The sequence below is a fragment of the Citrobacter sp. Cu231 genome (assembly GCF_030332265.1).
GTDB classification, from domain to species: domain Bacteria; phylum Pseudomonadota; class Gammaproteobacteria; order Enterobacterales; family Enterobacteriaceae; genus Citrobacter; species Citrobacter meridianamericanus.
In genome coordinates this window covers 115344-161952 of the sequence record NZ_JAOWIE010000037.1, presented here as the reverse complement: position 1 = coordinate 161952, position 46609 = coordinate 115344, and the positions used below count along the sequence as shown (strand labels likewise).

36 protein-coding genes (1 of these 36 running past the window's edge) are annotated in these 46609 nt (G+C 52.0%); 24 read left to right on the top strand and 12 right to left on the bottom strand.

Annotated elements, in window-relative coordinates; translation table 11 throughout:
* Positions 1-222 precede the first annotated feature (222 nt).
* Together OGY15_RS13915 and OGY15_RS13910 are read right to left on the bottom strand one after the other, a co-directional pair.
* Positions 223-900 (bottom strand): isochorismatase family protein, encoded by a 678-nt coding sequence (locus OGY15_RS13915; protein WP_286539663.1) that lies wholly within the window; start codon positions 898-900, stop codon positions 223-225.
* 16 nt (positions 901-916) lie between these two features.
* Positions 917-1777: a pirin family protein gene (locus OGY15_RS13910; protein WP_151218813.1), complete on the bottom strand. Its 861-nt coding sequence runs from the start codon at positions 1775-1777 to the stop codon at positions 917-919.
* A gap of 108 nt (positions 1778-1885) precedes the next feature.
* Between OGY15_RS13910 and OGY15_RS13905 the strand changes: the two genes are divergently transcribed.
* On the top strand, positions 1886-2797 hold the full coding sequence (locus tag OGY15_RS13905) for a LysR family transcriptional regulator (RefSeq protein WP_286539659.1): 912 nt from the start codon (positions 1886-1888) through the stop codon (positions 2795-2797).
* Positions 2798-2876: 79 nt separating this feature from the next.
* Here the strand turns inward: OGY15_RS13905 and infA are convergent, their stop codons facing one another.
* The 5 genes from infA to trxB all read right to left on the bottom strand — a co-directional run bounded on the left by infA (position 2877) and on the right by trxB (position 8701).
* The gene (gene infA, locus OGY15_RS13900) at positions 2877-3095 is read right to left on the bottom strand and encodes a translation initiation factor IF-1 (RefSeq protein ID WP_002211347.1); all 219 of its coding nucleotides are present in this window, start codon (positions 3093-3095) and stop codon (positions 2877-2879) included.
* 285 nt (positions 3096-3380) lie between these two features.
* On the bottom strand, positions 3381-4085 hold the full coding sequence (aat, locus tag OGY15_RS13890; RefSeq protein WP_151218815.1) for a leucyl/phenylalanyl-tRNA--protein transferase: 705 nt from the start codon (positions 4083-4085) through the stop codon (positions 3381-3383).
* Between the two features lie 44 nt (positions 4086-4129).
* Positions 4130-5851 carry a heme ABC transporter ATP-binding protein/permease CydC gene (gene cydC / locus OGY15_RS13885; RefSeq protein ID WP_286539657.1) on the bottom strand — a complete coding sequence of 574 codons (1722 nt, stop codon included), beginning with the start codon at positions 5849-5851 and terminating at the stop codon, positions 4130-4132.
* Positions 5852-7618 carry a heme ABC transporter permease/ATP-binding protein CydD gene (gene cydD / locus OGY15_RS13880; RefSeq protein WP_151225122.1) on the bottom strand — a complete coding sequence of 589 codons (1767 nt, stop codon included), beginning with the start codon at positions 7616-7618 and terminating at the stop codon, positions 5852-5854. It lies immediately after the preceding gene.
* Positions 7619-7732: 114 nt separating this feature from the next.
* On the bottom strand, positions 7733-8701 hold the full coding sequence (gene trxB / locus OGY15_RS13875; protein ID WP_151218818.1) for a thioredoxin-disulfide reductase: 969 nt from the start codon (positions 8699-8701) through the stop codon (positions 7733-7735).
* Positions 8702-9249: 548 nt separating this feature from the next.
* On the opposite strand from trxB, the gene lrp reads away from it, so the two are divergent.
* The 8 genes from lrp to OGY15_RS13835 all read left to right on the top strand — a co-directional run bounded on the left by lrp (position 9250) and on the right by OGY15_RS13835 (position 21573).
* Positions 9250-9744: a leucine-responsive transcriptional regulator Lrp gene (gene lrp, locus OGY15_RS13870; protein ID WP_002439523.1), complete on the top strand. Its 495-nt coding sequence runs from the start codon at positions 9250-9252 to the stop codon at positions 9742-9744.
* A gap of 134 nt (positions 9745-9878) precedes the next feature.
* Entirely contained in the window at positions 9879-13937 is a 4059-nt protein-coding gene (gene ftsK / locus OGY15_RS13865; RefSeq protein ID WP_210904889.1) for a DNA translocase FtsK, read from the top strand.
* A gap of 111 nt (positions 13938-14048) precedes the next feature.
* Positions 14049-14660 carry an outer membrane lipoprotein periplasmic chaperone LolA gene (lolA, locus tag OGY15_RS13860; RefSeq protein WP_003831898.1) on the top strand — a complete coding sequence of 204 codons (612 nt, stop codon included), beginning with the start codon at positions 14049-14051 and terminating at the stop codon, positions 14658-14660.
* A gap of 10 nt (positions 14661-14670) precedes the next feature.
* Positions 14671-16014: a replication-associated recombination protein RarA gene (gene rarA, locus OGY15_RS13855; protein WP_187252725.1), complete on the top strand. Its 1344-nt coding sequence runs from the start codon at positions 14671-14673 to the stop codon at positions 16012-16014.
* A 92-nt stretch (positions 16015-16106) separates the two neighbouring features.
* The gene (serS, locus tag OGY15_RS13850; protein ID WP_286539650.1) at positions 16107-17399 is read left to right on the top strand and encodes a serine--tRNA ligase; all 1293 of its coding nucleotides are present in this window, start codon (positions 16107-16109) and stop codon (positions 17397-17399) included.
* A gap of 236 nt (positions 17400-17635) precedes the next feature.
* Positions 17636-20080, top strand: a complete 2445-nt coding sequence (gene dmsA, locus OGY15_RS13845) for a dimethylsulfoxide reductase subunit A (RefSeq protein WP_187259767.1) — start codon at positions 17636-17638, stop codon at positions 20078-20080.
* Between the two features lie 10 nt (positions 20081-20090).
* Positions 20091-20708: a DMSO/selenate family reductase complex B subunit gene (locus OGY15_RS13840; protein WP_151217916.1), complete on the top strand. Its 618-nt coding sequence runs from the start codon at positions 20091-20093 to the stop codon at positions 20706-20708.
* A 1-nt stretch (position 20709) separates the two neighbouring features.
* On the top strand, positions 20710-21573 hold the full coding sequence (locus tag OGY15_RS13835) for a dimethyl sulfoxide reductase anchor subunit family protein (protein WP_187252723.1): 864 nt from the start codon (positions 20710-20712) through the stop codon (positions 21571-21573).
* 29 nt (positions 21574-21602) lie between these two features.
* On the opposite strand, the gene ycaC is transcribed toward OGY15_RS13835, so the two are convergent.
* Positions 21603-22229 (bottom strand): isochorismate family cysteine hydrolase YcaC, encoded by a 627-nt coding sequence (gene ycaC, locus OGY15_RS13830; RefSeq protein ID WP_016152433.1) that lies wholly within the window; start codon positions 22227-22229, stop codon positions 21603-21605.
* Positions 22230-22614: 385 nt separating this feature from the next.
* Here ycaC and OGY15_RS13825 point away from each other — a divergent pair, with 385 nt between their 5' ends.
* A complete protein-coding gene (locus OGY15_RS13825) occupies positions 22615-23763 on the top strand; it encodes an MFS transporter (protein WP_151217917.1) in 1149 nt (382 codons plus the stop codon).
* Between the two features lie 214 nt (positions 23764-23977).
* Complete coding sequence (locus OGY15_RS13820; RefSeq protein WP_151217918.1) at positions 23978-25399, top strand: amino acid permease; 1422 nt, start codon at positions 23978-23980, stop codon at positions 25397-25399.
* A 43-nt stretch (positions 25400-25442) separates the two neighbouring features.
* Here OGY15_RS13820 and pflA read toward each other — a convergent pair whose 3' ends face one another.
* The 4 genes from pflA to ycaO form a co-directional block, all read right to left on the bottom strand.
* Complete coding sequence (gene pflA, locus OGY15_RS13815; RefSeq protein ID WP_286539645.1) at positions 25443-26183, bottom strand: pyruvate formate lyase 1-activating protein; 741 nt, start codon at positions 26181-26183, stop codon at positions 25443-25445.
* A gap of 185 nt (positions 26184-26368) precedes the next feature.
* Positions 26369-28651: a formate C-acetyltransferase gene (gene pflB, locus OGY15_RS13810; protein ID WP_003035753.1), complete on the bottom strand. Its 2283-nt coding sequence runs from the start codon at positions 28649-28651 to the stop codon at positions 26369-26371.
* Positions 28652-28710: 59 nt separating this feature from the next.
* Positions 28711-29568 carry a formate transporter FocA gene (gene focA, locus OGY15_RS13805; RefSeq protein ID WP_003035756.1) on the bottom strand — a complete coding sequence of 286 codons (858 nt, stop codon included), beginning with the start codon at positions 29566-29568 and terminating at the stop codon, positions 28711-28713.
* Positions 29569-29974: 406 nt separating this feature from the next.
* On the bottom strand, positions 29975-31735 hold the full coding sequence (gene ycaO / locus OGY15_RS13800; RefSeq protein WP_187252722.1) for a 30S ribosomal protein S12 methylthiotransferase accessory factor YcaO: 1761 nt from the start codon (positions 31733-31735) through the stop codon (positions 29975-29977).
* Between the two features lie 136 nt (positions 31736-31871).
* Here ycaO and OGY15_RS13795 point away from each other — a divergent pair, with 136 nt between their 5' ends.
* From OGY15_RS13795 to OGY15_RS13735, 13 genes are all read left to right on the top strand, one after another.
* Positions 31872-32564: a DUF421 domain-containing protein gene (locus tag OGY15_RS13795; RefSeq protein ID WP_151225128.1), complete on the top strand. Its 693-nt coding sequence runs from the start codon at positions 31872-31874 to the stop codon at positions 32562-32564.
* A 212-nt stretch (positions 32565-32776) separates the two neighbouring features.
* Complete coding sequence (serC, locus tag OGY15_RS13790) at positions 32777-33865, top strand: 3-phosphoserine/phosphohydroxythreonine transaminase (protein WP_151217919.1); 1089 nt, start codon at positions 32777-32779, stop codon at positions 33863-33865.
* Between the two features lie 68 nt (positions 33866-33933).
* Positions 33934-35217, top strand: a complete 1284-nt coding sequence (gene aroA, locus OGY15_RS13785; RefSeq protein ID WP_187259762.1) for a 3-phosphoshikimate 1-carboxyvinyltransferase — start codon at positions 33934-33936, stop codon at positions 35215-35217.
* Positions 35218-35388: 171 nt separating this feature from the next.
* A complete protein-coding gene (cmk, locus tag OGY15_RS13780; RefSeq protein WP_005123561.1) occupies positions 35389-36072 on the top strand; it encodes a (d)CMP kinase in 684 nt (227 codons plus the stop codon).
* Positions 36073-36185: 113 nt separating this feature from the next.
* Positions 36186-37859 (top strand): 30S ribosomal protein S1, encoded by a 1674-nt coding sequence (rpsA, locus tag OGY15_RS13775; protein ID WP_003035776.1) that lies wholly within the window; start codon positions 36186-36188, stop codon positions 37857-37859.
* Between the two features lie 159 nt (positions 37860-38018).
* Positions 38019-38303 (top strand): integration host factor subunit beta, encoded by a 285-nt coding sequence (gene ihfB / locus OGY15_RS13770; protein ID WP_003035780.1) that lies wholly within the window; start codon positions 38019-38021, stop codon positions 38301-38303.
* 206 nt (positions 38304-38509) lie between these two features.
* Positions 38510-40774, top strand: coding sequence for a ComEC family protein (locus tag OGY15_RS13765; protein ID WP_286539637.1), 2265 nt, complete (start codon positions 38510-38512; stop codon positions 40772-40774).
* A 36-nt stretch (positions 40775-40810) separates the two neighbouring features.
* Positions 40811-42559 carry a lipid A ABC transporter ATP-binding protein/permease MsbA gene (gene msbA, locus OGY15_RS13760; protein ID WP_151217921.1) on the top strand — a complete coding sequence of 583 codons (1749 nt, stop codon included), beginning with the start codon at positions 40811-40813 and terminating at the stop codon, positions 42557-42559.
* Positions 42556-43533 carry a tetraacyldisaccharide 4'-kinase gene (lpxK, locus tag OGY15_RS13755; RefSeq protein ID WP_151217922.1) on the top strand — a complete coding sequence of 326 codons (978 nt, stop codon included), beginning with the start codon at positions 42556-42558 and terminating at the stop codon, positions 43531-43533. Before msbA ends, lpxK begins: the two co-directional genes overlap by 4 nt.
* Positions 43534-43574: 41 nt before the next feature.
* Positions 43575-44807, top strand: coding sequence for a winged helix-turn-helix domain-containing protein (locus OGY15_RS13750; RefSeq protein ID WP_187259760.1), 1233 nt, complete (start codon positions 43575-43577; stop codon positions 44805-44807).
* A gap of 51 nt (positions 44808-44858) precedes the next feature.
* Entirely contained in the window at positions 44859-45041 is a 183-nt protein-coding gene (ycaR, locus tag OGY15_RS13745; protein ID WP_151217924.1) for a protein YcaR, read from the top strand.
* Positions 45038-45784 carry a 3-deoxy-manno-octulosonate cytidylyltransferase gene (gene kdsB, locus OGY15_RS13740; protein WP_016152452.1) on the top strand — a complete coding sequence of 249 codons (747 nt, stop codon included), beginning with the start codon at positions 45038-45040 and terminating at the stop codon, positions 45782-45784. The genes ycaR and kdsB overlap by 4 nt, the downstream gene beginning before the upstream one ends.
* Positions 45785-45947: 163 nt before the next feature.
* Positions 45948-46609, top strand: the 5' portion of a protein-coding gene (locus OGY15_RS13735) for a YcbJ family phosphotransferase (RefSeq protein WP_151217925.1). It continues 232 nt past the right edge of the window; 662 of the gene's 894 nt are visible here — the first part of the coding sequence; it begins with the start codon at positions 45948-45950; its stop codon lies off the right edge, out of view.

Sequence of the window (46609 nt, the reverse complement as noted above, 5' to 3'; positions counted from 1 at the left end):
GATTCGAACCCCGGATACGTTGCCGTATACACACTTTCCAGGCGTGCTCCTTCAGCCACTCGGACACCTCACCATATTGTATTGCTGCCTGACAGCTTGGGGGGCAACGGGGCGCTACTATAGGGAGTTGCGCTAAAACGGTCAAGCAGAATTTACGTGCTCACTCTCGTTTGGTTACGCAATGTACATATTCCTCCGCCCGGGCAGGCGCGGAGGATAAGATTAGCGCTTAGAGTCCAGTTTTTCGCCGTTAGTCACAACTTCCTGGGCTTTGCTGTAACTCTCTATCAGCAACTGATAAGCCGGGAAGATCTTGGTATACACTTCCGCCCATTCAGCGGCGTCTTCACGGTTCCATGTCCCCTGAATTTCAGACGCGACGGCGGCGGTATCCATCGGGACGACGCCAGTCTGAACAACACGAGCCAGGGTGATTTCCTGCGCCATTTTGCTGTAAGTACCGGAAGCGTCGATCACTGCGAAAACTTTGTAGCCTTCCACAACCGCGCTGATGGCCGGGAAAGCCATGCACACGCTGGTGATCGTACCGGCGATGATCAGCGTCTTACGACCCGTTGCTTTGACGGCTTTCACGAAGTCTTCGTTATCCCAGGCGTTGATTTCACCTTTACGCGCTACGTATTGGGCATGTGGCGCATTGGCGTGGATCTCTGGGATCAACGGACCGTTAGGCCCCTGTGGTACAGATGCCGTGGTAATCACCGGCATCTTCGCCAGCGTTGCCATTTTAGCCAGCGCGGCGGCACGCGCACGCAGTTCTGGCATGGGCATATCGCCGACGGTCTGGAACAGCCCGCTTTGATGATCAATAAGCAGCATGACGGAATCATTCACATCGATGACCGGACGTGAGCCATTAAAGTTTGCAGGACTGGACATATTCTTCTCCTTCGATTCAGATTTGGCCAAAGCGGCCTGAGTTAAAATCGCGTACGGCTTCGGCGATTTCTTGCTTCGTGTTCATTACAAATGGACCGTAACCCACAATCGGCTCGTTCAACGGTTCGCCAGACAGCAGCAGCACGCAGGCATCGCTGGTGGCTTCAATGTGTAGCGTTTTCCCCTGCTGGCTGAACACCACCAGTTGCGCTTCGCCGGCAGGCGTGGTGCCGTTCACAGTGATATTCCCTTTCAGTACCACCAGAGCGGTACTCCATCCTTCCGGTTGGGAAAACGTAAGTTGATGATTACGTTGCAGGCGCATATCCCATACATTCAGTGGTGAAAAGGTATGTGCCGGGCCTTTTGTCTCTTGATAGTTACCTGCAATCACGCGCACGCTGCCTGCGTCATCTGGCAGGGCGACTGTGGGAATAACATCGCTACTGATGCCCTGATAGCCGGGCACGGCCATTTTGTCTTTTGCCGGAAGATTGACCCACAGCTGCACCATTTCCAGTTCGCCACCCTGGCGGGTAAATTCAGGTGAGTGGAACTCTTCGTGCAATATCCCTGCACCCGCGGTCATCCACTGCACGTCGCCGGGGCCGATAATGCCGCCGCGACCGGTTGAATCACGGTGTTCAACTTCGCCGCTGTAAACGATGGTCACCGTCTCAAAACCACGGTGAGGGTGCTCGCCTACGCCGCGTTTTTCATTACCTGGCGCGAATGTATGTGGACCGGCGTAATCCAGCAGCAGGAACGGACTTAACTGTTCTGCATGAGACTGGTAAGAGAACATCGAGCGAACCGGAAATCCATCGCCCACCCAGTGCGGGCGAGGTGCGGTGTAGACGCCTGTGACTTGTTTCATATGTGTCTCCTCGGTGGCGTTGTCTTGATGTTAATAAGCTTATATTCATGACAGCGAGCTGAGTAGTCGCTAAAATAGTCCTCACTGTCTCATAAATAGGACAATAAGATGACAAAGCCGGATCTCAATGATTTTGCATGGTTTGTACATGTTGTAGAGGAAGGGGGATTCGCGGCGGCGGGTCGGGCGCTTGATGAACCGAAATCAAAACTGAGCCGACGGATAGCGCAACTGGAAGAGCGGTTGGGGGTACGACTGATTCAGCGAACCACCCGGCAGTTTAACGTGACTGAAGTTGGGCAAACCTTTTACGAACATTGTAAGGCGATGCTGGTGGAAGCGCAGGCGGCACAGGATGCCATTGCCGTGCTGCAGGTTGAACCTCGTGGGATTGTGAAGCTGACGTGCCCGGTTACGTTGCTGCATGTGCATATCGGACCAATGCTTGCCCGCTTTATGGCGCGTTATCCTGACGTATCAGTGCAACTGGAGGCCACGAACCGCCGTGTTGATGTGGTTGGAGAAGGTCTGGACGTGGCGATTCGCGTCAGGCCTCGACCATTTGAAGATAGCGATCTGGTGATGCGAGTTCTGGCGGACAGGGGGCATCGTTTGTATGCCAGTCCGCAGCTAATCGAGAAAATGGGAGCGCTACATTCTCCGGCTGAATTGACTCGCTGGCCGGGTCTGAGCCTGGCCTCCGGTAAACATGTGCATCGTTGGGAGTTATTTGGCCCGCAGGAAGCACGTGCGGAGGTACACTTCGCGCCACGAATGATCACCACCGATATGCTTGCGCTACGTGAAGCTGCTGTTGCCGGTGTAGGGGTTGTGCAACTTCCTCAGTTGATGGTAAAAGATCAATTAGCTGCAGGCGAGCTGGTGGCATTACTCGACGGCTGGGAACCGAAGCGAGAAATTATTCACGCAGTCTTTCCATCACGCAGGGGATTATTGCCGTCAGTGCGCGCATTAGTCGATTTCTTAACGGAAGAATATGCGCGGATGATTGAGGATTAAATACCTGGCCTCAGCCCACAAAAAAGGCCGGTTAAACCGACCTTTTATTATCTGGACGCCGTTCAGGCGTTAAAAACAATCAGCGACTACGGAAGACAATGCGGCCTTTGCTCAGGTCGTACGGGGTCAGCTCAACAGTCACTTTGTCGCCCGTCAGGATGCGGATATAGTTTTTACGCATTTTACCGGAGATGTGTGCAGTAACCACGTGACCGTTTTCTAACTCTACGCGGAACATGGTATTAGGTAACGTATCGAGAACGGTACCCTGCATTTCAATATTGTCTTCTTTGGCCATCTAATCCTCTGGGGTATCACTACCGTAATTTGAACCGGCAAGATAATGCCGAAGTTCTTTTAATAAGTAAAGATTTGTGCGTTTAAAACACAGCAAATCGGGTTTGGCGCATTACTCTAACCACACACGGCAAAGCCGCACTTAAAGCGCAACGTGTAAGGGAACGAGGAGATAAACGATAGGCGTGGCCTGACGCGAACTGTTCCTTAACGGCGGCGGGGTAATGGGCTAAACCAACTCTGCGCGACAATTATAACACCCCGACAAAAAATGTGCCGAAAACATTCACTTCTGAGGCGAAAATAACGTCCTGGGAACCCAGAAATGGCTCGGTAGCCGCTGCTGGCGCAGTCTGCTCAGGTGTTCAAGGTACTCCCGACGCGGCGTTTCGACGGCGCCCAGCGAGGCTGTGTGGCTATTTAATACCTGGCAGTCGATTAATTTTCCGCCCTGATTTACAAATTCAGCGCAAAAAACGAGCAGTGCTGTTTTGGACGCATTTTCCTGACGGCTGAACATCGATTCGCCACAAAACAACGTACCTTGTGCCACGCCATACATACCGCCCACTAATTCATTTTGTCGCCACACTTCGATTGAGTGCGCATGCCCCAGTTCGTGCAGGCGGTGGTATGCGTCCACCACATCATGCGTAATCCAGGTACCTTCTTCCCGGTCATTCGCACAGCCTTCAATCACCTGCCCAAACGCGTAATTGAGCGTCACGCGATAAGGCGAATTTTTATGAAAGCGCTTCATGCTGCGGCTGAGGTGAAATTTGTCGGGCCAAAGAACAGCGCGCGGATCGGGCGACCACCAAAGGATAGGGTCGCCAGGCGAAAACCACGGGAAAATACCGCGCTGGTAGGCCATCAGCAGACGGGCAGGGCAAAGGTCACCGCCAAGCGCCAACAAGCCATTAGGCTCGCGTAAAGCGCCTTCCGGTGACGGGAAGGCTATAGAATGTCGGGACAGTTGCACCAGGCGCATGACAGCGAAACTCCACTACGCGAGTTTGATCGTTCAATAATAGCTTACAGACGTTGCTTAAACTGGTAATAACGCCCCTGCCTGGCTAACAGATCTGCGTGATTACCTTGCTCAATAATTTGTCCGTTGTCCATTACTATTATTTGATCAAAACGCGACAGCCCGCGCAGTCGGTGTGTAACCATCAGGACGGTTTTATCGCGCATCACATCGCTAATTAATTCAAGCATTTGGCTCTCTGTGGTGGCATCAAGCCCTTCGGTGGGTTCATCCAGCAGCATCAGCGGAGCATCGTGCAATAAGGCGCGGGCGATAGCCAGACGACGGAGCTCGCCGCCTGAAAGTTGACGACCGCCTTCGCCCAGCCAGGCGTTAAGGCCATCACCTTCAAGCAGTTTCTCCAGCCCGACGCGGCGCAATACTGCGGACAATGCGTCGTCGCTGGCGTGTGGTGCTGCCAGCAGCAGATTGTCGCGAAGCGTCGCGCTGAACAGGTGTACGCGCTGTGGCACGACGCTGATGCTCTGGCGCAGCGCGGTTTCAGTGAGGGCTGCAATCGGCTGTTCATTAATCAGGATTTCGCCGCACTGCGGATCCCATGCGCGGGTCAGCAATTGTAGCAGCGTTGATTTACCACAGCCGGTACGACCGAGAATCGCAATGTGTTCACCGGGCGTGGCCTGCAGGGAAAGGGTATCGAGCGCTTTTTGCGCCTGTCCCGGGTAGCTGAATGATACGTCGCGTAGCGTAAGAGTCACCTGCCCGGAAATCGTCGAGCCGGTATCCGGGAAGGCGACTTCCGGCTGCTGTTCAGTCAGTTCGGTGATGCGCAGCGCAGAGGCAATAACTTGGCCGAGATGCTGAAACGCGCCGGTTACTGGTGCTAACGCTTCGAACGCAGCAAGCGCACAGAAGACAAAGAGTGCGATCAGCGCGCCGGGTTGGGTATTGCCGCCCACGCCACCGGAGGCCATCCATAGCATCATAATCACCGCCAGCGCACCGACTAACAGCATCACCGCTTGTGATAATGCCGTTAATTCAGACTGACGTCGCTGGGCTTCATGCCACTGCAACTCAGTCGCTTCCATTTGCGCGCGATAACGTTCACTGGCACCAAAAATGGTCAATTCAGCCTGGCCCTGTAGCCAGTATGTTAACTGCTGACGATATTGCCCACGCAGATGCGTCAGACTTTGTCCGGTGCTTTTGCCTGCCTGATAAAAGAGCGGTGGCAGGATAAATAAGGTCAGCAGCATAATGCCACCGAGGGTGACAGCCAGCGTGAAATCGAGAACGCTTAACCCCAGCGTAACCACCATGATGACGACAAAAGCGCCCACCAGTGGGGAGATCACGCGTAAGTACAGATGATCGAGCGTGTCGACGTCAGCCACCACGCGGTTGAGCAATTCACCCTGTCCATAACGGGACAGGCCAGCAGGGGAGAGCGGCAGTAGTTTGCTGAAGGTATAAATACGCAAATGTTGCAACACGCGGAATGTCGCATCGTGGCTGACCAGACGCTCGAAATAACGACCCGCGGTACGGGTGATCGCCGCACCGCGTACGCCTGCGGCAGGGAGCATATAGTTAAAGCTGTAAATCCCGGTGACGCCAACCACTGCCGAAGCGGACAGGAACCAACCTGAAAGCGTCAGCAAGCCAATGCTTGCCAGCAGCGTGACGATGGCCAGAACGATCCCTAACGTTAACATCCATTTGTGACGTTTATACAGCGTCAGATAAGGTAGCAAAGCGCGCATTCAGATGTCCTCCTGACGATGAGCCAGTAATGTCGCAAACGCCCCGTTGGCTGCGCCCAGTTCGGTCCAGGTACCTTGTTCAACGATCTGCCCATCCTGCATCACCCAGATAACGTTCCAGTCGGCAAGATCTTCCAACTGATGCGTCACCATCAGCGTGGTCTGGCGGCGCGATGCCGCGTTCAACGCTTGCATCACGCGTTGTTCGCTGTGTGCATCAAGGCTGGCGGCGGGTTCGTCCAGCAGCAGTAACTGACACGGATTGAGTAAGGCGCGAGCCACGGCAACGCGCTGTGCTTGTCCAACGGAAAGTCGAGCCGCCTGATCGCCCACTGGCGTATCCACACCCTGCGGCAGCAGCGGTAAAAACTCGCTGACCCAGGCGCTGTCGAGTGCAGCTTGCAGCTGTTCTTCGCTGGCATCTGGGCGAGCCAGTAGCACGTTTTCACGTAACGTGGAGGCAGGAAGCTGAGGGTTTTGCCCGACCCATGACAGTTGTTTGCGCCAGGAGTCAGGCGACAGGTCGCGCAGTTCAAAGCCGTTAATTCGCAGCGAACCTTGATAAGAGAGGAAACCGGACAGGACATTGAGCAGAGAACTTTTGCCGGAGCCGCTGCGTCCAACCAGCACCGCGCGTTGACCAGCCGCCAACGCAAAATTGAGCGGACCGGCCAGCACTTTGCCTTCCGGCGAGGTGATGACCAGATCTCGTGCTTCAATTGACACGGCGTCTTTTGTCGCCAGCTCAATATCGCCACGTTCAGGATGAGCCAACGGGGTTTCCATAAAGGTTTTCAGGCTGTCCGCAGCCCCCACCGCTTGCGCTTTAGCGTGATAAAACGTGCCCAGATCGCGCAAGGGCTGGAAAAACTCCGGAGCCAGAATGAGCGCGAGGAAGCCTGCCGCCAGCGTGACGCCCGTCCCGTAGTGGCCGAAATCAAGTTCTCCAAGGTAGGAAAAACCAAAGTAAACCGCGACAAGCGCAATAGAAAGCGAGGTAAAGAATTCAAGGACACCGGATGACAGGAACGCCAGGCGCAGCACTTCCATGGTGCGTTGGCGGAAATCTTGCGACGCAGCACGGATGCTTTCCGTTTCGGCTTCACCGCGACCAAATATTCTTAGCGTCTCCATGCCCCGCAAGCGATCGAGGAAATGACCGCTGAGGCGGGCAAGAGCCTGAAAATTGCGGCGGTTAGCATCGGCTGCGCCCATACCGACCATTGCCATGAACAATGGGATCAACGGGGCAGTTCCAAGCAGAATAAGAGCGGCCACCCAGTTTGAGGGGAATACCGCCGCCACAATTAATAAGGGGACGCACACGGCCAGCGCCATTTGCGGCAGATAACGCGCATAGTAATCATGCATATCGTCAATCTGCTCCAGGATCAACGTGGCCCAACTCCCGGCCGGTTTGCCTTTTATCCAGGCCGGACCTGCCTGTTGTAGACGGTCAAGCACCTGGCGGCGAATTTCAAAGCGAATATGCTGCCCTGCGTGAAACCCGACCCGTTCGCGTAACCAGACGACCCATGCCCGCAGGATGAAAATCAATACCAGTACGATGAAAGGAAGCAGAAGCGCTTCTCGGGGAATATTGGCCATGATCATATGGTCCAGAATTCGGGCCATGAGCCAGGCCTGAGCGACGATTAACAGTCCGCTCACGAACCCCAACAGGCGCGAAATGTTCAGCCATCGTTGGGAAATTACACTTTGCTGTTTTAACCAGCGGGTCAGCTCTTTTTGACGGGTTTTATTCATTGCACGCTTAGCAGGTGAGTTATTGGAATTTTTGGGCAGGGCAATGTTACAACGAGGCAAAAATAAAGGCGACTTATAGTCGCCTTTTTTACTTTTGTTACTGATTTGTAAAACTTATTTGTTAGCGTCCGCAAGTCCGTCGAGATAACGTTCTGCATCAAGTGCGGCCATACAGCCCGTGCCCGCAGAGGTAATCGCCTGGCGATAAATATGGTCCATCACATCACCAGCTGCGAAAACACCCGGAATGCTGGTTTGGGTGGCATTGCCGTGAATACCGGACTGAACTTTGATGTAGCCGTTTTCCAGTTCAAGCTGACCGTCGAAAATAGCGGTATTCGGGCTGTGGCCGATAGCGACAAACAGCCCGGCAACGTCCAGTGATTCCACGTTGTCAGTGTTTTGCGTATCGCGCAGGCGGAGTCCGGTTACGCCCATTTGATCGCCGGTCACTTCTTCCAGCGTACGGTGGGTGTGCAGCACGATGTTGCCGTTCTCAACTTTATCCATCAAACGTTTGATGAGAATTTTCTCCGCGCGGAAGCTGTCGCGACGGTGAATCAAATGCACTTCAGATGCGATATTCGCCAGATACAGCGCTTCTTCAACAGCAGTGTTGCCGCCGCCGATCACCGCAACTTTTTGGTTACGATAGAAGAAACCGTCGCAGGTCGCGCAGGCGGAAACGCCACGGCCTTTAAATGCTTCCTCTGAAGGCAGACCCAGGTAACGTGCTGAAGCGCCGGTGGCGATGATCAGTGCGTCACAGGTGTATTCACCACTGTCGCCGGTCAGACGGAAAGGACGGTTTTGCAGATCAACTTTGCTGATGTGATCAAAAATGATTTCAGTGTCAAATTTGGTTGCATGTTCGTGCATACGCTCCATCAGCAGTGGGCCAGTAAGATCGTGCGGATCGCCAGGCCAGTTTTCCACTTCTGTTGTTGTGGTCAACTGACCACCTTTTTCCATACCGGTAATCAGGACCGGTTGCAGGTTAGCGCGTGCAGCGTAGACCGCAGCGGTATATCCCGCAGGGCCTGAGCCCAGAATAAGAAGTTTACTGTGTTTGGTTGCGCCCATGAGATCCCCATAGTTGTTGGCAGGCAATGAGCAGGATTGTAGGGAATTTACAGACGTAAAAAAAGAGTATGGCGATTTTGTTAACAATATGTGTAATAGCAGAAACCGATGAGCGGGGGTAATTATCCGTAATACTATAACGATTTCTACTTAAAATCGGTCAGTTATAAGGTGATAAAATGACGATTTTCCATCACTGCGAATGAATAACTGGCATGTTGTACTAAAAATCGATGTTTTGCTTTGACAATCACCTGCTGTTTTGCGAAAACATTCAAGGAAGAAAAAAACTGTGTCATGTATGTGCTGCATAATCATGCATGTAGATACCATGTTTACCGTGTTAGCGAAATCTACGCATGGTGTGGACAGATGCCATTCGTGATGTCGATAGCCGCCGACAGGCAACGGTCTTCTCACCATAAACCCAGGCATTGCGAACCGAAAATCCCTCTGGGTTGCGGTTAATTTTGATGGGTAGCGACTCTGAACAGTGATGTTAGTAGAGTCAGGCAGGAGTAGGGAAGGAATACAGAGAGACAATAATAATGGTAGATAGTAAGAAGCGCCCTGGCAAAGATCTCGACCGTATTGATCGTAACATTCTTAATGAGCTGCAAAAGGATGGGCGTATTTCTAACGTCGAGCTTTCTAAACGTGTGGGACTTTCACCAACGCCCTGCCTTGAGCGTGTGCGTCGGTTGGAAAGACAGGGTTTTATTCAGGGCTATACAGCGCTGTTAAACCCGCATTATCTGGATGCATCACTTCTGGTTTTTGTTGAGATTACTCTGAATCGTGGCGCCCCGGATGTGTTTGAACAATTTAACTCTGCAGTACAAAAACTTGAAGAAATTCAAGAGTGTCATTTGGTTTCCGGTGATTTCGACTATTTGCTGAAAACACGCGTACCGGATATGTCGGCATACCGTAAGCTGTTGGGGGAAACCCTGCTGCGTCTGCCTGGCGTGAATGACACACGTACTTATGTAGTAATGGAAGAAGTCAAACAGAGCAATCGTCTGGTAATTAAGACGCGCTAACACGGAACAGGTGCAAAATCGACGTAGTTTGATTACACTCCTGTTAATCCATACAGCAACAGTGCCGGGGTAACCCGGTGCTGTTGTCCGTTTTAGCATCGGGCAGGAAAAGCCTAAAACCTGGAGAGCCGTTTTTGAGCCAGGAATACACTGAAGACAAAGACGTCACATTGACGAAGTTAAGCAGCGGGCGCCGACTTCTGGAAGCGCTACTGATCCTTATTGCCCTTTTTGCCGTCTGGTTGATGGCAGCCTTACTCAGCTTTAATCCTTCGGATCCCAGTTGGTCGCAAACGGCGTGGCATGAACCAATTCATAATCTGGGCGGAATACCCGGCGCATGGCTGGCAGACACGCTGTTCTTTATTTTTGGCATCATGGCCTACACCATTCCCGTCATCATTGTTGGCGGCTGTTGGTTTGCATGGCGACACCAGGCCAGCGACGAATACGTCGATTATTTTGCCGTTTCGCTGCGCATTATTGGCGTTTTGGCGCTGATTCTCACATCCTGCGGACTTGCCGCAATCAATGCCGATGACATCTGGTATTTCGCCTCTGGCGGCGTGATTGGCAGCTTGCTCAGTACTACCCTGCAACCATTACTGCACAGCAGCGGCGGTACGTTGACGTTATTGTGCATTTGGGCTGCTGGATTAACGCTATTTACCGGTTGGTCGTGGGTTAGCATTGCGGAAAAACTGGGCGGTTGGTTACTCAATATCCTGACGTTTGCCAGCAACCGTACCCGCCGTGACGATACCTGGGTCGATGACGAAGAATATGAAGATGAAGACGAATCTATCGACGCCGCTGATGGTAAACCTCATGAATCGCGCCGGGCTCGTATTCTTCGTGGTGCGTTAGCGCGCCGTAAGCGTCTGGCAGAGAAGTTTACCAACCCACTGGGCCGTCATACTGATGCCGCGCTGTTCTCCGGCAAACGCATGGATGATGAAGACGAAATTGAATACAGCGCCCGCGGTGTTGTGGCCGATCCTAACGATGTGCTGTTTTCCGGCAATCGCGCGACGTTGCCTGAATATGACGAACTGGACCCGCTGCTGAATGGTCATTCGGTAACAGAGCCTGTGGCCGCCGCAGCTGCAGCAACAACGGCTGCGCAGGCCTGGAGCGCGCCGGTTGATCCGCTGCTGCAAACGTCGCCAGTGACCAACCCCGTTATGGAACAAGCGGCCCCAGCTGTAGCCTGGCAATCCGCGCCAGGCGCGCAAACCGGGGATGCGGTGATTGCGCCAGCACCTGAAGGTTATCCGCAGCCAACCCAGTACGCGCAGCCACCGGTACAGCAACAGTATGAACCCTGGCAGCAGCCGGTAGTGGAGCAGAGTCCTCAGCCACAATATTATGCGCCACAGACCGCGGAACCCACATATGCGCAGCCCCTCGCGCCGCAAGCGCAGGCATTTACCGCGGAGCAAAACTGGCAGCCGGAACCTGTTTACCAACCGGAACCACTGCAGCAACCTGTCAATCAACAGGAGTCAACTTTACAACAGAACGCCGCATTCCAGCAGCCTGCTTATCAGCCGGAGCCAGTGCAGCAACCTGTTTATCATCAGGAATCAACTTTTCAACAGAGCGCTCCGTTCCAGCAGCCTGTGGTTGAACAACCGACGGTGATGGAACCTGAGCCAGTGGTTGAAGAGGTTAAACCGACTCGTCCGCCGCTTTACTATTTTGAAGAAGTTGAAGAGAAACGTGCGCGTGAGCGTGAGCAACTGGCTGCCTGGTATCAACCGATACCAGAGCCGGTTCAGGAGCCTGAACGTGTTAAGCCGTCTATGCCATCTATGCCGACGGCTACATCCATTCCGCCCGTTGAGTCTGTTGCTGCCGTTGCGCCGCTGGCCGCAGGCGTAAAAAGCGCCGCTTTGGGGGCGGGGGCCGCTGCCGCAGCGCCTGTCTTTAGCCTTGCGGGTGGCGGTGCGCCGCGTCCACAGGTGAAAGAGGGTATTGGTCCGCAGTTACCGCGTCCGAATCGTGTGCGCGTGCCTACTCGTCGGGAATTGGCGTCGTATGGCATCAAACTGCCGTCACAGCGTATGGCTGAAGAGAAAGCCCGCGAAGAGCAGCTTGATACAGATGCGTACAGTGACGATGAAATTGATGCCATGCAGCAAGATGAGCTGGCACGTCAGTTTGCCCAGTCGCAGCAGCACCGCTATGGCGAAGAATATCAGGATGATACCCATCAAACTGATGACGAAGATTCAGCTGCAGAAGCGGAACTGGCTCGCCAGTTTGCCTCTTCCCAGCAGCAACGTTATTCTGGTGAGCAGCCAGCCGGAGCGAATCCGTTTTCTCTCGATGACTTTGAATTTTCGCCAATGAAAACGCTGGTGGAAGAGGGGCCGCATGAGCCGCTGTTTACGCCTGGCGTGATGCCGGAGCCTGTGCCACAGTACCAGGAACCTGTTGCACCGCAGCAGCATTATCAGCAGCCAGCGCAGCCTGTCGCACCGCAGCAGCATTATCAGCATCCAGCGCAGCCTGTTGCACCGCAGCAGCATTATCAGCAGCCAGCGCAGCCTGTTGCACCGCAGCAGCATTATCAGCAGCCAGCGCAGCCTGTCGCACCGCAGCAGCATTATCAGCAGCCAGCGCAACCTGTTACACCGCCGCCGCAGGATAGCCTGATCCATCCGCTCCTGATGCGCAATGGCGATAGCCGTCCGGCGCACCGTCCAAACACGCCGCTGCCATCGTTAGATCTGCTCACACCGCCGCCGAGCGAAGTTGAGCCAATTGATACATTCGCGCTGGAGCAAATGGCACGTCTGGTGGAAGCGCGTCTGGCGGATTTCCGCATTAAAGCCGATGTGGTGAACTATTCCCCAGGCCCGGTGATAACCCGCTTTGAGCTTAATCTTGCTCCTGGGGTTAAAGCGGCACGTATTTCCAACCTGTCGCGCGATCTGGCGCGTTCGTTGTCTACCGCAGCGGTACGTGTTGTCGAGGTTATTCCGGGCAAACCGTATGTCGGACTGGAGTTACCGAACAAAAAACGTCAAACCGTTTATCTGCGCGAAGTGTTGGATAACACCAAATTCCGTGATAACTCATCTCCGCTGACCGTGGTGTTGGGTAAAGATATTGCGGGCGAACCGGTGGTGGCCGATCTGGCGAAAATGCCGCACCTGCTGGTGGCAGGGACAACCGGTTCCGGTAAGTCTGTTGGGGTGAACGCCATGATCCTCAGCATGCTGTACAAGGCGCAGCCGGAAGACGTTCGCTTTATCATGATTGACCCGAAAATGCTGGAACTGTCAGTTTATGAAGGCATTCCGCATCTGCTGACTGAAGTTGTGACCGACATGAAAGATGCTGCTAACGCCTTGCGCTGGAGCGTCAATGAAATGGAACGTCGCTACAAGCTGATGTCGGCGCTTGGGGTGCGTAACCTTGCTGGTTATAACGAGAAAATAGCCGAAGCAGCCCGCATGGGTCGTCCGATTCCGGACCCATACTGGAAGCCGGGCGACAGCATGGATGTTCAGCATCCAGTGCTGGAAAAACTGCCGTATATCGTTGTGTTGGTAGATGAATTCGCCGACCTGATGATGACCGTAGGTAAAAAGGTGGAAGAACTGATTGCTCGCCTGGCACAAAAAGCGCGTGCGGCAGGGATACATCTGGTACTGGCGACCCAGCGACCGTCGGTCGACGTTATCACCGGTCTGATTAAAGCGAATATTCCAACGCGTATCGCCTTTACCGTCTCCAGTAAAATTGACTCGCGTACCATTCTTGACCAGGGCGGAGCGGAATCGCTGTTAGGTATGGGGGACATGCTTTATTCCGCACCAAACTCGACGATCCCTGTGCGTGTTCACGGCGCCTTTGTTCGTGATGAAGAAGTTCACGCGGTGGTTCAGGACTGGAAGGCGCGCGGTCGTCCGCAATACGTTGACGGCATTACCTCTGACAGCGAAAGCGAAGGCGGCGGTGGCGGCTTTGATGGTGGCGAAGAGTTGGATCCGCTGTTCGATCAGGCGGTAAACTTTGTGACCCAGAAACGCAAAGCCTCAATCTCCGGCGTCCAGCGTCAGTTCCGCATCGGTTACAACCGAGCTGCGCGCATCATCGAACAAATGGAAGCGCAGGGAATTGTCAGCGAACAAGGACATAATGGTAATCGTGAAGTGCTGGCTCCGCCGCCCTTCGAATGATTGCAAAGTTAAGTAATTCAGTATTTTCTACTTTCCTCATGCTGATTTTTGGCCTGAAATGGATAGCAGAGGGATCTCCCCGTTGGGAGTGACGTATTTTGAGGAATAACGATGAAAAGAATCGCAATCACCTGTGCATTACTGTCTAGCTTTGTGGTGAGCAGCGTCTGGGCTGACGCTGCCAGCGACCTGAAAAGCCGCCTGGATAAAGTCAGTAGCTTCCATGCCAGCTTTACTCAGAAGGTCACGGACGGTAGCGGCGCAGCAGTGCAAGAAGGTCAGGGTGATTTATGGGTTAAACGTCCTAATCTGTTTAACTGGCATATGACGCAGCCTGACGAGAGTATCCTGGTTTCCGATGGGAAAACGCTGTGGTTCTTTAACCCGTTTGTTGAACAGGCGACCGCGACCTGGCTGAAAGACGCCACTGGCAATACGCCGTTCATGCTGATTGCACGTAACCAGGCCAGCGACTGGCAGCAGTACAACATTAAGCAAAACGGTGATGATTTCGTACTGACGCCTAAAACCAGTAGCGGTAACCTGAAGCAGTTTACGATCAATGTTGGGCGTGACGGGACGATCCACCAGTTTAGCGCCGTTGAACAAGACGATCAGCGCAGCAGTTATCAGCTGAAATCTCAGCAGAATGGTGCGATCGAACCTTCCAAATTCACCTTTACCCCGCCGCAAGGTGTAACGGTTGACGATCAACGTAAGTAGAGGCGTGTGAGTGAGCAATCTGTCGCTCGACTTTTCTGATAATACTTTTCAGCCACTGGCCGCGCGCATGCGGCCAGAAAATTTAGCGCAGTATATCGGACAGCAGCATCTGCTGGCTGCGGGTAAGCCTTTGCCACGCGCTATCGAGGCAGGGCATCTGCACTCCATGATTTTATGGGGACCACCGGGAACGGGCAAAACCACCCTTGCCGAAGTTATTGCCCGTTACGCCAACGCTGATGTTGAACGCATTTCGGCGGTTACGTCTGGTGTGAAAGAAATTCGTGAAGCGATTGAGCGTGCGCGGCAGAACCGTAACGCTGGTCGGCGTACGATCCTGTTTGTGGACGAAGTTCACCGTTTTAATAAAAGCCAACAGGATGCATTTTTACCGCATATTGAAGACGGAACCATCACGTTTATTGGCGCGACAACAGAAAACCCCTCGTTTGAGCTGAACTCAGCGCTGCTATCACGTGCACGCGTTTACTTACTGAAATCGTTAACCACCGACGATATTGAACTGGTACTGGACCAGGCGATGTCAGACAAAGCGCGGGGCTACGGCGGACAGGATATCGTACTCCCGCCTGAGACGCGTCGGGCGATTGCCGAACTGGTTAATGGTGACGCGCGCCGGGCGCTGAATACGCTGGAAATGATGGCCGATATGGCCGAAGTTGATGATTCCGGCAAGCGCATATTGAAAGCAGAATTGCTCACTGAAATTGCCGGTGAACGCAGCGCGCGTTTCGATAATAAAGGCGATCGTTTTTACGATCTCATCTCCGCATTACACAAGTCGGTACGCGGGAGTGCACCGGATGCGGCGCTTTATTGGTATGCACGTATTATCACCGCTGGTGGTGATCCGCTGTACGTTGCCCGCCGCTGTCTGGCGATTGCCTCTGAAGATGTTGGTAATGCCGATCCTCGCGCTATGCAAGTGGCGATTTCTGCATGGGATTGCTTTACTCGCGTGGGGCCAGCTGAAGGCGAACGCGCGATTGCTCAGGCGATTGTTTATCTGGCCTGTGCGCCGAAGAGTAATGCAGTTTACACCGCCTTTAAAGCCGCACTTGCTGATGCCCGTGAACGTCCGGATTACGACGTGCCGGTCCACCTGCGTAATGCGCCGACTAAGCTGATGAAAGAGATGGGCTACGGTCAGGAATATCGTTACGCCCATGATGAGCCAAATGCATATGCGGCCGGAGAAGAGTACTTCCCTCAGGAATTGGCACAAACGCGCTATTATCATCCCACAAACAGAGGTCTTGAAGGCAAGATTGGCGAAAAGCTCGCCTGGCTCGCCGGACAGGATCAAAATAGCCCTATAAAACGCTACCGTTAGTGTTATCGTTGCGGTAATGTTGTCTCTGTATCCCTGTGACCGCAGGCTGTGGTCACTTTCTCCTATTTTAATTCGATAAGCACAGGATAAGCATGCTCGATCCCAATCTGCTGCGTAATGAGCCAGACGCAGTCGCAGAAAAACTGGCAAGCCGGGGCTTTAAGCTGGATGTAGATAAGCTGCGCGCTCTTGAAGAGCGTCGTAAAGTTCTGCAGGTACAAACTGAAAACCTGCAGGCAGAGCGTAACTCTCGATCGAAATCCATCGGCCAGGCAAAAGCGCGCGGGGAAGATATCGAGTCTTTACGTCTGGAAGTGAACAAACTGGGCGAAGAGCTGGATGCCGCGAAAGCTGAACTTGATACCTTACAGGCTGAGATCCGCGATATTGCGCTGACTATTCCTAACCTGCCAGCAGACGAAGTTCCGGTGGGTAAAGATGAAAATGATAACGTCGAAGTCAGCCGCTGGGGTACACCGCGCGAGTTCGATTTCGAGGTGCGCGATCACGTTACCCTGGGTGAAATGCACACGGGTCTTGATTTCGCTGCGGCGGTTAAGCTGACCGGCTCTCGTTTCGTTGTTATGAAAGGCCAGATTGCGCGTATGCACCGTGCGCTGTCCCAGTTCATGCTTGATCTGCACACTGAGCAGCATGGTTACAGCGAAAACTATGTCCCGTATCTGGTTAACCATGACACCCTGAACGGCACAGGCCAACTGCCGAAATTTGCTGGCGACTTGTTCCACACGCGTCCGTTGGATGAAGAAGCTGACAGCAGCAACTATGCGCTGATCCCAACGGCAGAAGTGCCGCTGACAAACCTGGTACGTGACGAAATCATCGACGAAGATGCGCTGCCGATCAAAATGACTGCGCATACGCCGTGCTTCCGTTCTGAAGCAGGTTCTTACGGCCGTGACACTCGTGGTCTGATCCGTATGCACCAGTTCGATAAAGTTGAGATGGTGCAGATTGTTCGTCCAGAAGATTCGATGGATGCGCTGGAAGAGATGACCGGTCATGCTGAGAAGGTCCTGCAACTGCTGGGTCTGCCGTATCGCAAGATCATCCTGTGCACTGGCGACATGGGCTTCGGCGCATGCAAAACCTACGATCTGGAAGTATGGATCCCGGCACAGAATACCTATCGCGAAATCTCTTCTTGCTCCAACGTGTGGGATTTCCAGGCTCGTCGCATGCAGGCGCGTTGTCGCAGCAAATCCGACAAAAAGACCCGTTTAGTGCATACGCTGAATGGTTCTGGTCTGGCGGTAGGACGTACGCTGGTTGCGGTAATGGAAAACTATCAGCAGGCTGATGGCCGCATTCAGGTTCCGGAAGTATTGCGTCCGTACATGAATGGCCTGGAATTCATCGGTTAAGCTACTTTTCTCTGCTAAAAAAGCGCCTCAGGGCGCTTTTTTTACACCTGTTTGACGCTGGACAATAACACCTACTCATTCAGGAGTAATACTGCCTTCGAACGAAGGTTGGTATTTATCACTGCCTTTCTGCAAATTCATTACCTACCTGTCTGTATATCGATAGTAACGTTATATAAAAATCTATACAACGAATATTTGCCTTTTGTTTATTGTGAGCAGCAGAGTGAGCCACTATGAAAACTAAGATCCCCGATGCCGTACTGGCAGCTGAGGTTAGTCGCCGCGGTCTGGTGAAAACGACGGCGATAGGCGGGCTGGCGGTGGCCAGTAGCGCGTTTACCCTGCCATTTACCCGTATTGCAAATGCCGCAGAGGCCCTTAATCCAAAACAGATTAATGAGAAAGTGATCTGGAGCGCGTGTACGGTGAACTGTGGTAGCCGCTGCCCGCTGCGTATGCATGTGGTAGACGGTGAAATAAAGTATGTCGAAACCGACAACACCGGTGATGACAACTATGATGGTCTGCACCAGGTACGCGCCTGTCTGCGTGGGCGCTCCATGCGTCGTCGCGTCTATAATCCTGATCGTCTGAAATATCCGATGAAACGCGTCGGTAAGCGCGGTGAAGGTAAGTTTGAGCGTATCAGCTGGGATGAAGCCTACGAAATCATTGCCAGTAATATGCAGCGTCTTATTAAAGACTACGGCAACGAGTCTATCTATCTGAACTACGGTACCGGTACGCTGGGGGGCACCATGACGCGCTCCTGGCCGCCGGGCAAAACGCTGGTGGCACGGTTGATGAACTGCTGCGGCGGTTACCTGAACCACTACGGGGATTACTCTTCTGCGCAGATCGCTGCCGGGTTGAACTATACCTATGGCGGTTGGGCAGACGGCAACAGCCCGTCCGACATTGAAAACAGCAAGCTGGTGGTCCTGTTTGGTAATAACCCTGGTGAAACGCGTATGAGCGGGGGCGGGGTAACCTATTACCTTGAACAGGCGCGACAGAAATCCAATGCTCGTATGATTATTATCGATCCCCGCTACACGGATACCGGCGCGGGTCGAGAAGATGAATGGATCCCGATCCGTCCAGGCACCGATGCGGCGCTGGTTAATGGTCTGGCGTATGTCCTGATCACCGAAAACATGGTTGATCAACCGTTCCTCGACAAATACTGCGTGGGTTACGACGAGAAAACCTTACCGGCCGACGCGCCTAAGAACGGTCACTATAAGGCATATATTCTTGGGCAGGGCAAAGATGGTATTGCCAAGACGCCTGAGTGGGCGGCGCAGATTACTGGCATTCCCGCTGAACGTATTGTCAAACTGGCTCGTGAAATTGGTAGCGCAAAACCGGCATACATTAGTCAGGGGTGGGGGCCGCAGCGTCACGCCAATGGTGAAATAGCGACTCGCGCTATTTCTATGCTGGCTATCCTGACCGGTAACGTTGGCATCAACGGCGGCAATAGCGGGGCACGTGAAGGCTCATACAGTTTGCCGTTTGAGCGTATGCCTACGTTGGAAAACCCTGTAGAAACCAGCATCTCGATGTTTATGTGGACGGACGCGATTGAGCGAGGCCCGGAGATGACGGCCCTGCGTGACGGTGTGCGCGGCAAAGACAAGCTTGATGTTCCCATTAAGATGATCTGGAACTATGCTGGTAACTGTTTAATTAACCAGCACTCTGACATCAACCGTACGCATGAAATCCTGCAGGATGAGAAGAAGTGCGAGATGATCGTCGTCATCGACTGTCATATGACTTCCTCGGCTAAATATGCGGATATTTTGCTACCGGATTGCACTGCCTCCGAACAGATGGACTTCGCGCTGGATGCCTCATGCGGGAATATGTCCTATGTGATTTTCACCGACCAGGCAATCAAACCACGCTTCGAATGTAAGACTATCTACCAGATGACCAGCGAACTGGCGAAACGCCTTGGCGTTGAGCAGCAGTTTACAGAAGGCCGAACTCAGGAAGAGTGGATGCGTCATCTCTACGAGCAGTCACGCAAAGCGATTCCTGAACTGCCAACGTTTGAAGAATTCCGTAAGCAAGGGATCTTTAAACAGCGCGACCCACAAGGGCATCACGTCGCGTACAAAGCGTTCCGTGAAGATCCTAACGCTAATCCGTTGACCACCCCGTCAGGTAAGATCGAAATTTATTCGCAACAGCTTGCCGAAATTGCGGCAACCTGGGAACTGCCGGAAGGTGATGTGATCGATCCGTTGCCGATTTATACCCCTGGATTTGAAAGCCTGAACGATCCGTTGGTGGAGAAATTCCCTCTGCAACTGACCGGCTTCCATTACAAGTCTCGTGTCCATTCGACCTATGGCAACGTGGATGTTCTAAAAGCATCCTGCCGTCAGGAAATGTGGATCAACCCTATGGATGCGCAGCGACGCGGCATTAACAACGGCGACAAGGTGCGTATCTTTAACGATCGTGGTGAAGTGCATATCGAGGCGAAAGTGACGCCGCGTATGATGCCTGGTGTGGTGGCATTAGGCGAAGGCGCCTGGTATGACCCGGATGCAAAACGCGTGGATCAGGGCGGTTGCATTAACGTCCTGACAACTCAGCGTCCGTCTCCTCTCGCGAAGGGGAACCCGTCACACACGAACCTTGTTCAGGTTGAAAAGGCGTAAGGAGTAACCGATGACAACCCAGTATGGATTTTTTATTGATTCCAGCCGTTGCACCGGTTGCAAAACCTGCGAACTGGCCTGCAAAGATTTCAAAAATTTAACCCCGGAGGTCAGCTTCCGCCGCATTTATGAGTATGCAGGCGGTGACTGGCAGGAGGACAACGGCGTCTGGCATCAGAATGTCTTTGCCTATTACCTCTCCATTGCCTGTAACCACTGTGAGGATCCGGCCTGTACCAAGGTATGTCCGAGCGGCGCGATGCACAAACGTGAAGATGGTTTTGTCGTTGTCGATGAAGACGTGTGCATTGGCTGTCGGTATTGCCACATGGCCTGTCCTTACGGTGCGCCGCAGTACAATGCTGAAAAAGGGCATATGACAAAATGTGACGGCTGCCATGAGCGTGTCGCTGAAGGCAAGAAACCTATCTGTGTCGAATCCTGCCCGTTGCGTGCGCTGGATTTTGGCCCGATTGAAGAGCTGCGCAAAAAGCATGGTTCCCTGGCTGCGGTTGCGCCACTGCCGGGTGCGCACTTTACCAAACCAAGTATTGTCATCAAACCTAACGCCAATAGCCGCCCGACCGGGGATACCACAGGTTATCTGGCTAATCCGAAGGAGGTGTAAGATGGGAAGTGGATGGCATGAATGGCCGCTGATGATCTTCACGGTCTTCGGACAGTGTGTGGTTGGTGGCTTTATTGTTCTGGCGCTGGCGCTGATGAAAGGGGACTTACGTCCTGAAACGCAGCAGCGCGTGATCGCCTGCATGTTTGGACTGTGGGTATTGATGGGTATTGGCTTTATTGCTTCTATGCTTCATCTGGGCTCGCCGATGCGCGCCTTTAACTCACTCAATCGTGTAGGGTCTTCGGCGTTGAGTAACGAAATTGCCAGCGGCTCCATCTTCTTTGCCGTTGGTGGTATCGGCTGGCTGCTGGCCACGTTGAAAAAAATGTCGCCCGCGTTACGCAATCTGTGGTTAGTTGTCACCATGGTACTGGGCGTGATTTTTGTCTGGATGATGGTACGTGTGTATAACACTATCGATACTGTACCGACCTGGTACAGCGTCTGGACACCGTTGGGCTTCTTCCTGACGATGTTTATGGGCGGTCCGCTGCTGGGGTATCTGTTACTGAGAATTGCCGGTGTTGACGGTTGGGCGATGCGCTTGCTGCCGGCTATCTCAGTGCTTGCTCTGGTGGTGAGCGCCATCATGTCAGTAATGCAGGGGGCTGAACTGGCGACGATCCACAGTTCGATTCAGCAGGCGTCTGCGCTGGTTCCGGATTACGGATCGCTCATGGCGTGGCGGATTGTGGCGCTGGCATTAGCGCTGTGCTGCTGGATTGTACCGCAAGTGAAGGGTTACCAGCCTGCAGTTCCGTTGCTTTCCGTCGCATTTATTCTGTTGCTTGTTGGAGAGTTAATAGGTCGTGGCGTGTTCTACGGCCTGCATATGACCGTTGGTATGGCGGTAGCGAGCTAAATGATAAACCGGGGCTTAGCCCCGGTTTTTTACTTCTGTTTCGTTAACGTGTCGTAGCTGGTCATCAGATTGCGATAATCGGGGATGTGGTTAGAGAACAACGTTGCCAGCCCCTCGATATCGTTGCGCCAGTCGCGGTGCAGCTCGCATGCGACGCCAAACCACGTCATCAGTTGAGCACCGGCCTGCGACATCCGATCCCATGCTGAATGGCGGGTAATTTCATTAAATGTGCCTGAGGCATCGGTGACAACAAAGACGTCAAAACCTTCTTCAATAGCCGAGAGCGCAGGGAAGGCAACGCAAACTTCCGTCACGACGCCGGCGATAATCAGCTGCTTTTTGCCGGTCGCTTTCACCGCTTTCACGAAATCTTCATTATCCCACGCGTTAATGTTTCCGGGGCGAGCAATATAGGGCGCGTCGGGAAATTGCGCTTTTAGCTCCGGCACCAGCGGCCCATTGGGTCCGGTCTCAAAACTGGTTGTCAGAATGGTCGGGAGTTTGAAGTATTTTGCTAAGTCACCGAGGGCAAGCACGTTATTTTTAAATTTATCGGGATCGATATCCCGAACCAGAGAGAGCAGGCCAGCCTGATGGTCGACCAGCAGTACTGCCGCATTATCTTTATCAAGTCTCACGTAAGGTTTAGTCATGATATTTCTCCTGTTCAGCATCAGTGGGGAAAATTTGATGAGTTTAAGTCTACAGAGAGAGCGAAATTTGGATTAGATAGGTAAAAAGGAACTCACAGTTCTATTTTGAGGACAATGCAGGTTTGCATCCCGCATAGAGTTTAGTAAGAAATAAAAGCACGGGGAGTCCATGAAATTTTTCGACTGAACGGAACGCGATATTTTTGTTTTAGATCAATAAAAACAAGCAGATGTGTTTTTGAGCTTTTTATCTATTCACATTAAGAATCAGTAATGCAAATCGATCGGCCAGAAAGCGCCACAGCCCTCTGATTACGCCGATTGACAATGTTTTTGGCAGTGGCATGATGCGCATGAAATTTGAACTTCCTCACGGTTTTTATTCATGTCCACCTATACTCGTCCCGTCATGCTGCTGCTGTGCGGGCTGCTTCTGTTGACCCTGGCGATCGCCGTGTTAAACACGCTCGTCCCGCTTTGGCTCGCCCATGAAAACCTGCCCACCTGGCAGGTAGGCGTGGTGAGCTCGTCTTACTTTACCGGTAATCTGGTAGGGACGTTGTTGACCGGGTATTTAATCAAACACCTTGGCTTTAATCGCAGCTATTACATCGCCTCGTTTATTTTTGCTGCGGGTTGTGTCGGGTTGGGGATTATGGTGGGATTCTGGAGCTGGATGACCTGGCGCTTTATCGCCGGTGTTGGCTGCGCCATGATTTGGGTGGTGGTGGAAAGCGCGCTGATGTGCAGCGGGACTTCGCGTAATCGCGGACGTTTACTTGCCGCCTATATGATGATCTATTATGTGGGGACGTTTTTAGGCCAGCTGCTGGTGAGTAAAGTATCCACGGAATTGATGAACGTCCTGCCGTGGGTGACAGGGACTATCCTGGCTGGTGTTTTGCCACTGCTCTTTACTCGCATTGCCAATCAGCAGGGTGATGAGCAGCAGTCCACACCTATTGTCTCCATGCTGAAACTGCGACAGGCGCGCCTGGGCGTGAATGGCTGTATCATTTCCGGGATTGTGCTGGGGTCTTTGTATGGCCTGATGCCGCTGTATCTCAACCATCAGGGAGTGAGCAACGCCAGTATTGGCTTCTGGATGGCTGTTCTGGTTAGTGCCGGAATTCTGGGACAGTGGCCGATTGGCCGCCTGGCGGATAAGCTGGGACGCCTGTTGGTTTTACGCGTCCAGGTTTTCGTGGTCATCGTTGGCAGTATCGCCATGCTAAATCAGGCGGCGATGGCGCCCGCATTGTTTATGTTGGGTGCGGCAGGTTTTACCCTCTATCCGGTGGCGATGGCCTGGGCCTGTGAAAAGGTGGAACATCATCAGCTGGTCGCCATGAATCAGGCATTGTTATTAAGCTATACCGTGGGCAGCCTGCTTGGTCCTTCATTTACCGCGATGCTGATGCAAAATTATTCAGATAGCTTGCTGTTTATCATGATCGCCAGCGTATCGTTTATTTATTTACTGATGCTGTTACGTAAAACGGGCCATACGCCCAATTCTATTGCGCATGTTTGATCTGATTTAACACAAACCGACCAGGTTCCCATACATATTGTTTATGTATGCTTTATGTGGACCTGGTATTATTTAATCGCACGCATCTGTCCTGAAAATAAAGTGTGCAGAAGGTTATAGTTTTACATCCCGCCGTTTCCGCTCGTTCATTTTAACGCGCATAATCCCACGCCTTATATATTAATACTCAAAAAGCTTCTACGAAGGATCGCGTATGGCTGGTGTGCAGGAAAAACAATTGCGATGGTACAACATCGCATTGATGTCGTTTATCACCGTTTGGGGTTTTGGCAACGTTGTTAACAACTATGCTAATCAGGGACTGGTTGTTGTCTCCTCATGGATATTTATTTTTGCGCTCTATTTTATTCCCTATGCGCTGATTGTTGGACAACTTGGTTCTACTTTTAAAGATGGGAAAGGCGGGGTCAGTACCTGGATTAAGCACACGATGGGGCCAGGTCTTGCCTATCTTGCTGCATGGACCTATTGGGTCGTGCATATTCCTTATCTGGCGCAAAAGCCGCAGGCCATTCTGATTGCGCTGGGATGGGCGCTAAAAGGCGATGGGTCACTGATAAAAGAGTATACCGTTGTGGCCCTGCAAGGACTGACGCTGGCGCTATTTGTCTTTTTCATGTGGGTTGCGTCCCGTGGTATGAAATCACTGAAAATTGTGGGCTCAGTGGCGGGCATCGCGATGTTCGTGATGTCTATTCTGTATGTCGTGATGGCGGTAACTGCTCCGGCGATCACCGATGTGCAGATAGCAACAACCAATATCACATGGGAATCGTTCATCCCGCATATCGATTTTACCTATATTACCACGATCTCAATGCTGGTCTTTGCCGTTGGCGGCGCCGAGAAAATATCACCTTACGTTAATCAGACACGTAATCCGGGCAAAGAATTTCCGAAAGGGATGCTCGTCCTGGCTGTGATGGTGGCAGTGTGTGCGATCCTCGGGTCGCTGGCCATGGGGATGATGTTTGACTCCCGGCATATTCCTGATGATCTCATGACCAATGGTCAATATTACGCCTTCCAGAAATTGGGCGAGTATTATGGTATGGGTAACTCGCTGATGGTTATTTACGCTATTGCCAACACATTAGGACAGATCGCGGCATTAGTATTTTCTATTGATGCACCGCTTAAAGTTCTCTTGGGCGATGCGGATCGTAAATATATTCCGGAAAGCCTGTGTAAAACCAATGCCTCGGGGACACCGGTCAATGGTTATATTCTGACGCTGGTGCTGGTAGCGATTTTGATTATGTTGCCAACCCTGGGGATTGGCGACATGAACAATCTCTACAAGTGGTTGCTAAATCTCAATTCAGTCGTGATGCCATTGCGTTATCTATGGGTGTTTGTGGCGTTTATTGCTGTTATTCGCCTGGCGCAGAAGTATAAGCCGGAATATGTCTTTATCCGGAATCGATCGCTGGCGATGACGGTGGGGATCTGGTGCTTCGCTTTTACCGCATTTGCTTGTCTGACCGGGATCTTCCCGAAAATGGAAGCCTTTACCCCTGAGTGGACATTCCAGCTCACGCTGAATATCGTGACGCCGTTTGTGCTGGTAGGATTGGGGTTGATTTTCCCGCTACTGGCGAGAAGAGGGCGCTAAGGTAGAGTCTGGTGGGTAACGGGTCCGTTACCCACCATAAATATCAATACATCACTTTATGTCCATATTGCTCGAGAATGCCTTTCAGGCGCTCCATGGTCTCTTTCTTCGGCGGCTTAACGCCATCCAGCTTGTACTCTTCACCCATCGCCACCCATTTGTGCTTGCCCAGTTCGTGGTAAGGCAGCAGCTCGATTTTTTCGACGTTGCCCATATCGCGGGTAAACTCGCCCAGGCGGTGTGCGGAATCATCATCGTCAGACCAGCCAGGCACGACTACGTAGCGGATCCAAACCTTGATATCTTTGTTAGACAAATAGCGGGCGAACTCCAGCGTACGATGGTTAGATACGCCTACCAGATTCTGATGGATTTCATCGTTCATCTGTTTGAGATCGAGCATCACCAGGTCGGTGACTTCCAGCAGTTCATCAATCACCGGATCGTAGCGGCGAACAAAACCGTTGGTATCCAGACAGGTATGAATGCCTTCTTTTTTACAGGCGCGGAACCAGTCACGTACGAATTCAGCTTGCAGGATAGCCTCACCGCCGGACGCTGTCACACCACCGCCGGAGGCGTTCATAAAGTGGCGATAGGTCACGACCTCTTTCATTAATTCATCGACGGTGACTTCTTTACCGCCGTGCGTATCCCATGTGTCGCGGTTGTGGCAATACAGGCAGCGCATCAGGCAGCCCTGGAAAAAGGTAATAAAACGTATGCCCGGGCCATCAACAGTGCCACAGGATTCAAAGGAGTGAATGCGACCAATAACTGACATTGCGGTGTTTCTCCAGGTGTGGCCCATCCGGGGCCAGTGTTAGTGCACAGTTATTAACTGTGTCGAGTCTGTTTTGGCTGATATCCATAAGTATAGATAGCTGACAAAGCAGGCTATTAAAAAGGCCCCACTTACGTGGAGCCTTTATTGTACGCTTTTTAAAGTACGATTTCAGTCAAAACCAATTACATGGTCTGAGTGAAGGTACGAGTAATAACGTCCTGCTGCTGTTCTTTAGTCAGGGAGTTAAAACGTACTGCGTAGCCAGAAACACGGATGGTCAGCTGCGGATATTTTTCCGGATGTTCCATCGCATCCAGCAGCATTTCACGGTTCATGACGTTCACGTTCAGGTGCTGACCACCTTCGATGGATGCTTCGTGGTGGAAGTAGCCATCCATCAGACCAGCCAGGTTGGTCTTACGAACTTCGTCGTCTTTACCCAGTGCGTTCGGAACGATAGAGAAGGTGTAAGAGATACCATCTTTAGCGTATGCAAACGGCAGTTTAGCAACGGAGGTCAGAGAGGCAACAGCACCTTTCTGGTCACGACCGTGCATTGGGTTAGCACCCGGTCCGAATGGCGCGCCAGCACGACGACCGTCTGGGGTGTTACCCGTTTTCTTACCATAAACCACGTTAGAGGTGATGGTCAGAACAGACTGAGTCGGGATAGCGTTACGATAAGTAGTCAGTTTCTGAATTTTCTTCATGAAACGTTCTACCAGATCAACCGCCATGTCATCAACGCGAGAGTCGTTGTTACCAAACTGCGGGTATTCGCCTTCGATTTCGAAGTCGATAGCCAGACCGTCTTCGTCACGAATCGGCTTAACTTTCGCATATTTGATTGCAGACAGGGAGTCAGCAGCGACGGACAGACCAGCGATACCACACGCCATGGTGCGGATAACGTCACGGTCATGCAGTGCCATCAGAGAGGCTTCGTAGCTGTACTTGTCGTGCATGTAATGGATAACGTTCAGTGCGGTGACGTACTGTTTAGCCAGCCAGTCCATGAAGTGATCCATGCGGTCCATCACTTCGTCGAAGTTCAGAACGTCGCCTTTGATCGGTTCAGATTTAGGACCAACCTGCATTTTCAGTTTTTCATCAACGCCGCCGTTGATTGCGTACAGCATGGTTTTCGCCAGGTTTGCACGCGCACCGAAGAACTGCATTTGTTTACCAACAACCATCGGGCTTACGCAGCAAGCGATAGCGTAATCGTCGTTGTTGAAGTCCGGACGCATCAGGTCATCGTTCTCGTACTGCAGAGAAGAGGTGTCGATGGACACTTTAGCGGCGAATTTCTTGAAGTTCAGAGGCAGTTTTTCAGACCACAGAACGGTGATGTTCGGCTCCGGAGAAGGACCCATGGTGTACAGGGTGTTCAGGAAGCGGAAGCTGTTTTTGGTAACCAGAGTACGGCCATCAACGCCCATACCACCGATAGATTCAGTTGCCCAGATTGGGTCACCGGAGAACAGTTCATCGTATTCTGGGGTACGCAGGAAGCGAACCATACGCAGTTTCATGACCAGGTGGTCAATCATTTCCTGAGCGTCTTGTTCGGTGATTTTGCCTGCTTTCAGATCGCGTTCGATGTAAGCATCCAGGAAGGTGGATACGCGACCGAAGGACATTGCTGCGCCGTTCTGAGATTTAACCGCGGCCAGGTAGCCGAAGTAAGTCCACTGGATAGCTTCCTGAGCGTTGGTAGCCGGACCAGAGATATCGCAGCCATATTTAGCAGCCATTTCTTTGATCTGACCCAGTGCGCGGTGCTGTTCAGCGATTTCTTCACGCAGACGGATAGTTGCTTCCAGGTTTACGCCGTTTTCCAGATCGGACTGCAGAGAGACGAACTGAGCGTATTTGTCTTTCATCAGGTAGTCGATACCGTACAGCGCAACGCGACGGTAGTCACCGATGATACGGCCACGGCCATACGCATCTGGCAGACCAGTCAGAACACCGGATTTACGGCAGTTCAGAATGTCTTTGGTGTAAACATCGAATACGCCCTGGTTGTGGGTTTTGCGGTATTCGGTGAAGATTTTTTTCAGCATCGGGTCCAGTTCGCGGTTGTACGCTTTGCAGGAACCTTCAACCATTTTGATGCCGCCAAACGGAATGATCGCACGTTTCAGCGGAGCTTCAGTCTGCAGACCAACAATTTTCTCGAGCGCTTTGTTGATGTAGCCAGCGTCGTGAGAAGTGATGGTAGAAGCAACGGAGGTGTCAAAGTCAACAGGCGCGTGAGTGCGGTTTTCCTGTTTAACGCCTTCCATCACGCTGTCCCACAGTGCAGTGGTCGCATCAGTTGCGCCAGCCAGGAAGGACTCGTCACCCTCATATGGAGTGTAGTTTTTCTGAATGAAGTCACGTACGTTTACTTCATTCTGCCAGTCACCTTTGGTAAAACCTTCCCAGGCTGTGGCTAACTTTTCATTAAGCTCGGACATGTAACACCTACCTTCTTAAGTGGATTTTTTATTTACTGCGTGTAATGGGCATCATCAGATTAATGATGATCGTTACCACGCAGATAAATGACCCAGTATGTCAACCCGACCAACAAACCGCCGCCGATAATGTTACCGATCGTAACCGGAATCAGGTTATCGGTGATGAAATTCATCACGGTCAGGTGAGAAAAATTCTCCGGAGAAGACCCAACAGCGGTCCAGAATTCCGGGGTGGCGAAATCGCGTATTACAATACCCATAGGGATCATAAACATGTTTGCGATACTGTGCTCAAAACCGCTGGCAACAAACATTGCGACCGGTAATACCATGATAAACGCTTTGTCCATCAGGCTGCGGCCAGAGTAGCTCATCCATACCGCCAGGCACACCATCAGGTTAGCAAGGATGCCAAGGCTTACTGCCTCAACAAAAGTATGGTGCACTTTGTGGTCGGCTGTTTGCAGGACGTTGAGCCCCCACGCGCCGTTGGCGGTCATGTATTCGCCGGAAAGCCACATCAGTAGCACGAAGAGCAAGCAACCCACCAGGTTACCGACATACACGTTAAGCCAGTTTTTAGCCAATTGGCCCCAGGTAATACGACCACTGGCTTTTGCTACGACAATCAATACGGTTGAGGTGAAGAGGTCTGCGCCGCAGACAACGCAAAGAATCAGCCCTAGGGAAAAGCAGATACCACCTACTAATTTTGCCATGCCGAAAGGCATAGTTCCGGTACCGGTTGTTGCGGTGATATAGAAAACAAAGGCAATTGAAATGAATACACCGGCAGTAATTGCCAGATAGAACGTCTTAAGCGGATGTTTCGTTGCTTTATAGACGCCTGCTTCTTCGGCAACTTTGGCCATTGCAGCAGGAAGAATAAGATCAAAAGGGTTGTCAGCTTTCACACTAACTCTCTCTTTATTAAGTCGGCGACGAGATACTAACAAAGCATTATAGATGAGAATTTGATATAGATCATATCTCGCCTGGCTTATAGGCCCGTAAGACGCATGGTTTTTATGCGATTACGGAGTAACTTGTTGATTATCCACATAAAAATAAATTTTAAAAATTATAAAGTGAGTTGAATTTTTTCTTTTTGTCTCCTGTTAGACGGTTAATTAAAATGGAGTAATTGAGATAAAAAACTGCATTAATACGCTAATTTTTTTAATATCAACCACTAATATTTAACCTTGTTTTTACATTTATTTTCCGATTTGACCAAAATAAAAAAAACAGGGCGCTCAAAGCGCCCCGTAATATATCCCAGACAAAACTTTTAGCCTACTTAGCGCAGGCTGACTGTCATTATTTTGACCAATGTGCCGCTTTCGCGCGCTGTAGTTTTTCATAGGCTTTCAGCAGAGACTGATGCGCCGGGAAAGCCTGCAGATCGCTATCAACGGTTTGCAACCCGTAGAATGGCGCTTCGCCACTCAATGCTGCACTTGCCGCTTCAACCGCCTCGGCACCGTACATGCGGACAAACGCATTCAGATATTGCAGCGGCTGACGATCTTCTTCCTGAGAGAGCAGAAGCAGCGTTTGCAGACAGCGGTAGTAGTTGGCACGTTCAGCGCTAAAGACGGAGGCATTGAATTCCATCGTCCATTCTGTCCAGACCAGCGCCTGCTCCAGGTCGCCACCGGCCAGCGCCAGCATCACTTTTAGCTCGCCAATACGCAGGGTGTACCAACCGTTATCCGCGCCGGTTGCCAGACCAAGTAGTTCGCGTACGCGGGTGAAGTCGTCAAAGCCTTCTTCATCCAGTTGTTCGATCAGGTTGAGATAGTCTTCTTTATCCCATTCACTTCCCGGCAGAGAGAGGATGGTGTCACGCAGATGGGCGCCCATGGCGTTGTTGGCTAACCACAGATCTTCAGCCGGGTAGATGTCAGACATTCCCGGAACAATAATGCGGCAGGCGTAAACGCTCAGATGCTCATAGTCGGCGATATACACTTCTTTATCTTCAGCATTGAAGATAGCCATTAGGGTGGCGAACTCTTCTTCCGTGGTGCCAGAGAAATTCCAGTCAACGAACGGATAGTCGGCATCCTGCTTGAACAGATCCCATGAAATCAGACCGCTGGAATCAATGAAGTGGGTTTCAAGGTTAGTGTGTTCAGCCACTTCTTCGTCGTCAAAAGTCGGTGGGGTGAAGACATCAAGGTCTTTCAGACCACGGCCCTGCAACAGTTCAGTGACGGTACGCTCCAGTGCTACGCCGAAATCCGGGTGCGCGCCGAAGGAGGCAAAGCAGGTACCGTTCGCCGGGTTGAACAGGACAACGCAAATCACCGGATACTTGCCGCCCAGCGAGCCATCGTAGGCGAAAATTGGGAAACCTTCCGCTTCCAGTTTGGCGATGGACTCCACCACAGCCGGATAGCGCGCCATGACTTCGGCCGGGATTTCCGGCAGGCTGATGCTTTCCGCAATAATGCGGTTCTTCACATGACGCTCAAAGACTTCAGACAGGCCCTGAACGCGAGCTTCGTTTCGCGTGTTACCCGCAGACATGCCGTTAGAAACATACAGGTTGCCGATAATATTCATCGGTATATAGACGGTCTGGTTATCAGACTGGCGGGTAAACGGCAGACCGCAGACGCCACGTTCTTCATTACCGGACTGTAGATCGATAAGCATGCTGCCAGTCAGTTCGTTTTCTGGATCGTAAAACGCTCGCAGTCGTGCATCCAGCAGACCTTCTGGTACATCGTCGTTTTCAGTCAGCGGGAACCATTTTTCGTTCGGGTAATGCACGAACGGACCGTTGGCGATGGTTTCACCCAGCCAGAAATCCGCAAAGAAGTAGTTAGTCGACAGACGCTCAAAGTATTCGCCCAACGCGGAAGCCAGTGCCGCTTTTTTTGTCGCGCCTTTCCCGTTGGTAAAGCACAACGCGCATTCTTTGTCGCGAATATGTACAGACCAGACGTTAGGGACGGGATTCAACCACGAGGCTTCCTCAATTTGAAAACCAAGGTCGAGCAATTTTTGCTGGAAGCGAGCGATGGAGTCTTCCAGAGCGGCATCTTTGCCGGGGATAAATGTTTGCGTCATGAAAATCACTTTTGTCGTACGGAAAGCGCGCAATGATACGGGTTTTCAATGAACGGCGCTATCGTCGCCGGATTCCAGGCGTAAATAAAAGCATTAGCTATGCTTTCTTACAGCCAACCACGTTTAGAGCATATTAATGAAAGCATTCGATTTACACCGTATGGCGCTTGATAAAGTGCCGATGGATTTTCTGGGCGAAGTTGCTTTGCGCAGCCTCTATACCTTTATATTGGTTTTTCTGTTTTTAAAAATCACCGGACGTCGCGGCGTACGTCAGATGTCGCTTTTTGAAGTCCTGATCATCCTTACGCTGGGTTCCGCAGCGGGAGACGTGGCGTTTTATGATGATGTTCCAATGCTGCCGGTGCTGGTGGTCTTTATTACCCTTGCAGTGCTGTACCGGTTGGTAATGTGGTTGATGGCACACAGCGAAAAAATGGAGGATTTGCTGGAGGGGAAGCCCGTTGTGATCATTGAGGATGGTGAGCTGGCATGGTCAAAGCTCAATAGCGCCAATATGACGGAATTCGAGTTCTTTATGGAATTGCGTTTGAACGGCGTAGAGCAATTAGGACAGGTGAAACTGGCCATTCTGGAAACGAACGGGCAAATCAGCGTCTATTTCTATGCCAATGAAGATGTAAAGCCGGGACTCAGTATTCTGCCAAAACGCTGTACGCAACGCTTTAAGATAATGCCTGAAGCTGGGGACTATGCCTGCATACGTTGCAGTGAAGTGGTGCAAATGAATGCCGGCGATCATCAATTATGCCCGCGCTGTGCAAATCCAGAATGGTCGAAGGCCAGTCGGGCAAAACGGGTTACCTGACAGCGAAAATCTCGGTTTTTACCCGTCAATCCGATAGATTCTGTTGTGTGACCAACGACACATTTTTACCCTGGTCATTTTTACCCATTGCGGCGCGTGTCACTGAATGATAAAACCGATATCCACAGGAATAACTTATACCAATATCTGTCACCGGATTATCGTCAATGACAGGATGTTGATTGGACAACAACACAACGTGGTGAGGGGAAATGGCTCAGGTCTTCAATTTTAGTTCAGGTCCGGCAATGCTACCGGCAGAAGTACTTAAACTGGCTCAACAGGATCTTCGCGACTGGAACGGTCTTGGCACGTCGGTGATGGAAATTAGCCACCGTGGCAAAGAATTCATTCAAGTCGCAGAGGAAGCAGAGCAGGATTTTCGCGATCTTCTCAGTATCCCCTCCAACTATAAAGTGTTGTTCTGCCATGGCGGTGGCCGTGGGCAATTCGCGGGTATCCCGTTAAATATTCTGGGTGACAAAACCACGGCGGATTACGTGGATGCTGGGTATTGGGCCGCCAGTGCAATTAAAGAAGCGAAGAAGTACTGTACGCCAAACGTTATCGACGCCAAAGTCACCGTTGACGGACTGCGTGCCGTTAAGCCGATGAGTGAATGGCAGCTTTCTGACAATGCGGCGTACTTGCACTATTGCCCGAATGAAACCATCGATGGCATTGCGATCGATGAAACGCCGAATTTTGCCAGCGACGTGGTGGTTACGGCGGATCTGTCCTCGACCATTCTTTCCGCACCGATTGACGTTAGCCGCTATGGCGTAATTTATGCCGGAGCGCAGAAAAACATTGGCCCGGCGGGGCTGACGATTGTCATCGTGCGTGAAGATTTGCTGGGTAAGGCCCATGTGTCTTGCCCGTCAATCCTCGATTATACCGTGCTGAATGACAACGACTCCATGTTTAATACGCCGCCAACTTTTGCCTGGTATCTGTCTGGCCTGGTCTTTAAATGGCTGAAAGAGCAGGGCGGTGTTAACGCGATGGATAAAATTAACCAGCAAAAAGCGGAACTGCTGTATGGCGTAATCGATAACAGCGATTTCTACCGTAATGACGTGGCGAAATCGAACCGTTCTCGCATGAACGTCCCGTTCCAGTTGGCTGATAGCACGCTGGATAAACTCTTCCTGGAAGAGTCTTTCGCTGCGGGCCTGCATGCGCTGAAAGGGCATCGTGTGGTCGGCGGTATGCGCGCGTCCATCTACAATGCAATGCCGCTGGAAGGTGTAAAAGCGCTGACCGATTTCATGGTCGATTTCGAGCGTCGCCGCGGTTAATCAGCTTTATTTTCATCCCCACAGCCAACCTGTGGGGTTTTTATGTCTGTTTTTGAGAGTCGAGTTTCATGGAATCCCTGACGTTACAACCCATTGCGCGGGTGGATGGCACCATCAATCTGCCTGGATCCAAAAGTGTTTCTAACCGCGCTTTGCTGCTGGCTGCATTAGCAAATGGCACCACTGTTCTGACCAACCTGTTGGACAGCGATGATGTCCGCCATATGCTTAATGCTCTGAATGCGTTAGGGATTATCTATACCCTTTCAGCCGATCGCACGCGTTGCGAGATAATCGGTAATGGCGGTGCGCTGCATGCAGAAGGTGCTGTGGAGCTGTTCCTTGGCAATGCCGGAACCGCAATGCGCCCGCTGGCCGCAGCGCTGTGCCTGGGCAACAATGACATCGTGCTCACGGGCGAACCGCGCATGAAAGAGCGCCCGATTGGTCATTTGGTTGATGCGCTACGCCAGGGCGGAGCCAACATTGAATACCTGGAGCAGGAAAACTATCCGCCTTTACGTCTGCGCGGTGGTTTCACCGGAGGACAGGTTGAGGTTGACGGCAGCGTATCCAGCCAGTTCCTCACGGCATTGCTGATGACTGCGCCGCTGGCGCGGCAGGACACGACGATCGTCATTAAAGGCGAGCTGGTATCCAAACCTTACATTGATATCACACTGAACCTGATGAAAACGTTTGGTGTTGAAATTGAGAATCAGAACTACCAGCGCTTTGTCGTGCAGGGTCAGCAGCAGTATCAGTCGCCGGGTGCATATCTGGTTGAAGGTGATGCTTCATCAGCTTCCTATTTTCTCGCGGCAGGCGCTATTAAAGGCGGTACGGTAAAAGTCACCGGGATTGGCCGCAACAGTATGCAGGGTGATATTCGCTTCGCTGATGTACTGGAAAAAATGGGGGCGAAAATCACCTGGGGTGATGACTTTATTGCCTGTACTCACGGTGAGCTGAATGCAGTAGATATGGATATGAACCATATTCCCGATGCGGCGATGACCATTGCCACGGCTGCGTTGTTCGCTAAAGGCACCACGACCTTACGTAATATCTACAACTGGCGCGTCAAAGAGACCGACCGCCTGTTCGCGATGGCGACCGAGTTGCGTAAAGTGGGGGCGACGGTGGAAGAGGGCGAGGACTATATTCGCGTTACACCGCCAGCGACGTTACAGTTTGCAGATATCGCGACCTACAACGATCACCGCATGGCGATGTGTTTCTCGCTGGTGGCGTTGTCTGACACGCCGGTAACCATTCTGGACCCTAAATGTACTGCCAAAACCTTCCCGGATTATTTCGAACAGCTGGCGCGTATTAGTACACCTGTCTGATTTTATTGCCGCACCCTTGGGTGCGGCACATTCCGTCATCTCCGGCTGTCTATTTATTCTACACTCAGCTTCAATGATTCTGCATTTTTCACACAAAGATAACGATCGTTGTCGTTGGCGCGTATAATGCGCGGCGTTCACGTTAACGTATGCCCGTTTAAGGAGAAAAAGATGACGGCAATTGCCCCGGTTATTACCATTGATGGCCCAAGCGGTGCAGGAAAAGGCACCTTGTGCAAGGCAATGGCGGAAGCATTGCAGTGGCATCTGTTAGATTCAGGCGCGATCTACCGCGTACTGGCGCTCGCAGCGTTGCATCACCATGTTGATGTCACTTCTGAAGATGCTCTGGTACCGCTTGCCTCACACCTGGATGTGCGTTTTATCTCAACGGACGGCAACCTGGAAGTCATTCTGGAAGGCGAAGATGTTAGCGGCGAAATCCGCACCCAGGAAGTGGCGAATGCCGCCTCTCAGGTCGCTGCGTTTCCTCGCGTGCGCGAAGCGCTGTTACGCCGCCAACGCGCATTTCGTGAAGCGCCCGGCCTGATTGCCGACGGGCGTGACATGGGAACCGTGGTGTTCCCGGATGCTCCGGTGAAAATTTTTCTGGACGCCTCCTCGCAAGAACGTGCGCACAGACGTATGCTACAGTTGCAGGAAAAGGGCTTTAGTGTTAACTTTGAACGCCTTTTGGCCGAGATCGAAGAACGCGATTACCGCGATCGTAATCGTGCTGTAGCGCCGCTTGTTCCCGCTGCTGATGCTTTAGTTTTGGATTCAACCCGATTAAGCATTGAGCAAGTGATTGAAAAAGCGTTACAATACGCGCGCCAAAAACTGGCTCTCGCTTAAGTGCGACCGAATTTGCAGTACCCCCGTTGCAATGGATTGACAGCGGGTATGTTAAACAACCCCATCCGGCACGGAGCCAGGTGGACGTTAAATATGAAACCTGAAGATTAAACATGACTGAATCTTTTGCTCAACTGTTTGAAGAATCCTTAAAAGAAATCGAAACCCGTCCGGGTTCCATCGTTCGTGGTGTTGTTGTTGCTATCGACAAAGACGTAGTACTGGTTGACGCTGGTCTGAAATCTGAGTCCGCCATTCCGGCAGAGCAGTTCAAAAACGCCCAGGGCGAGCTGGAAATCCAGGTTGGTGACGAAGTTGACGTTGCTCTGGATGCAGTAGAAGACGGCTTCGGTGAAACCCTGCTGTCCCGTGAAAAAGCTAAACGTCACGAAGCTTGGATCACGCTGGAAAAAGCTTACGAAGAAGCTGCAACCGTTACTGGTGTTATCAATGGCAAAGTCAAGGGTGGCTTCACTGTTGAGCTGAATGGTATTCGCGCGTTCCTGCCGGGTTCTCTGGTAGACGTTCGTCCGGTCCGCGACACGCTGCACCTGGAAGGCAAAGAGCTTGAATTCAAAGTAATCAAGCTGGATCAGAAGCGTAACAACGTTGTTGTTTCCCGTCGTGCCGTTATCGAATCCGAAAACAGCGCAGAACGCGATCAGCTGCTGGAAAACCTGCAGGAAGGCATGGAAGTTAAAGGTATCGTTAAGAACCTCACTGACTACGGTGCATTCGTTGATCTGGGTGGCGTTGACGGCCTGCTGCACATCACCGACATGGCATGGAAACGCGTTAAGCATCCGAGCGAAATCGTAAACGTTGGCGACGAAATCACTGTTAAAGTGCTGAAGTTCGACCGCGAGCGTACTCGTGTATCTCTGGGCCTGAAACAGCTGGGCGAAGATCCATGGGTAGCTATCGCTAAGCGTTATCCGGAAGGTACCAAACTGACTGGTCGCGTGACCAACCTGACCGACTACGGCTGCTTCGTTGAAATCGAAGAAGGCGTTGAAGGCCTGGTTCACGTTTCCGAAATGGATTGGACCAACAAAAACATCCACCCGTCCAAAGTTGTTAACGTTGGCGACGTAGTGGAAGTTATGGTTCTGGATATCGACGAAGAACGTCGTCGTATCTCCCTGGGTCTGAAGCAGTGCAAAAACAACCCATGGCAGCAGTTCGCGGAAACCCACAACAAGGGCGACCGTGTTGAAGGTAAAATCAAGTCTATCACTGACTTCGGTATCTTCATCGGCCTGGACGGCGGCATCGACGGCCTGGTTCACCTGTCTGACATCTCCTGGAACGTTGCAGGCGAAGAAGCAGTTCGTGAATACAAAAAAGGCGACGAAATCGCAGCCGTTGTTCTGCAGGTTGACGCAGAGCGTGAGCGTATCTCTCTGGGCGTTAAACAACTCGCAGAAGATCCGTTCAACAACTGGGTTGCACTGAACAAGAAAGGCGCAATCGTAAACGGTAAAGTCACTGCAGTTGACGCTAAAGGCGCAACCGTAGAACTGGCTGACGGCGTTGAAGGTTACCTGCGCGCTTCTGAAGCTTCCCGTGACCGCGTTGAAGATGCAACTCTGGTTCTGAGCGTAGGCGACGACGTTGAAGCGAAATTCACCGGCGTTGATCGTAAGAACCGTGCAATCAGCCTGTCTGTTCGTGCTAAAGACGAAGCTGATGAGAAAGATGCAATCGCAACTGTTAACAAACAGGAAGATGCTAACTTCTCTAACAACGCAATGGCTGAAGCTTTCAAAGCAGCTAAAGGCGAGTAATATCGAGTGCTCTAAATCCTTTGTGCTGTTAACAGCACAAAGGGTGACGAGTAGCTTGACAGATTACAGGATTCGTCCTGTAATCAATGACAAAGGGCGGCTACGGCCGCCCTTAATCAATGCAGCAGCTAATTATGCCTTTAAGGAATCGGAGGAATCATGACCAAGTCAGAATTGATTGAAAGACTTGCAACCCAGCAACCTCATATTCCCGCGAAAGCGGTTGAAGATGCAGTTAAAGAGATGCTGGAACATATGGCCTCGACTCTTGCGCAGGGCGAGCGTATTGAAATCCGCGGTTTCGGCAGCTTCTCTTTGCATTACCGCGCACCACGCACCGGACGTAATCCGAAGACCGGCGATAAAGTGGACCTGGAAGGAAAATACGTTCCGCACTTTAAACCAGGTAAAGAACTGCGCGATCGCGCCAATATTTACGGTTAAGTTTTTAGCGAAACTTAACGCCGAGAAAAGCACCCGCATGGGTGCTTTTTTCATTTCTGTTTGCTAATTCCGGAATCCTCATCCCAGTTAATTTGTACGTTACTTCCGCCGCTAAATGTCAGCGGAACGCACGCCGTATAACGATAAATTGTTGCCAGACAACTGTCGAAGAGTGCTGCACACTCCCTGCTACAGGGAGGTAATTGATGAAAATAACAACGGTTAGTACGTGCGCATTATTCGGCATTCTCCCGCTTATATTATTACCCGTGCTGCCAGGCATGCTGTGCATCAGCGTTGTATTTTGTCTGGCGTGTGTACTCTGTCTTTTTTCCTGTAGGCATTTGCGTTTTGCCGGAATAACCCTACTGTTCTTTCTTTGGGGCATCCTGGCAGCAAAAGATGCTCTGTGGGCTGGTAATACGCTCCCTGCGAAAACCCAGCAAGCTGTTGTGCGGATAACCGGAACTGACAATATGACGACGCACTATGGTCAGATTACGCATCTGCAGGGGAAACGCCTCTTTCCCTCCGTCGGAATTATCCTGTATGGACAGTACTTACCTGGTGACGTTTGTGCGGGTCAGACATGGGCGATGACGCTGAAGGTCCGTGCCGTACACGGCCAATTGAACGAGGGAGGATTTGATAGCCAGCGTTATGCGTTGGCGCAGCACCAACCCTTGACGGGACGATTTTCGCAGGCCTCGGTTATCACACCACAATGTAGCCTGCGAGCGCAGTATCTTGCCTCGTTGAAAACCACGCTTGCTGATTTCTCCTGGCAGCAGGTCATACTGGGGCTGGGAATGGGGGAGCGCTTGTCCGTGTCGCAAGAGGTGAAATACATTATGCGTGATACCGGCACGGCGCATTTGATGGCGATTTCCGGGCTGCATATTGCATTTGCCGCCCTTCTGGCTGCAGGAATAATTCGCGCGAGCCAATTTTTCATGCCAACCAGGTGGATTTGCTGGCAGATTCCGTTAGTAGGGGGGATCGTCTGTGCAACATTCTATGCCTGGCTAACGGGGTTGCAACCCCCGGCATTACGGACGGTTGTTGCGCTGCTGGTCTGGGGGGCGCTAAAACTCAGCGGCAGGCAGTGGAATGGATGGTCGGTGTGGATCTGTTGTCTGGCAGCCATTCTGGTGGTAGATCCTGTCGCCGTTCTTTCACAAAGTCTGTGGTTGTCTGCTTTTGCCGTTGCAGCGCTGCTGTTCTGGTATCAATGGGTTCCTGCGCCAAATTGGCCGTTATCGTTCGTTGGACGTCAATTCCTGGCGCTTGCTCATCTGCAACTGGGTATTACGCTTCTGCTTCTGCCGGTGCAAATCGCGATGTTCCACGGTTTCAGTCTGACCTCTTTTCTGGCGAATTTGTTTGCCGTACCGCTGGTCACGTTTATTGCCGTACCCTTGATATTAGCAGGCATGATCGTGCATTTAACCGGGCTGGTGATGGTTGAATCGGGCCTGTGGTTTTTAGCCGATCGCTCTCTGGCGCTGCTGTTTTGGGGACTCAGGAGCCTGCCTGAAGGGTGGACCAATATTGATGCACGCTGGCAAGGGTTTGCATTTTTACCCGGACTGACGATCATCGCATGGCGCCTAAATATCTTGCGTACGCTACCGGTGGTCTGTTTCACGGTGCTGATTATATTGAGTGGGCCATTCTGGCGTACCTCACGTACTGATGTGTGGCAAGTGCATATGCTGGATGTCGGGCAGGGGCTGGCGATGGTGATTGAGCGTAATGGGAAAGCGCTGCTTTATGATACAGGTCTGGCATGGCCTGAAGGTGATAGCGCGCAACAGCTGATTATTCCCTGGTTACGCTGGCACAATCTGGAGCCGGAAGGGGTAATTTTAAGCCATGAGCATATGGATCACCGGGGCGGGTTAGGCTCGCTGCAGAAAGCCTGGCCGTCGCTATGGATAAGAAGTCCGCTAGGTTGGGAAGGGCATCTGCCCTGTTTTCGCGGGGAAAGTTGGCGATGGCAAGGATTAACCTTTAGTGCGCACTGGCCGGTGCGTGGCAATACAGATGTAGGGAATAACCACTCTTGCGTGGTTAAAGTTGATGATGGGTATCAGAGTATTCTGCTGACCGGCGATATTGAGTCTCCCGCTGAACAAAAAATGCTAAGTCACTACTGGCAGCATCTGCAGTCTACGGTGGTGCAGGTTCCACATCATGGCAGCAATACCTCATCATCACTGGCGTTGATTCAGCGGGTCGGCGGACAGGCTGCGTTAGCCTCAGCATCCCGTTACAATGCCTGGCGTCTACCGTCCTGGAAGGTGAAACAGCGTTATCAACAACAAAATTATCAATGGCTGGATACACCACATCAGGGGCAGATCACGCTGGATTTCTATCAAAACAACTGGCGAATACACAGCTTGCGGGATCAGATTTTACCTCGTTGGTATCATCAGTGGTTTGGCGTGTCGGAGGATAACGGGTAGAATATGCGGCTATTCTAACAAATGCCGGTTTTTTGAATGCATAACGATAAAGATCTCTCTACGTGGCAGACGTTTCGCCGACTATGGCCAACCATAGCGCCTTTTAAATCGGGTCTGATCGTGGCGGGTATAGCGTTAGTCCTTAACGCGGCCAGCGATACCTTCATGTTATCGCTCCTTAAGCCATTACTGGATGATGGTTTTGGTAAAACCGATCGCTCAGTGCTGCTGTGGATGCCGCTGGTGGTCATTGGACTGATGATAGTTCGTGGCTTAACCAGCTATGTCTCCAGCTACTGTATCTCATGGGTGTCAGGCAAAGTGGTTATGACCATGCGCCGCCGCCTGTTTGGTCACATGATGGGCATGCCGGTCTCCTTCTTTGATAAGCAGTCTACAGGTACGCTGCTGTCACGTATTACCTATGATTCAGAGCAGGTCGCGTCATCATCTTCTGGCGCGCTAATCACCGTGGTACGTGAAGGTGCCTCGATTATTGGCCTGTTTATCATGATGTTCTATTACAGCTGGCAGCTGTCATTGATCCTGATTGTGCTGGCGCCAATTGTGTCAGTGGCAATCCGAGTGGTTTCCAAGCGCTTTCGTAACATCAGTAAAAACATGCAAAACACCATGGGGCAGGTTACGACCAGTGCGGAGCAGATGCTGAAAGGCCACAAAGAAGTTTTGATTTTTGGTGGCCAGGAAGTCGAAACCAAGCGCTTTGATAAAGTCAGCAACAAGATGCGTCTGCAGGGGATGAAGATGGTTTCTGCCTCTTCTATCTCTGACCCTATCATCCAGCTGATTGCGTCTTTGGCGCTGGCCTTCGTGTTATATGCGGCCAGCTTCCCAAGCGTAATGGAAAACCTGACGGCAGGGACAATTACCGTTGTCTTCTCCTCAATGATCGCGCTGATGCGTCCGTTAAAATCGCTGACTAACGTCAACGCGCAGTTCCAGCGCGGTATGGCAGCATGCCAGACTTTATTTACTATTCTGGATAGCGAACAGGAAAAAGATGAAGGTAAACGCGTTATCGAACGTGCGACCGGCGATCTCGAGTTCCGCAATGTGACTTTCACCTATCCAGGACGTGAAGCACCGGCTCTGCGCGACATCAACCTGAACATTCCAGCGGGCAAAACCGTTGCTCTGGTTGGCCGTTCGGGATCTGGTAAATCCACCATCGCCAGCCTGATTACGCGCTTCTACGATATCGATGAAGGGCAGATTCTGATGGACGGACACGATCTGCGCGAATATACCTTGGCGTCCCTGCGCGATCAGGTCGCGTTGGTTTCGCAGAATGTGCATCTGTTTAACGATACAGTCGCCAACAACATCGCCTACGCGCGTACCGATATGTACAGTCGCGAGCAGATCGAAAAAGCGGCACAGATGGCCTACGCCATGGATTTCATCAATAAGATGGATAATGGGCTGGATACGGTGATTGGCGAAAACGGCGTCCTGCTTTCCGGTGGCCAGCGCCAGCGTATCGCTATCGCCCGCGCCTTGTTGCGTGACAGCCCGATTCTGATCCTTGATGAAGCAACGTCGGCTCTCGATACCGAATCCGAACGCGCGATTCAGGCTGCTCTGGATGAACTTCAGAAAAACCGTACTTCCCTGGTGATTGCTCACCGTCTTTCTACCATTGAACAAGCGGACGAAATCATCGTGGTGGAAGACGGTATTATTGTTGAACGTGGAACCCATAGCGAGCTGATTGAGCAGCGCGGGGTCTATGCGCAATTACACAAAATGCAATTCGGCCAATGATCGCACGAATCTGGTCTGGTGAGTCGCCACTGTGGCGGCTGTTACTTCCACTCTCCTGGCTGTATGGCCTGGTGAGTGGCGGGATCCGCCTATGCTACAAGCTTGGGCTGAAACGCGCATGGCGCGCGCCAGTACCGGTTGTGGTGGTCGGAAACCTTACAGCCGGCGGCAATGGCAAAACACCGGTGGTAATTTGGCTGGTTGAACAACTGCAGCAACGCGGGATTCGCGTGGGCGTAGTGTCGCGTGGTTACGGTGGGAAAGCGGCTGCTTACCCGTTGTTATTGACTGCAGAGACCACCACCGCAGAAGCGGGTGATGAACCGGTGCTGATAGCCCAACGTACCGGCGTGCCGGTAGCGGTATCCCCGGTAAGATCGGATGCGGTAAAAGCCATTTTGGCCCATCACGACGTGCAGATCATTGTGACGGACGATGGTCTACAGCATTATCGTCTGGCGCGGGATGTTGAAATCGTGGTTATTGATGGTGAACGTCGGTTTGGCAATGGCTGGTGGCTTCCCGCAGGCCCAATGCGGGAACGCGCAGGTCGCCTTAAATCGGTAGATGCGACTATTGTGAACGGTGGAGTTGCGCAGCCAGGGGAAATCCCGATGCGACTTGAACCTGGACTGGCGGTTAATTTACGCACGGGCGAACGCCGCGATGTGGCGCTCCTGCCCAATATTGTCGCTATGGCGGGCATCGGCCATCCACCGCGTTTTTTCGCCACACTGGAAGCGTGTGGGGCCAGAGTGCAAAAATGTATCGCGCTGGCAGACCATCAGTCTCTGACCTACAGTGAGGTCAGCGCGCTTGCCAACCCCGGACAAACGCTGGTGATGACGGAAAAAGATGCGGTTAAATGTCGTGCATTTGCTGATGAAAACTGGTGGTATTTACCGGTTGACGCTCATTTGTCAGGCGACCGGCCTGACGTGTTGCTGGATAGCTTAATCTCGCTGACTCGCTAACGGGTTCATACTGCGGCAGCGAATCATTTATGAGGCCATAAATGTCGTTGCCGCGTCTTTCTCTGACGGATGCCCGCCATCTTCACCTTGCGGCCCAGGGGCTGCTGAAAAAAACACGCCGCCGGGCAACGCCTGCAGATATTCTTCCCACCATTTCGCGCATGTCGTTACTGCAAATCGATACCATCAATATTGTCGCGCGTAGCCCCTATCTGGTGCTGTTTAGTCGTTTGGGCAATTACTCGCCCCAGTGGCTGGATGACTCACTCCTGCAAGGCGAATTGATCGAATACTGGGCGCATGAGGCCTGCTTTTTGCCACGCAGCGACTTTATGCTGATCCGCCACCGCATGCTGGCCCCGGAGAAAATGGGCTGGAAGTATCAAGCGGCGTGGATGAAAGAACATGCGCAGGAGATCGAGCAACTGCTCCAGCACATCCAGCATAACGGAGCAGTACGCTCTGTCGATTTTGAGCATCCGCGCAAGGGTGCCAGCGGCTGGTGGGAATGGAAACCGCACAAACGCCATCTTGAAGGCTTGTTCACTGCCGGGAAAGTCATGGTAGTTGAACGGCGTAATTTCCAGCGCGTGTATGATTTAACCCATCGCGTCATGCCGCACTGGGATGATGAACGCGACCTACTTTCGCAGGAAGATGCTGAAAGCGTCATGCTGGATAACAGCGCCCGCAGTCTGGGGATTTTTCGCGAACAGTGGCTGGCAGACTATTACCGACTGAAGCGCCCGGCGCTAAAAAGCTGGTGTGAGGTGCGCAAAGAACAGCAACAAATTATTCCTGTCGACGTTGAAGGGCTGGGAACGCTATGGCTGCATAGTCACCTTCAGCCGCAGTTGGAACAGGCGCTGGCGGGTAAATTAACGGCGACCCATAGCGCTGTTTTATCGCCTTTTGATCCGGTGGTTTGGGATCGTAAACGGGCAGAGCAGCTATTCGACTTTAGCTATCGGCTGGAATGCTATACGCCAGCGCCGAAACGTCAATATGGTTATTTTGTCTTGCCGTTGCTGCATCACGGGCAGTTGGTTGGGCGGATGGATGCCAAAATGCACCGCAAAACGGGCGTACTGGAGGTTATTTCGCTGTGGTTGCAGGATGGCGTCAAACCAGGGGGCACTTTGCGAAAAGGATTGTTTCAGGCGATTGATGATTTTGCCCGCTGGCAGCAGGCAACTCGCGTAACGCTGGGGCGCTATCCTGAAGGTTTATTTGCTGATGCACGCCATGGTTGGGAAATAGACCCAGCCCTGTAAGCGATTATGTTAATATTTACGGATTCACAATCCGGTCCATCTGGAGGAACTATGGATCATCGTCTGCTTGAAATCATTGCCTGCCCGGTATGCAATGGCAAACTCTGGTTTAACCAGGAAAAACAGGAACTGATTTGTAAACTGGATAACCTTGCTTTCCCATTGCGTGATGGCATTCCCGTGTTACTGGAAACCGAAGCCCGCATTCTGACTGCTGATGAGAGTAAATCATGAGTTTTGTGGTCATTATTCCTGCGCGTTATGCGTCCACTCGTCTGCCGGGCAAGCCGCTACTGGATATCAACGGCAAGCCAATGATCGTGCATGTCCTGGAGCGTGCGCGTGAATCTGGCGCCGAACGCATCATCGTTGCGACCGATCACGAAGATGTTGCTCGCGCGGTAGAAGCGGTAGGCGGTGAAGTATGTATGACTCGCGCGGATCACCAGTCCGGTACGGAGCGCCTGGCGGAAGTTGTCGAGAAATGTGGCTTTAGCGACGATACCGTTATTGTGAACGTTCAGGGTGATGAGCCGATGATCCCGGCGGTCATTATTCGCCAGGTCGCTGAGAATCTGGCGCAGCGCCAGGTTGGTATGGCGACCCTTGCAGCCCCGATTCACAGCGCGGAAGAGGCCTTTAATCCGAATGCGGTAAAAGTTGTTCTGGACGCCGAAGGGTATGCGCTCTATTTTTCACGCGCGACCATTCCGTGGGATCGTGACCGTTTCGCCAAAAGCCTGGAAACGGTGGGTGACACCTTCCTGCGTCATTTGGGTATTTACGGCTATCGTGCCGGGTTTATCCGCCGCTATGTTAACTGGCAGCCCAGCCCGCTTGAGCATATTGAAATGCTGGAGCAGTTACGCGTGCTGTGGTACGGCGAAAAAATTCACGTTGCCGTCGCAAAAGAAGTCCCCGGAACCGGCGTAGACACAGCCGAAGACCTTGAACGCGTGCGCGCTGAAATGCGTTAGTTTTTCTCATGACACTCCCCCCGGTGATGCGAATTTTTGGGAGGAGTGTCGTATCGTTACGTTTTCCCTCCACTTTTCTTTTCATCAATTGATCTCATCCGGGTGACATCTGTCTGCACGACGCTCATTATGAAAGCAGTAGCATTAATGAGGGCAATCTGAAATGGAACAGTTGCGTGCCGAACTCAGCCATCTGCTGGGCGAAAAACTCAGTCGTATAGAATGCGTGAATGAAAAAGTGGATACGGCCCTGTGGGCACTGTACGACAGCCAGGGAAATCCAATGCCGCTGATGGCAAGAAGTTTCACTACGCCGGGTATGGCGCAGCAGCTGGCATGGAAAACTTCGATGCTGGCGCGCAGTGGAACGGTACGTATGCCCGTTATTTATGGAGTCTTAACGCACGAGGAGCATCCCGGTCCCGATGTGCTACTGCTTGAACGTTTACGCGGGGTGCCGGTTGAAGCGCCAGCCCGAACGCCCGAACGTTGGGAACATTTAAAGGATCAGATTGTAGAAGGTCTGCTGTCATGGCATCGGCAGGATAGCCGTGGCTGCGTGGGAATGGTGGATAACACGCAAGAGAATGTCTGGCCATCCTGGTATCGTCAACGAGTTGAGGTGCTGTGGACTACGTTAAGTCAGTTCAACAATACCGGGCTGACGATGCAGGACAAGCGGATCCTGTTTCGGACCCGCGAGTGTTTGCCCGCTTTATTTGAAGGATTCAATGATAACTGCGTGTTGATCCATGGTAATTTCAGTTTACGCAGCATGCTTAAAGACGCCCGTAGCGATCAGCTTCTGGCCATGGTGGGGCCCGG

What these genes read in the sequence shown, in the direction of transcription:
- OGY15_RS13915 (WP_286539663.1), bottom strand. Translation starts at nt 900, where the DNA reads ATGTCCAGTCCTGCAAACTTTAATGGCTCACGTCCGGTCATCGATGTG.
- OGY15_RS13910 (WP_151218813.1), bottom strand. Translation starts at nt 1,777, where the DNA reads ATGAAACAAGTCACAGGCGTCTACACCGCACCTCGCCCGCACTGGGTG.
- OGY15_RS13905 (WP_286539659.1), top strand. Translation starts at nt 1,886, where the DNA reads ATGACAAAGCCGGATCTCAATGATTTTGCATGGTTTGTACATGTTGTA.
- infA (WP_002211347.1), bottom strand. Translation starts at nt 3,095, where the DNA reads ATGGCCAAAGAAGACAATATTGAAATGCAGGGTACCGTTCTCGATACG.
- aat (WP_151218815.1), bottom strand. Translation starts at nt 4,085, where the DNA reads ATGCGCCTGGTGCAACTGTCCCGACATTCTATAGCCTTCCCGTCACCG.
- cydC (WP_286539657.1), bottom strand. Translation starts at nt 5,851, where the DNA reads ATGCGCGCTTTGCTACCTTATCTGACGCTGTATAAACGTCACAAATGG.
- cydD (WP_151225122.1), bottom strand. Translation starts at nt 7,618, where the DNA reads ATGAATAAAACCCGTCAAAAAGAGCTGACCCGCTGGTTAAAACAGCAA.
- trxB (WP_151218818.1), bottom strand. Translation starts at nt 8,701, where the DNA reads ATGGGCGCAACCAAACACAGTAAACTTCTTATTCTGGGCTCAGGCCCT.
- lrp (WP_002439523.1), top strand. Translation starts at nt 9,250, where the DNA reads ATGGTAGATAGTAAGAAGCGCCCTGGCAAAGATCTCGACCGTATTGAT.
- lolA (WP_003831898.1), top strand. Translation starts at nt 14,049, where the DNA reads ATGAAAAGAATCGCAATCACCTGTGCATTACTGTCTAGCTTTGTGGTG.
- serS (WP_286539650.1), top strand. Translation starts at nt 16,107, where the DNA reads ATGCTCGATCCCAATCTGCTGCGTAATGAGCCAGACGCAGTCGCAGAA.
- dmsA (WP_187259767.1), top strand. Translation starts at nt 17,636, where the DNA reads ATGAAAACTAAGATCCCCGATGCCGTACTGGCAGCTGAGGTTAGTCGC.
- OGY15_RS13840 (WP_151217916.1), top strand. Translation starts at nt 20,091, where the DNA reads ATGACAACCCAGTATGGATTTTTTATTGATTCCAGCCGTTGCACCGGT.
- OGY15_RS13835 (WP_187252723.1), top strand. Translation starts at nt 20,710, where the DNA reads ATGGGAAGTGGATGGCATGAATGGCCGCTGATGATCTTCACGGTCTTC.
- ycaC (WP_016152433.1), bottom strand. Translation starts at nt 22,229, where the DNA reads ATGACTAAACCTTACGTGAGACTTGATAAAGATAATGCGGCAGTACTG.
- OGY15_RS13825 (WP_151217917.1), top strand. Translation starts at nt 22,615, where the DNA reads ATGTCCACCTATACTCGTCCCGTCATGCTGCTGCTGTGCGGGCTGCTT.
- OGY15_RS13820 (WP_151217918.1), top strand. Translation starts at nt 23,978, where the DNA reads ATGGCTGGTGTGCAGGAAAAACAATTGCGATGGTACAACATCGCATTG.
- pflA (WP_286539645.1), bottom strand. Translation starts at nt 26,183, where the DNA reads ATGTCAGTTATTGGTCGCATTCACTCCTTTGAATCCTGTGGCACTGTT.
- pflB (WP_003035753.1), bottom strand. Translation starts at nt 28,651, where the DNA reads ATGTCCGAGCTTAATGAAAAGTTAGCCACAGCCTGGGAAGGTTTTACC.
- ycaO (WP_187252722.1), bottom strand. Translation starts at nt 31,735, where the DNA reads ATGACGCAAACATTTATCCCCGGCAAAGATGCCGCTCTGGAAGACTCC.
- OGY15_RS13795 (WP_151225128.1), top strand. Translation starts at nt 31,872, where the DNA reads ATGAAAGCATTCGATTTACACCGTATGGCGCTTGATAAAGTGCCGATG.
- serC (WP_151217919.1), top strand. Translation starts at nt 32,777, where the DNA reads ATGGCTCAGGTCTTCAATTTTAGTTCAGGTCCGGCAATGCTACCGGCA.
- aroA (WP_187259762.1), top strand. Translation starts at nt 33,934, where the DNA reads ATGGAATCCCTGACGTTACAACCCATTGCGCGGGTGGATGGCACCATC.
- cmk (WP_005123561.1), top strand. Translation starts at nt 35,389, where the DNA reads ATGACGGCAATTGCCCCGGTTATTACCATTGATGGCCCAAGCGGTGCA.
- rpsA (WP_003035776.1), top strand. Translation starts at nt 36,186, where the DNA reads ATGACTGAATCTTTTGCTCAACTGTTTGAAGAATCCTTAAAAGAAATC.
- ihfB (WP_003035780.1), top strand. Translation starts at nt 38,019, where the DNA reads ATGACCAAGTCAGAATTGATTGAAAGACTTGCAACCCAGCAACCTCAT.
- OGY15_RS13765 (WP_286539637.1), top strand. Translation starts at nt 38,510, where the DNA reads ATGAAAATAACAACGGTTAGTACGTGCGCATTATTCGGCATTCTCCCG.
- msbA (WP_151217921.1), top strand. Translation starts at nt 40,811, where the DNA reads ATGCATAACGATAAAGATCTCTCTACGTGGCAGACGTTTCGCCGACTA.
- lpxK (WP_151217922.1), top strand. Translation starts at nt 42,556, where the DNA reads ATGATCGCACGAATCTGGTCTGGTGAGTCGCCACTGTGGCGGCTGTTA.
- OGY15_RS13750 (WP_187259760.1), top strand. Translation starts at nt 43,575, where the DNA reads ATGTCGTTGCCGCGTCTTTCTCTGACGGATGCCCGCCATCTTCACCTT.
- ycaR (WP_151217924.1), top strand. Translation starts at nt 44,859, where the DNA reads ATGGATCATCGTCTGCTTGAAATCATTGCCTGCCCGGTATGCAATGGC.
- kdsB (WP_016152452.1), top strand. Translation starts at nt 45,038, where the DNA reads ATGAGTTTTGTGGTCATTATTCCTGCGCGTTATGCGTCCACTCGTCTG.